This window comes from Blautia sp. HA9023 (assembly GCF_056504095.1).
Map to the genome: position 1 here is coordinate 460,687 of NZ_JBWLUR010000010.1, position 57,671 is coordinate 518,357.

Sequence of the window (57,671 nt, forward strand, 5' to 3'; positions counted from 1 at the left end):
CTCAGTCCCCTTCATGATACCCGGTTTCTCACGGAACTGGCGTCTTACTTCCTCGATCATCTTGTAAGCAGCCTTGGAAACGGATTCCATTGTGAAGGCCGAGAAGAGGAATGTAAGCATACCACCGATAAAGATACCGATCGTAACACGAGGAGCAAGGATATTGATTGCATCCAGATTTACTGCATTCGCATAAGATACAAACAGAGCAAGCGCTGTAAGAGCTGCGGAACCGATTGCGAAGCCTTTACCCATAGCTGCTGTTGTGTTACCTACAGAATCAAGCTTATCTGTGATCTCACGAACTGACTCATCCAGACCTGACATCTCTGCAATACCACCGGCATTGTCAGCGATGGGTCCATACGCGTCAACGGCAACTGTGATTCCTGTTGTGGAAAGCATACCAACTGCTGCAAGAGCGATTCCGTATAATCCATCCACACCGTATGCTACAAAAATACCAACACAGATCAGAAGGATCGGGAATGCTGTAGATTTCATACCTACTGCGATACCACTGATGATAGTTGTAGCTGCACCTGTCTCAGACTGCTCGCCGATTCCCTGAACCGGTTTATAATCTGCAGATGTGTAATACTCTGTAATGTTTCCGATGATGACACCGACAACAAGACCTGCGATCACAGCAATGGCTGCCTTCATGTCTCCGAAGAGAGTCTTGCTGAGGATCAGGGACACGATGATAACAAGTGCTGCAGATACATAGCTTCCTCTTGTGAGGGCTTTCTGCGGATTGGAATTATCATCACCTTTTACAAAGAATGTTGCAATGATGGATGCGATCAGTCCACAGCCTGCAATAGCCAGCGGATAGAGAACACCGGAAACTGCTCCGGCTACCGCACCAAGTGTAAGGGCAGATACCAGAGATCCTACATAGGACTCAAAAAGGTCTGCACCCATACCGGCAACATCACCTACGTTATCACCTACGTTATCCGCGATAACAGCCGGATTACGAGGGTCATCCTCCGGGATTCCTGCCTCAACCTTACCTACAAGGTCAGCTCCTACGTCAGCTGCCTTTGTATAGATTCCACCACCAACACGTGCAAACAGTGCGATGGAAGAAGCACCAAGGCTGAATCCAGAAAGTACGTCAACGTTCTTTGTGATGATATACACAACGCTGACACCCAGTGCACCAAGACCTGCAACACACATACCCATAACAGCACCGCCGGAGAATGCAATGGAAAGAGCCTTGTTCATTCCTCCCTCTTTTGCTGCATTTGCTGTTCTTACATTAGCCTTTGTTGCAACGGTCATACCGCAGTATCCTGCGATTGTTGAAAACAGAGCACCTACTACGAAGCAGATTGCTGTTACCCAGCTTCCAACTCCGATTCCGATCAGTACAAAAAGTACGGCTACAAAAATAACCAGGATCTTGTACTCTGCTGTTAAGAAGGCGCGGGCACCTTCTGCGATCGCACCTGCGATCTCCTTCATTCTGTCTGTTCCTGCATCCTGCTTGCTGACCTTCGCTGCAAGGTATGCTGCGAACAGAAGTGCCAGTACTGCTGCCACCGGCACCAAATACATGTAGTTTTCCACTCTTTTTACCTCCGTTCATGTATTGTTAATACTTTATCACATTATTTTGCATATTTCAAATAGAATTTTCACTTAGTTTTTTGTTAATATTGTGATATAATAAAAATTTATATAAATGGGATAAAAATTTTTTATATTATTGCTCGCATTTTTTCAGTTTCAGACAGCTTATATAATAGGAAGTTTTTTTATATCTCTATTTGGACAAAATTTCCATTTTTCTTTCCAGAAGATTTTTTTCCAATAATTGTTTTTCTGCATTTTCGAACCCAATTCGTTCTATAGTCTCGGCAAAACGTTCTCCCTTTAATCCCTGGTCCTTAAAAAGCAGGATTGCCTTCTCAATAACATCAAGTGCCTCTTCCTCCGACGTAAAGATCCGGTTCAGGGCCTTTCCATGAGAAATTTTCTTTCCCCAGCGTCCACCGATATAGATCTTGAATCCGTAAATACCGTCCGGAATGGAGTGGAACGGACATTTTCCCACACATCTTCCGCAGTGTCTGCAAAGCTCCTCATCGATGTGCAGCTTCCCGTCAACGACCTTCACCACTTTATTCGGACATGCAGCTTCAATGGCACATTTTTTGCAGCCCTTGCATGCCTCGCTGTCAAAGTGCGGGATCCTCTGTCCGATGATCCCCACATCATTCAGATTTGGTTTCACACAGTTATTCGGGCATCCGCCTACTGCGATCTTAAATTTATGCGGCAGTGCAACCTGACGGTAGCCTTTATAGAATCTCCGGAAAATCTCTTCTGAAATTGCATAGGAATCCAGAAGTCCATACTGACAGGTGGTTCCCTTGCAGGATACTACCGGTCGGACCTTTGCTCCTGTTCCTCCTGTCTCCAGACCTTCCTTCGCAATAAATTCCTGAAACTCTTCGATCTTTTCATAGGGGATTCCCTGGATCTCCACGGAGAGCCTGGTCGTGTAGGTAAGATTTCCGTTGCCGAATTTCTCTGCTGCTTCCGCCATACATCTGTGCTGTGCCGCTGTCACCTTTCCGTTTACAGTGATCACCCGTGCAGAAAATTCATCGGTTCCCCGGTTATTTAAAAAACCCTGCCCCTTCAGTCTTTTCTCTTCCTCTTTGCTTACAGTTAATGCTGACATATTTCCTCCTCCTGGTCTCACCGGTATTCCGATACTTTCCCATGGTATCGTTGCCCTGTATTTTGCAATGTTGAAATCGTTTTCACGTACTTCCTACTATACCACTTGAAGATGTATTTGAGAAATGATATTATTTTATAAAAATGATAGGTTTTACCTATATACCAATTTACAATAAAAGGAGATTCCATATGACCATCCGCCATCTCACTGTTTTTGCGGCCGTTGCGGAACAGGGCTCCATGAGTGCTGCTGCCAAACATCTTTATCTTTCCCAGCCAACAGTCAGTCAGGCCGTCCGTGAGCTGGAAGCTCATTATAACGGCCTTCTCTTTGAACGTCTTGGAAAAAAGCTTTATCTCACAGAACGGGGAAAGCTTCTTCTTCCCCATGCCCGTGAAATGATCCGCCAGTTTCAGCAGCTGGAAGAGCTGATGCAGAACCAGGGACAGTCTTCCACCCTGAAGCTTGGCTCCACCCTCACTGTGGGAACCTGCCTGACCCCATCCATTATCCTGGATCTGCAGAAAAAAATCCCGGACCTTGACGTTTACTCCTTTGTCACCAACACGCAAAATATCGAACAGAAGCTTCTCCGTTCTGAGCTGGACGCTGCTGTGGTAGAAGGTGAGATTCATTCCCCGGACCTTGTCGTTCTTCCCATCATCGACGACTGTCTGGTCCTTGCCGCCGGAAAAAAGCATCCGTTTTACCGCAGAGGACGCATCCATGTCCAGGAGCTGAACAACCAGAAATTTGCAGTCCGGGAATATGGAAGCGGTACCAGACAGCTTTTTGAGGATTACACCCTTCGCCATGATCTGAAGATCCGAACTGCCTGGGAAGCCAACAGTCCGCGGGCACTGCTGAACGCAGTGCTGTATAACCAGATGCTCTCTGTTATGTCCATCCGTCTTATGCATCATGAGATCCGTCACCGTTCAGTCCGGGTCTTCTGCAACGAAGCAGGGGAATGGAACCGGAAATTCAAGCTGGTCTATCACAAGAATAAGTTTCTTACCCCTGCTATCTTTGAGCTGGAAAAGATCCTTCACACCTATCAGCAGCTGGAACTACCCTCTGTCATGGGTGTTCTGGAGCAGGAATAAGCAGGGGACTCACCTGATTTCGTTAAAAAACGGCCGCACATATCGTTCTTACGATATGTACAGCCGTTTTTCGTTTTTTATCTCACCCGAAAGGGTCGGATCTTTTTCTGAACCGGATATTTAGTTTGATTCGTTGAACACTTTTCTATCCAGTGCATTGTTCTGGTGTGCAACGATGGTTGTGCAGACTGCATCACCGGTAATGTTAACTGCTGTTCTGGTCATATCCAGGATACGGTCAATACCCATGATCAGACCAATGGCCTCAACCGGAAGACCTACAGAGTTAAATACCATAGTCAGGGTAACAAGACCAACACTTGGTACACCGGCAGTTCCTACGGAAGCAAGGGTTGCAGTTCCGATAACTGTCACATAATCCATCGGACTTAAGTGGATACCAAAAGCCTGTGCCGCAAATACTACGGCAACACCCTGCATGATAGAGGTACCGTCCATGTTGATAGTAGCTCCAAGAGGAATGGTAAATGAAGAGATCTTCTTGGAAACACCCACTTTCTTGGACAGGGTATCAATGGACATCGGGATCGTGGCATTGGATGTAGCTGTTGAGAATGCAAATGCCATAACCGGGAAAAATTTCTTGATGAATTTTATCGGATTCAGTCCTGTGAAGATCTTCAGCAGGATCTGGTATACGCCGAAGCACTGGATCGCCAGCGCAAGGAGAACACCGATCATATATTTTGCCAGCGGGATAAATGCGCTGAAACCGATGTTTGCAAAGGTTCTGCTGATGAGGCAGAATACACCGATCGGTGCCAGTGCCATGATCATCATGGTCATCTCCATCATGATATCATTGAACTGGCTGAAAAAGTTCGCTACTGTCTCTGCGCGCTCTCCCATTTTCGCAAGGATCACACCCACGATCAGGGCAAATACGATAACCTGAAGCATGGTTCCGCTTGCCAGGGAATTGATCGGATTGTCCGGGATGATATTCAGGATAGTATCTGTAAGAGAGGTAGCCTCCATAGTCTCCACAGAGGAAGCAGAGGACTGGATAGAGCTCATATCGAGTCCCACACCCGGATTGATCAGATTACCTACAGTCAGAGCAACAGAAACAGCCAGAGCTGTAGTCGCCAGATAAAATACCAGTGTTCTCACACCTACGGTTCCAAGCTTCTTGGTATCACCGATGGACATACTTCCGCAGACAAGTGAACAGAATACCAGCGGTACAACCAGCATTTTCATCAGACGGATAAATCCCTGTCCGATCACATAAAGGATTCCCTCCACGATCACATCTTTCTTGAAGCTGCTGTCAGGAACCAGGTAACAGAGAATGATTCCCAGTATCGCACCTGCGATCAGCGCCACAAAGATCTTCGTGGTAAGACCCATTTTCTTTTTCTGCTGTGTTTTCTCTTTTATATTTTTTTCTTTCATCCTAATCCTCCGTTCTTTCATCCATATATTCTTTCAGTGATGCTTTCCAGTCCGGCATATCATACACTTCAATGATACGGAGGATAAAATTATCAAGGACGGCATAAGGCGGTCTGACAGAAGAAAGATCTGACTGCTCTGTCGGCACGGATCTCAGTTCGATCTCCTTTCCTGCAAGGCGAAGGATCTCTGTTGCAAACTCATAACGGTTGCATACACCGCTGCAGGTTACGTGATAAGTTCCATATTCGTTGGTATCGATAAGATACAGGATCATTCTTGCCAGATCCTTGGCACTGGTCGGTGATCCGAACTGATCCGAAGCAACGGAAAGCGCCTGGCCTTTTTCTGCGGTCTCCAGCACACGGTTTACAAAATTGTTTCCGCCTTTTCCGTATACCCAGTTGCTTCGGATAATGAAATGTTTGTGTGTGAACTCTTTTACATAGTTCTCTCCGGCTCTCTTGGAACGGCCGTAAACAGTCAGCGGATTGGTATCGTCAAACTCTGTATACGGTTTTTTGCTCTTTCCGTCGAAAACATCATCTGTGGAAAGCTGGACGATCTTTGCCCCGCATTTTCTTGCCACGATGCTTAAGTTTCTTGCTCCCAGTGCGTTGACACGGTATGCATGTTCCGGATTCTTCTCACACTCATCGGTATCTGTGATACCGGTGCAGTTGATGATCACATCCGGACGGTTAATGGAACCGAAGTTGATCACTTCATCTGTGTCTGTGATATCCAGCTCATCAAGATCTGTGTTCAGAGTCTCGATCTGCATTGGATCCAGAACATCATTCAGTGCCCGTCCGATCTGTCCGTTGGCACCTGCGATCCATACTTTTAACATCTTTCTACCTCCCTGGTATAATGTGTGTGATACATAAATAAAGAGACATCGATTTAGATCAAAACCAATGCCCCTTTAACCTATATACTGAAATATATTTTATCAATATCACAAAAAGCTGTCAAGAAAAAAGCCCCTGTTTCCATAAGGTTCCTGCTGCTTTTGCTTCTGTCTGGCCTGCTTCAGAGCCAGGGTCTGTCCACACAGGCCAGGGTTATCAAATAGTCAGGATCGTACCTTGCATTTCCACGCCCCTTATGCTATACTCAGTTTCGCTGCAAAAGCCCGCAAAAACCAAGGTCGTACAGGGCTTACAAGGCGGTCACCGCCTATAAATGTGCCGAGTGTTCGTGACCTTCCACTCGTAAAACAAAACTAAAGGAGAATAAAAAACATGAAAAACAAAGGTACTCATTTTCTGGTACAGGGAGCTGCCATTGCAGCTGTATATGTTGTCCTGACACTGGTATTCGCGCCACTTAGCTTCGGTGAAGTTCAGATCCGGTTTTCCGAGGCGCTGACTGTGCTTCCGTTCTTCACACCGGCTGCCATCCCGGGACTTTTTGTGGGATGTATCATCGCCAATCTTCTGGGCGGTGCGATTCCGGTTGACATCATTTTCGGAAGCATTGCCACACTCATTGGTGCATTCTTCACCTACAAGCTTCGCAATACAGGTAAATGGACAGCCCCGATTCCACCGATCATTTCCAACATTGTGATCGTTCCTCTTGTGCTTCGTTACGGATATGGCATTAACCTTCCTATCCCGTTTATGATGCTCACAGTAGGAGCCGGCGAATTTATCTCAGCCGGTGTGATCGGTATGATCCTTCTTGGAGCACTTTCCAAATACAAAAATGTACTTTTTCATAAAAAAGCAGCAGTCTGATCGAACCTGCTGCCCACAAAAGGGAGCCATGAGAAAACAGCAGCATTTCTCATGGCTCCCTTTTATTTTTTCTCTGCGGATTCCTGCAGACTGCGCAGGATCCTCTTTTCCATTCTGGATACCTGTACCTGGGATACGCCAAGCTCATGGGCAATCTCCATCTGGGTCATGTTCTGAAAATACCGCATATAGATCAGCCTCCGCTCCTTTGCCTCCAGAGTCCCCAGTATCTCTTCCAAAAAAATCCTGTCCAGTGCTTTTTCCTGCCGGTTTTCTTTTTCCGGGAGCTTGTCCATCAGAGAAATCTCCGTTCCCTCACCCTGATAGATCGTTTTGTGAAGAGATTCCACCTCTGCACCGGATTCCATGGTCATTACCAGTTCTTCTATGGAAATTCCCATTTCCGCTGCCATTTCTCCCGTCGTAGGTTCCCGCTCCAGCCGTCGTGTCAGTGCTTCTCTCACCTGATAGATCCGGTAGTGATTTTCCTTCAGAGAACGGCTTACCTTCAGTATCCCGTCGTCCCTGAGATAACGTTTGATCTCTCCGATGATCATGGGGATAATGTATTATAGTGGAAATTTTGAAATTTCCTTTATCCAATAGGGTAATTATCTTGAATAAGATATATGAAATTTTACACGCAAGAAGATATATCCCCTTGCGATGTATTAACTATAGAAATGTAATTTACTGTAGTGTCAAAAGATCATTATACTCAATTTCAACATAATCATTCGATATTTTGATCTTTTTGATATATTCACGTACAGTCTTCTGTCTTTCATTAAAAGACATGAACTCCCAGCTGTCAGCAACACTTTTGAATGCTTTAGCTCTTGCTGTCATATCTTTAGCTCTGGTGTTCTTTAATGTGTACTGTTCTATCTGTGTATTCAGATTTTCCAGTTCTTTATTGATCTCACCAATCGTCTCCAACAGGACACTATTATTGGTATCGGATGCATATAAATTATACAGGGATTTCAGCTTACCTTCAAGAACTGATTTTCTCTGGTTCATAGCTTCAAATCCTTTTTGATTTTGCTGTTCTGATTTTTCCTCGATTACCTCATACTCCTTTGATAATTTCAGCATATCACTAACAACAACTTCTTCAACTTCAGCTGCATCCAATTTTCCATTCTGGCAATTTGGATTCTTAACCAGGTGCGGTTTACTATGGTCTAATGAGTAACAGTAAATCATCACTCTTCCACCGCTCCATTTTTGATAACGCATCTTTGCCCCACATAATCCACAATATATTAACCCAGTAAGTAAATACTGTGATTTATGAGAAGTTGCTCTCGTTCTTGTTTTTCGCAATTCCTGAACTTCATCAAACAGTTTTTTATCAACTATCGGCTCGTGAAGACCATCAACGATTTCCTTATTATATTTGAGCTTTCCAATGTATGTCACTCTGGATAACATATCGGACACTTGTTTGTCTCCTTTTAAATCGAACATCTTTGCCAGTGCATACGTGGAATAGCCTTCCTTATATAATTCAAAAATCTTTCTGACTGTTTCTGCATCTTTATTTGGCACAAGAACGTCATCACCGTTATTATAGTCATAACCAAATGGTGGTTTCGTCCCTCTCCATTTTCCGGTTTTGATTCTCTCTGTAATTCCCATCTGTGTACGTTCACGAATATTTTCACGTTCATACTGAGCAAATACAGATAAGATACCTACCATTGCTTTTCCATATGGTGTTGTTGTATCAAAGTTCTCATTTAAAGAAATAAATCCAACATCATTTGCTTCAAACACATCTTCCAAAAGATAAATCGTATCTTTCTGACTTCTGGACAAACGATCAAGTTTAACAACTACAACTGATTCCACTTTGCCCTCTTGAATTTCTTTAATAAGACGTTTCATCTCCGGTCGATTCAGATTGCTTCCTGAATAGCCACCGTCAATATACAGATCATAATTATCAATCTCCTGATAATTACAATACCTTTCAAGCTTCTCTGTCTGAGCACCTACTGAATATCCTTCTTCAAACTGAAAATTTGTAGAAACTCTGATATACAATCCTGTTTTTTTATTATTTGAGGTATTCTTTCCAATTCTTATGTTTCTCACCTCGCTCTTTCCTCCTCTCACGTATACTATACCATCCTTCCAGAAAAATTTCAACTTATTTTATTTGTCTAAGTATGTTATATGAAATTTCTTCTTTCAGCTGCATCGACTTTAATATTATCAACTGCTCCCATCTCTTTATTCATCTGATATAAGATCTGACGAACTACCGGGGAATCCAATTTGAATCTTTCTAAATCTTTATCTTCGATCACATTACCATTTGCATCATATCTTCTTACAATTTTTAATGCCATCGCAATCCCTCCCTTTATAAATCATATTCAATCGTCTCTAAAAAATCACCAGAACCGCTCGTCCTGTATTGTCATTCTTTTGTGTTATCTACACTTTATGACGTCGTTTTCTGTTGAATTGTCGAAAGCAGGAATATCATTTCTCACTTTCGTTCATTCCCATTTGAATCTGTACTGCTTTCAGTACCCGATCCAGGCTCCACTTGTTTACTCTTCCGCATTTCTCAATAATGCATTTTGTAGAAATGCTCATAACCTGTTCAGCCAATGCCAGGCTTCCTTTTCGGATTCCTGTCATATCGTATTTACTGATAAATACATGTGTTGGTAAATACCGCTTCTTATATATTCTTGATGTCAGCGGAACTACTGTAATGACTGAACTGTATGTATTGGCTTTGTTGTTACTTACTACGATCACCGGTCTTACTCCACCCTGAACCGAAGTTGTCGGGAACATACCGAGATCCGCCCATAAGATATCTCCTCTTCGAATCGTCACTTGTCATCTCTCCAATCTTTTTAATTTGTAAAGCATTCATAGCGCTATATTGGCTCCACAGGAATACGGCAGAGTTCCTTTCCAAGATGGAAAACTCTGCCGCATAACCTCTATAGCCAATTTGATTATTAAACAGTGCTCGCTCGATTCTATTTATCCTCGATACCCCGAATCGTTACTCCTGCATCTGCAGGAAGGGAATAATAACCTGTCCGGATGCTACACTCCGGACCACAACCCAAAAACTCTCGTTTCCAGGCTCTGGCAGTTCATAGGTTTACCAGTTACAGACTTCTCAGGGTCTGCAAGTGTATCGCATCTCACACATGTCATCGCATCACCAGCCTGCCGACTGGCTTTGGTCAGTGCTTTTTCGCAGTATTATTAGCTCAAAAAAGTTTCTTACGTCTTATAATCCTATAGCGGCATCTTCCTCGTGCTCACTGTATGAAATGTCACGTCAGTTATTATTGGATATTCAGTTTTCATGGTGCATTTTAGGGAGTCCTTAAAGCTCCTCTAATTACTAAAGTCAAATGACTTCGGCAGATGCAAAAAAATTTCCGAAATTTTTTAAAAAATTTTTTTCATATACATTTCACGCATTTTATTAAGGATCGTTTTCAGCTTGTAAGCTAATACCTGTCTGGAAATCCCCATAATCTCTGCCATCTGTGTCTGTGTCTTGTTTTCAAAGAAAATGCCGTAAATAATCATGCGTTCCTCGGTATTCAGCTGATCGATCACTTTATGAATATCCTGCTGTTCCATTTTCGTCAGTACACTGTGCTCCACGTCACAATTCAGATCCGGGTAATCTTCAATCATGAATCCTTCCCCATCAATGGACTGTCCACTGTAAGGTACCTCCCGCAGCATCTTATCCACGACTTCCCCCAGTTCGTTCTTAATCTCAACTTTTTTTGCCTTGCTACTTCTGTAAAAATTGTTCATCGCATACGCAACTTCTCTTGTAATCTCGATCATTTCTCCATCAATATTTGCGTAGTACTTTCCGTCATAAAAATATGGGTGTTCAATATACATATCCGTTCCTCCTGAATTTGAAATCTTGTTGCTCGTTTCAAATCCAGAAGGCGGACCTCTGTTTAGGATCATGCCTGCTCCGCCTTTATCCTGCCGGGACATACCCGCAGTTATTGGCTGAAAAATTCAGGCACAAAAAAAGCCCCAGTAGTTTTTTCTTAACTACTGAGGCTTTCGTCTCTTTCTTATATTCAGTTATCTATGCCCTCTTTCATCAGCATAATCATTGTATCAGGATAAAGTTCACAAAGTATCCGCAATACGTTCCCATAAGTTCATGCCATTATTAGAATCGTACATATTTCAGTGTAAAAAGTTCACCGTGTTATTCTTCTACTTCTTTTCCATCTATATATATTTGAAATTTATCAGGATTATTGACAACATCATAGTCCTTTCCATATTCTACAGGTCTGTATTCGGCTGTCATTACCGATTCCCCGTCTTCAATATCCTCTTTCCATAAATAGATGTTCATATCAAGGCTCGTCGCATATCCCCTGTCTGTAGAGAATTTTGTCGAATGAAAAGAATCATCCTTGTACATCTGCAAAAGTTCTCTTGCAAACGCTTCCCTATCCTCAATATTTTCCCGATTAGCGACCACAGTTAAATTTTCATCCCGATTTATGGAAAATGTTCCTACTACATCCGGTTCACCTCTCTTATGACCGGATTCAGTTTTCCCATAAATACTTCCTGCAGCAATTATCAAGATCACTGCTCCTGTTATCACTGCAATTATCTTTTTCTTCATATTTTCATTAATTTCCTTTTAATTGTTTTACTGCGTAATTGATTACTTCTTCCGGTGTGGGTCTGTCTCCTTTAAGTGTCATTTTCTTCCATTTTTCCTGCACAGCTGGATCAGGATTATCAAAGCCTGCATCTATGGCTATCTGCATTTCTCTTCGTACTTCTTCTGGTGTTGTGTTGTACTTTTCTGCAATCTTCTCATAAATAGTTTTCTCTCTCATTCATTTTCCTCCAATATAAAAAGAATTACATCTTGTTCTATGGAACTAATTTAGCATATTTCTATCGTCATGAAAAGACACTTTTCAACTTAAAGCTGGATAAAGGGGCAAAAAAAAGAAGAGCTACTTGCTCTTCTCAGTTTTGTCATATTATTCTTCCAATAATGTATGGATTACTTTGATAATTTTTTTCTGCTCTTTGATCGGAAGTTTTTCTATTTTCTCTGCCAGCTCATTGGTAACACCTGTAACTGAATGTGCCACAACATCAATCAAAAGAGTATCTGCAGAAACATCTAATGCATTTGCAATTGCAACAAAGGTATCCAATTTTGTAACTTTCAAGCCTCTCTCTATTACACTCACATGCGTCGGACTTAAATGTACTAATGCAGCCAGTTCCTCTTGCGTGAGATTTTTTGCTTCTCGTGCTGATTTGATTCGCTGTCCTACTGCTTTCAAATCCATCGTAACACCTCCTCCAGAACGAATAATCGTTCTGAATTTAGTATACTTGTGAATATCTTAAATATACAGAATCGCAAAACCAAGTTCTAATTCTATAGAACTATATTTCAAGATTTTCTTTGCATATTCGTAAAAAAGCGTTATGATAGAATCAGTTAAATCAAAGGAGGTATCAAATCATGAAATCGCATAAATACTGGTCCCTCGGAGCACTTTTCTGTATGTTGGGATGCATTTATTCTGGAATCAGAAAATCTATGACTGCACATAAATATTTTGCCTATTCTTCATTGCTTTGTATGGGCATGTCCATTTATTCCGGTCACAAACTGGTTTCTCCAAAGAAGAAAAAAATCACTGAATCAAATAATAGTGAGAATAGTTAAACAAAATTTTATATCTAATTTGCGATTATCCGCATAAACACTATACTTTCAAGCACTTTGAAGTATAGAAAATTATTTAATTTACCACGAATTTACCACAATTGAATGAGCCTTGATATGACAATAAAATAGCACTAAAAAGACACCCTTTACACCTGAGTGGTGTCTTTTGTTAAAAAGCAGTCAATCCTAAGACTAACTGCTTTGTGTGTATGGATATAAAGTTGTCAAACTGGGATTGTATGTTGGAAATTATTCTACATCAATCACATCATCTTCACCTATTTCTATGAAAGTGGTGCTACTATCTGTTGAAACGTTTTTAGATACTGACATATTAAATATTATCAAGAGGATATTCAATAGCACAATTACTAGGAATATAACCCCAGCAATTTTCCAAATTTTTTTGCTACGCCTATTCTTAATTGCCATCTGTTCACTGATTTTTGCAAGTTGTTCTGCGATGACATCATTATCATCTTCATCAGGTATTGTTCCTCCAAGCAATACAAATTAACATTATAGTTGCATTACTCTTATATTGATGTAAAACTTAATATTCTATTGTTCCCAATATCACATAGAACCGAATTTACTACCACTATCTCATTTAAAAATGAAAATATCTTCTATCGGTGCATTGAGAACCCGTGAAATATCAATCGCCAGTTTTAGAGATGGATTGTATTGTGCTTTTTCCAACCTCATAATTGTTTCTCTACGAACCCCGACTTTTTCTGCCAGTTGTTCTTGTGTTAAACCTTGTGCTACACGATATACCTTTAAGTTGCACATGAAATCTTCTACCATGACTTATTCTCCTTTTTCGTAGCGGTATAATAAATAGTTGCTAAGAAAAATGACTAAAGCATAGATAAGTGAAACAGAAATGAGCATAAAAATTGCACACCATTCCACATTACGAGAAAACATTCCTATTGCCATAAGCCAAATGACTATAAAGAGAAGTTTAAATCCTACTTTATAGGCGTTTATTTCTGCTTTTCTTTTATTTTCTAAAAAAAGTTCATCTTCTAAAGTGTGAGAAAGTTTTCCTTCAAAGAAAAAGCCGAAAAAGCCAAAAAATATAAAGAATACAAAAGGATATATTTTCCCATATTCAAAATAAGTCCAAAAACCGCTAAAACCTAGAAATCCAAATATTCCACACAGTCCCCAATATGAAGATACTGTTCTTGAATAGTTTTTGTCTTTAAAATTTTTAGAAAAGGCGTTTTTAAAGAAGATAACTGTTACATATAAGACATAAATAGCTATCAAAGCACCGACTATCAACATTGGTATATCCTTTATGGAAAATACATAATTAGACATATCCATGTTTTTAACCCAGCGTGCGTCGTTAAATAATAAAGAGTAAATTATCCCTGCAATCAGTAATATTACACACCCTACTCCCATAAAGATAACTTGTTTCATTTGTTTTTTTGTCATAATCATCCCTCTTTTCAATGTGATGTTTTTGTATCTTTATAAGACAAATATATCACTTAATATAAATGGTGTCAACAAGAAAATGATACAAATACATCTCATATCGTTTTTATATAATTTAAACAAAAAACTGACCTTTATTCATCAAAAACGAAGTTGCTGGAGAGTATTTTTTTCTCCAGCAACACTTTCTTCATCTTTAAGCCATTGAAACACAATACTGTCCAATCAGCTTCGTCCAACTATTATATTTATTCTTTTCACACACCTTTCGGCAAATTTCATTTTCCATCAGTACACAGAACATCTTATCATAATCAAATGCCCAGACAGCACCATTCACATGGTTTTCCACTGCTTTCTGATCTATGTGCTTTAAGCGTGTGACCATTTTTTCAATTTCTCCATTTCCCAAGTTACCGATATTTTTACAGATAAACCGAAAGAAATTCAACGTTGCATATTCGTCATGCCAATGGAATTCTTCTGGATTGTTTTTAATTTTACTGGCTCGCTGCTGTTCTTTGATTATCTGATCAGCTACACCCTTCATCGAATCTTCGTATCTCATATTATTCACCTACTCTTCCTCAACGCCCAGTGATGGTTTAAATCTTTTATCTTTTGCCTGCGGTACCACTATCTCATAAAAATAAAATCCTAAATATCCAAGTGCCTGCTTCTTCATTTTATAAAAAGAAGTCCTGCCTACGCCTAACTCCTGCTGTACTTCCACATCTGTCTTATTATAATGACTGCAAAAGCAGGAATGAAGAATCTCACTGAGCATCACACCATTCGGTGCATAGAACTTTACCAGTGTCATTCCACGATAGATCATATCTGACAAGCCGTAAATAATCATCAGGTTATTCATTTCCCGGTGCATCTTTGGCACATTCAGCTGATTGTTATAAATGCTCAGATAACTCAACGCATATGCCATATCTTCATTGATTTTCTCCTGGCACTCCATATCCAATTCTTCTAACACAATCTGATTTTCCAAAATCAATTTCTGATAGCTTGTCATCAGTTCCTTGATATCTGTATAATGTCTCTCCATCGTTACTTCCAGATAATCCTGTGCATGGCTTGCCATCTGGAAGGTAATCTCTTTCATTGATTTAATTGCATAATCTCTGTCTGTCATCAGTTTCAAAATCTCCTTATCATCATCACACTAACTGGCGGTCTTTCAGACCAGTTCGCTTTCCCCATGATTTTGATGGGAAGCAATTACTTACTACAACTTGCAGAAGCGGATATCCAAAAGGCATTGTGGGAGCTGCCTTTGCTGACCGGAATCCATCTTCTTATGTAAAACCTACAGGAATATAAAGGGAAAGTGACTATCCCTGCCGGTTAATAATCCAAATAATATCGTCTATACCAATCTCTCCTTATGCTGTTTTTCTCTCCATAAACCATTTATCCACTTCATAAAACAAATGGCTTTCCTGTCCCTGTATCATACAGGTATACACCATTCCTACACCGCCTGCCTTTCTGCTGGCACATCGCTCAATTTTCAAAATTCTGTCAATGTTATATTTTCTTCCATCTTCCCAGGTGAAAAATATAGGAACCAGTTTTCCGTCTTTCCGAAACTCTGCCACTACATCTACATACACTTTATTCATACCGACACCTCACTATAAGATCTCTATTGCTCTTGGCGATGCCGGAATCCTTCGGATATATCCGTTTTGTTCCAACTGCTTAATTCTGGAAAAAGCAGATGACGTTGATCTTACTCCAATCAGTTTTCCAAATTCCCGAACTGTCGGCGGATATCCATGCTCCTTCGTATAATTCAAAATGCACTGATAGCTTTCTTCCTGTTTTCTGGTTAATGTCTGTTTCAAATCTATCCCTCCCATTATCCATGAAAATAACTGTGTGGATGAACTGTATGTGTACCAGCGTCCAAGTGGGATAAGACTTTATCCTGATACATAACTGCTCTCTGTATACTGAAATAACCAAACCGTCGTCTGATCTCATCTACAGTGCGATCCATCTTTTCCAATTTTTCCTGTTTCTCTTGATTACCAAAAAGTTCCAACTGGACGGGAATATCATCCAACACAAGATCTACTGCTCGAATACCAAGGCTTCTGATTGGATGCTCCCATTTATAATAATCCTTAAACAATTGAAATGCTGCTGTAACAATCTCATCTGTTATATTTGTTGGATGATGTAATTGTTTCTGCCTCGAAAAACGAAACAAGCCATTGTCTCGGACCGTAATTTCTATCGTTTTGCATTTAAAACCATGTTTTCTTAATCTTGCTGCAACGCTTTCTGCCAGTGCCATCTGAATGATCCAGACATCCAGATCATCTTCTAAATCTCTTGGAGTTGTGGTACTATTACCAATTGACTTCACCGGAGCTGTATACCCATCTTTGCAAACTGGATCATCGTCCCAGCCATTTGCAAATGACCATAACACAATTCCCATCTTTCCAAAATGGCTTTCTAACATTGCTTCATCACTTTCTGCAAGTTCCCCAATGGTTCGAATCCCCAGCTTCTGAAGTTTCTTCCGAGTCTGTCTTCCAACATAAAGCAGATCCGATGCAGGAAGCTGCCAAATCATACTTTTATAATTCTCCCGGTTAAACTCTGTAATCGCATCTGGCTTTTTGTAATCTGAACCAAGTTTCGCATAAATCTTATTCCAGGAAATTCCAATACTTACCGTTACACCCAGTTCGTATTTAATCCGATGGCTGATTTCTCTTGCAATCGTTATTCCGCTTCCTTTCAGATTTCTACTGGCTGATACATCCAGCCAGGCTTCATCAATCCCATATGGCTCGATCTTGTCCGTATACTCCGAATAGATTTCTCTTGCCATCTGTGAAAATCTCAAATACAAGTCCATCCGTGGTGGCACAAAAATGATTTCCGGACAAATCTGTTTTGCCTGCCATAATGCCATTCCGGTCTTTACACCTTTTCGCTTTGCAATATAATTTGCTGTCAGCACAATTCCATGTCTGGCTTCCGGATCACCGCCAACTGCAAGAGGCATTCCGGCAAATTCCGGGTGATGCAGCATTTCCACACTTGCATAAAATGAATTCATGTCGCTATGAAGAATTGTCCTGTCTCCCATTAACTCCACCACCTTCTCTCTGTTTGGTTTATTGTCTTATCAATTTCTGTATGCTTAGTATATATCTCCGTATTGGAGATAGTCAAGCGACATCTTGGTCGTATTATCTCCTTTTCGGAGATTTTTCTTGATTTTTGATTTTATTCGGGTTATAATGCATATAGAAAAATCAAAAAGAAATGAGGCGAACATATGCGTGCTTTCGGAGAAGTATTAGTAGAAAACAGAAAAAGGAAAGGCTACTCCCAGGCGGATCTGGTGGACTTACTTGCTCAGGAAGGAATTGAAGTTACTACGAAAGCAGTCTCCAAATGGGAGAATCTAACAAGAGAACCCTCCTTACACACAATCCTGACAGTTTGTCAGATTTTAGATATTGAAGATATATACGAAGAATTTTTAGGTGAAAATCCATTTGATCATGTCATGGAAAATTTGAATGAAGACGGCAAAGCTAAGATTATTGAATTTGCCAATCTTCTGCGGGCGTCCAGAAAGTATCTTCCGCATAGAGCCGATATCATTCCATTTGAAAATTATCAGCCGATTGCAGTAGAGCCAGCTTCTGCCGGTACTGGAAATTATATTGAAGACAGTGTAAAAGAAAGTTACAATGTCGGTCATCTCGCACCTGAAAAGACGGATTTTGGAATCCGTATATCTGGTGACAGTATGGAACCAATGTATCATACCGGAGATGTTGCATGGGTTCATAAACAAGACAGTATCTCCAACGGTGAAATCGGTATCTTCTATCTCAATGGCAATACCTATATCAAAGAGCTACATGACGGTCCGGATGGAGTTTATCTGGTTTCATTGAATGAAAAGTATCATCCAATCCAGATTTATGAATCTGATTCTTTTAAAATCTTTGGGAAAGTAATCGGAAAATGCAAAGGAGCAGAAATCCCTGGTTTTCATTAAAGATCAACTGCAGACTTCTAGCCTGCTCTTGCTGAAAATAATAAAGGAAGTGATAAAATGGCAATTAACAACACACTTAAAGATATCCGTGAAGAACGAAATCTCGTTCAGGCAGATCTTGCAAAAGCTGTCGGTTCTTGCAGTGATACCATCGGACGCATTGAGCGTGGTGAGCGAAATGCCTCTCTCGAAATTGCAATCCGTCTGGCACATTATCTGAAAATGCCAGTAGAAGAGATTTTTCAAATTGAAGACTGAACCGCAAATATCAGAAAACCGAGGACTGTTCCCCGGTTTTTCTTTTTCGCTAAACTATTTAGAGTCCTTTTACAAACTCAACTGCATTTTTTATATCTTTTCCATCTGGATGTCCTTTTGCTATACCACCCACCAGTTTAAATGGGCCAAATGTGTCATAGCCCTTGCATCCGAATTTTCCGATTGCTGTAGAATGCTTCTTGCCCAAAATCTGCTCTATGGATTTATAATTTGCACTTCCACCATAAGTACAGATCAGAAATACCCCTTTGTCGTCCGGTAGATTCTTCTCTGCAAATCCCAATATCGACTGATGAAATTTTGAAAAATAGATTCCTGATGCAAACCCAATCGTATCATAACTGCTCAGATCTGCATCTGGCTGTTTTACAGCATCAATCAAATCAACCTGACACTCTTCTGCAATGCTCTTTACTAATTTCTCTGTGTTTCCATGATGCACAGATGAATATACGATTACCTTTCTCATCATTCTTCCTTTCCTCTATTCCCATCAATCATATCATAGCTCATATCCAAAAAATCTAATGTCTTTGCTTCACTTACTGAACCATCCAGTAAAATTGTGATCCAGTGCTGTTTGTTCATATGGTATCCTGGCAAAAATCCAAAGGTCTGAATAATCATACTTGTCATTTCCGGATCACATTTTACATCCATAATATCGACAAATTCATTTCCTTCTAATCCTAGTTTGCATTTTTCAACGCTCATGACCACAGCATACCATTTTCCATTCTTATGTCGCAACACAGCATTATCTGGTGATTGTGCCCATAAATACTCCGGCATCGTACCATACTGTTTCTTCACATATTCAAAAATTTCTTCTTTCTTCACAATCTATTCAACTCCTGATTCTCCTGATATCCTGCCCATAATCATACCATATTTTCACTTCCCGTGCTACCTGCCAAATTCTTTTGCATTTTCCCGGTTCTCCTGACTTTAACTAATAGAGGGGTAAAACAGCAAGGACAGGAAGTGAGGATACACTTCCGGGAAATCCCAATTTAGGGTACCCTGCCCTAAATTGAAAAACGTTGAAAGCAACGATACTACTGTCCTCTCAGAAAGGAGAACCCACCAATGGCTGAAAGAAAGAGAAACAAAGAAATCCATTTTTATGTCACCGAAGAAGAAAGGAAGCTTATACGCAGGAAGATGATAGAATCAAAAACCAAAAACATGGGAGCTTATCTGCGTAAGATGGCAATCGACGGTTACATCGTCAACACCGATACCACCCCACTGAAGAAACAGTATGAGGAAATGCACAAGATTGGTGTAAATATCAACCAGATTGCAAAAAAGGTAAATACCACCGGAGATCTATATCCAGAAGAAATGCAAGAATTGAAAGAGATGGTGAAAGAATTATGGCGTATCTTAAAATCTTCCCCATTAAGGTAACTGACAAGAAAGCTCTGGACTATATTACAAATCCAGATAAGACAGATGAAAAACTGTTAGTTTCCAGTTTTGGCTGTTCCCCGGAAACTGCAGATCTTGAATTTTCTATGACAAGAGAAATGGCAAAAAAGAATGGAATGGATAAAGGCGATAACCTGGCATTTCATCTGATCCAATCATTTAAACCTGGAGAAGTTGATGCCGAAAATGCCCATCGCTTAGGTCAACAATTTGCTGACGAAGTGCTGAAAGGAAAATATGAGTACGTGATCAGCACACACGTTGACAAAAATCATATTCACAATCATATCATCTTCAACGCTGCAAGCTTTGTTGATCATCACAAGTATGTTTCCAATAAGCGGAGCTACCATAAACTCTGCAGAATCAGTAATCGTATCTGCCATGAAAATGGACTTGCCACCAGCATGCCAACCGGAGAAAAAGGTAAAAGCTATAAAGAGAACATGGAATATCATCGTGGCACCAGTTGGAAAGCCAAGCTACGTGTCGCAGTTGATAAATCAATCTGGACTTCCATCAACTATGAGGAATTTCTGCAAAAGATGCAATTAGCCGGATATGAAGTCCGGCAGGGAAAGCACCTGTCCTTCCGTGCACCGGAGCAGAAGAACTTCACTTATATGAAATCTCTCGGAAGCTATTATTCCGAAGAAAATGTTCGCATCCGTCTGGCTAAAAATCGTAGCAAAGTAAAAACTCCAAGACATCTGTCCAGAGAAGCTCGCTTGTATATCAATATCTCCACTTATGTCACAACTGGAAATCGAGAGGGATTTGAACGATGGGCAAAGCTCAATAATCTAAAAGAGGCAGCCCGCACCTTCAACTATCTTTCCGAAAATAACTTGCTGAATTATGACGATTTCAGGCAGCATGTATCTGACATTGAAGCTTCTGTGAAAGTTGCCGACCAAAGAATAGCACAAATCAACAGTGAGCTGAGCACGCAGAAAGTCATTCAGAAACACTGCAATTCTTACCGGCTTTGTCGTAAAGTAATTGAAGATTGTAAATCTGCTAAAAATCCAAAAGCATACCGCACCAAACATCAGGCAGAATACCAGCTCCACGATTCACTAAAAAAAGAGCTTCAGGATCTCGGTATCACCAAAATCCCAAGCTCTAATAAAATCCAGAAGCGGATTGAAAATCTTGAATCTGAACAGGATGCTACTGTCCGGGAAAAACAGGAATTGCAGAAAAAGCAGAAAACCCTAGAGATCATTCAGCAAAATTTCACTGTACTGCTCGATGCTCCAGAGATCAGTTCAGACTTACTTCCGGCAAAAAAGGAACCTGTTTCTGTCACAAGAGAAAAATAAGATTGCACTGGCAACTCACTCATTTTCTTCCAAATCTTCCCAAGGTTTCAAATCCTTTTCCTCCCAGGTGACACCATACGGTGCACCTCCGGAGGTATAACCAGCAATACAGAAAAATCGGTCATCTTGCAAGATCTCTTCTTTGGTCAGATTATCTCTTGCTTCTTTTTTCCGTTTTGCTCGCCTCTGTTTCCTCTTTTGTTTCGCAACAGCTGCTTTTTCTTCCGGCGTTTTCCTATGTCCTTTTGCCATAAGTGTTTCTAGTGTAATTCCACTCTGAATGTCTTTTAGTATACGAGTTTCATACCCTGTTTCACGTTTCTCAACAATTCTATAGTATGATGAACATAAAAGATTCGGTGAATCAACATTGTACTAATACTTTTTTTCAACCGAAGTTTTCAATTTTTCAAAAGCTTCTTCACTGATTACATGTTCTATCCGACAGGCATCTCTTTCTGCAGTTTCCCGATCAACCCCGACAGCTACAAGCTGCTCCGTAAAGAACTGATGGCGTTCATAAATTTTCTCGGCAACCTCCCGCCCGGCATTAGTCAGATTGAGGTATCCATCTTCATCGACAGTCAGGAAACCGCCATTCTTTAACACACCTACTGCATGGCTGATGCTCGGTTTACTGAATCCCATGTGCCGGGCAAGATCAATGGATCGGACCATACCCTGCTTCTTTTGAAGAATCAGCACAGCCTCCAGATAATCCTCCCCGGACGCATGAATCTTCATCGGTTCCTCCTTTATGCAAGGCTCCAGCCGGAAGCCTTTTTACGGATATTTACAAAATCCTGATAAATCCCGGCTTTTGCCATAAGCTCGTCATGGGTTCCCTGTTCGCTGATCCGTCCATCAGAGATCACCAAAATCTGATCTGCCTGACGGATGGTATTCAGGCGATGTGCAATCACAAGTAATGTTTTACCCTTTACCAGCTCATTGATTGCCTCCTGGATATAGCTTTCATTATCGGTATCAACACTTGCAGTCGCTTCATCCAGAATGACAATCGGTGCGTCCTTCAAAATGCATCGGGCGATAGAGATTCTTTGCTTTTCGCCGCCGGACAGAGTAGCGCCGCCTTCACCGATGACTGTCTGGAATCCATCTGGCAGCGCCATGATAAAATCATAGCAGCGGGCTTTTTTTGCAGCCTCATAGACTTCTTCCTCGGTAGCGTCCGGTTTACCCATGCTGATATTGTTGTAAATGGTATCCTGGAACAAGTACACCCTCTGGAAAACCATGCTGATCTGTTCCATCAGTTCGGCGAGAGGTACATCCCGAATATCTGTACCACGGATTGTCACTTTGCCGGATTTCACATCCCACAGCCGCGCCAGAAGGTTCGCAATCGTGGATTTGCCACCGCCAGACGGTCCCACAAGTGCGGTCATGGTATTCTTCTGCATAGAGAAGCTGATGTTGTGCAGGACTTCCTTGTCCTGATAGGCGAAGCCCACATCGCTAAATTGTACTTCTGGCTGATCCGGCTGTGCCTGTGACAGAATATGTTGATTTCCGTTATCGGGAAGTTCGGGCTCGTCCAAAACAGCTTCAATGCGGTCTAATGCGGCATTCATCACGGTCAGTCGGGTTGCTTCTCCATAAAGAGCTTTCAGAGGTCCAAAGAGATCAAAGACAAACAGCAGCACGCCCAAAAGATAAGCCAGGGAGAGTACGCCTTCCTGATGTAAAAAAACGGATAAACCGAAGATAGCGGCAATACCCACGCCATAGAGAATGTTTAAGCCAGTGGTCCACGGTGTCATTTTCTGCTCAAACTTCGTATTGACATCCCTTGATTTTTTGAAGTTTTCCGTTAATTCGTCAGATTTTTCTCCGAGCAGATTGTAACTTTTGATAACCCCAATTCCTTCAGCAAAAGACAAGACCGCATCCGTCAAATTCTCGCTTTGGTTTTGACGCCCGACAGCCTCCTTGAAGGAAACCTTATTCATATATTTTGCAACCAGTGATGCCAGCAAGGTAATGATTACCGCAATCAGCCCAAGTCTCCAATCCAGTACGAACATAAAAACAGCTAAAACCAAAGTAGACAGCATATAGCTCATCATGTTGCCAATGGTACTCATAGAAACTTCCTCAATGAATACCATATCCGTACTGAGAACAGAGCTGATTTTTCCAATATTCCCCGATGTAAAGTAACCCATCGGCATTTTTCTTAAATGATTTCCCAACTCCATCCGTTTATCAGCAAAGATCATAAATCCAGCGGCACTTTGCAGACGGTCGCTCAAATAGTGAACCACTGTCTGAACCACTACAACAGCTAATAATCCAAGTCCGACAAACAGACAGGTCTTTCCAGTCAGCGTATTATCAGCAAACCCGGCCAAGACAATAAACGCCATGAAGATCGGCATTTTGGAGAGAATGGACTCGACAAATGCACATAGAAATGCAGCCTGAATACGGCTTTTATACCTCCCGGAGAGGTTCAGGATTCTTGAAATCAATGCAAACATTTATCTTCCCTCCTTTGCAGTAGATACTTTCCACTCGGCGCTGTCCTGAGCCGCTTTCCACAACTTTTGGTATTCTGGGCAAGCTTGAATCAGCTCCTGATGTTTTCCGGTTGCCACCATCTTTCCGTGATCCATAACGCATATTTGATCTGCGTTCATTATAGCGGGAAGTTTGTGAGCGATAACTACCAAGGTTTTTCCCTCCACCAGCTCCGCAATAGCAGCCTCCATTTTTTCCTCATTTTCTGGATCAGCATAGGCCGTAGCCTCGTCAAGCACTACAATCGGGGCATCCTTCAATATTGCCCGCGCCAGGGAAATTCGCTGGCGCTGCCCCCCGGAAAGCATTTTCCCCGCATCGCCCGCCATGGAGTGAATACCTTGCGGCAGCTTTTCCAGAAACTCCATACACCGGGCTTTCTTCGCCGCCTGCATTACTTCCTCATCGGTAGCATCCAAACGTCCAAGACGGATATTTTCCAGCAGGGAGGTGTTAAACAGGTACTGATCCTGAGCCACATAGGAAATGCGGCTGTTCAATGCCTCCAGGCTCATATCACAAAGTTTATGCCCGCCAATGGAAATGCTCCCTTTCTGCGGGTCATAGTAGTGGATCAACAGTTTTGCAAGGGTGCTCTTGCCAGAACCGGATTCACCAACTAGGGCAGTTTTTTGTCCTGCTTGTGCCACAAAGGTAATATCGTGGAGGACTTCGTTTTCCGCTATTATCGGTTTCCCATCTGGGCCAGGCTGTGTCGTCTGATACGCAAAGGAAACATGATCGTAAGAAATGTTAAAATCCTGTCCGTGGAAATCATCCTCAGCAGCTTGCAGCGGTGCCGTATTTAACATCTGTTCAAGTGCCGTGATCTTATAATTCAGATTCGGAATCGTCTCCATAAAGCCCAGTGCTTTCAGGAGAGGAATCCCAATGCTGAGGGAAAGGCAGAGGACTAAAATCAAATCAGGTAAAGTGCTTATGCCACAGAGAACAAACCATGCCCCAAGAGGCAAAGTCAGAATAACAGTGCAGGGCAGTAGACTTCCGTATATCGCCATCCAGGGCCAGGCGGCCTTATACCATGCCAAGGTATAATCCCGATAGTCCGTTACATCCTTGCGGAAGTTCTCGTAAGATTCGCTCTCCCGGTTGAAAACCTTGACAACCTCCATACCATTGATGTACTCAATGATCGTGTTGTTCATTTTCTGTGCAGACTGATAGTAGGGACCCATGCGCTTCATTCCAACAGAGTACATAATGACCATGGAGAGCAGGCTGATCGGGATAGAGGCCAAAGACATAAGAGCCAGTTTCCAGTCCGCACAAAACATAGCAACATAAATCACCAGCGGGATCAGTAAATTTGCGATACCCTCTGGGACTGAATGAGCAAGGAGCAATTCCAAGCTGTCCACATCATCGACAAACAGCTTTTTGATTGTCCCTGTCCCTTTTTCCTCCACAATGCCAAGGGGAAGTTTCTCAAACTTCTTTTGCAGAGATACCCGCAGCCGCAACAATGTGTTATATGCTGCTTTATGAGAAATTGATAATCCCCATCCATAAAAAAACGCCTGCAAAACAAGACAGATCAAAACCCCTATAACACGCAATAAAACAAATTCTGTTTCAACAGAATCGCCCATAACCAATGGCGAAATGACCTGATAGGCCAGCACAAAAGGCAGGATACCCGTAAGAACGCTGACCAGTACGACAACCGTGGCCACATACATATTTTTCTTATATGGCCCTGCGTACTCAAAGATTTTTTTGAACATAAGCCCTCCTTATATTGAGCCGTACTGTCTGTGCTTCAAAAACAAGAGGCCGCCAAAGTAAAGCGGCCTCTTATCATTATCTTTCTGTCCAGTCAAGGCGGCCCTGACATTCATAATTTCTAAAATTCACTGGCGGATTCGGAAAAAATCCAAAACCTTTTTACTGCCGGATTCGTCCAATGGATAGCTTTCTTTTACTTGCCCTTTTTCCATATGGACTACATACGAACATCCCGCCATCACCAACTCCGGATCATGCGTAATAACAAGAAGCGTTTTGCCCTGATCCGCGAGTGACTTCAAACTCCGCGCAACTTCCCTCATATGTTTGAGATCAAGCCCGCTTGTTGGTTCGTCAAACACAATGATCTCCCGGTTACTCACAATGGCAGACGCGATCGCTACCCGCTGTTTTTGCCCGCCGGAAAGAGAAAGCGGGTGCCTGTCTTTATATTCCAGCAGATCAAACTGTTTAAGGATTTTATCCACAACAGTTTCATCCTTGTTGTCCATGCTCAGAAGCACTTCATCCGCCACGCTTTCGGTAAATAGCTGATGGCTGGTATCCTGCATTACCATGTAGCAATGTTTGAGCCGGGCTTTCCAATCAAGGGTTTTCCCCTCAACCTGCAAAAAGCCACACTTCTTTTCCAGTCCGCAAATACAGCGGGCCAGAGTAGATTTTCCAGCGCCATTCAGACCGATAATGGCAATCGTTTCTCCAACAGGCAGTTCTGCACTCGGAATATGGAGGCTTTCCGGTTCCCGCTTTTTATACGCAAAGCAGAAATTTTGAAATTCCATCTGTTTAGCTGTATGCGCCTGATACTGATTCGCAGGCTTCAACTTCGAGAGAGAAAACGGCCGCAGCCCTATTTCTTTTCGAGTGCCATCCGATAAGCTGTCAAATTCAGCAGGCGTGTATTCCCGTTCAATCTCCCCATCTTTTACATACAGCACACGATCTGCAAGATCGTGAAGGTAGTAAAGGCGGTGTTCTGCGATCAGAATTGTTTTGCCCTGCTTTTTCCAGAGGCTTAGGACCTGCCGCAGGTCATCAATAGCAGCCATATCCAAATTAGAAGATGGTTCGTCCAGGACCATAATTCCCGGCAGCAATACACTTGATGAAGCACAGGCTATTTTTTGCTTTTCGCCTCCGGACAGAGCAAACACGCTTCGCCCCATCAAATCTTCAATATGATAATCGGAAACTGTCCGGTCAATCCTTTTCAGGATATCCTCCTGAGGATAGCCTAAATTTTCACAGGCAAAGGCTAATTCACTATCCGTATCCACGTTGAAAAACTGACTTTTGGGATTCTGGAATACAGATCCCACCATAGCAGCCAAGTCATAAAGCGGCGTATCTGATACGCTTTTTCCGTCCAGAAGGACATCGCCCTCTAATTTGCCCTCGTAATAATGAGGCACCAGCCCGTTTACCAAACGGGTAATCGTTGTTTTCCCACAGCCGGATTCTCCCGTGAGTAAAACAAATTCCCCTGTGTTTATGGTGAGATTGACATTTCTAATCCCTCCGCCGCTGGATTCTTCACCATAAGAAAAAGAAACATTTTGAAAATCTATCATGGCAAAATCCCTCCTGCGGAAATTATCGGGGAAGCAATCGCCCAAAACACTACAAAGCAACAAAACAAGATCAGCACCACATCGGCAAAATTGAATTTAAGCTGGCAAATGTTTGTGCGTTTGACAGGAGCGCCGAGGCCACGGGTAATTGCCGCAGCGGAAAGTTCCTCACCGATTTTCACGGAGCAGGTAATCATCGGGATCAGCTTATACTCCAATATTTTTGAAGATTTTTTCCCTCCAAGTTTAATCCCACGCATTTTCATAGCGTCACTGATTGCTTCTGACTCCTGAAAGACAGTTGGAAAGAAGCGGAACATGACCGTTAAGGGGATCGTCACTTCTTTAGGCATATGGATTCTTTCCATGCCGGAAATCAATTCACTGACCGTTGTTGTTTTCACTGCATAGGCAGCAATCGCAACACTGGGAAGGATTCGGCAGAAGAATCCTATTGTAAACAGAACAAGGAAATTCAATATCCCCGTAAGGTGCGGCAAAACATAAATTTGGACAGCATAAAAAACAGAAAACACAGCAATATAGCCCACAGCTTTTGCACATTGTTTCGAGGTAAGCAGCAATATAGCCGGAACCACACAAAGAACAAGGCGGATCAGTCCCATAGCTTCTCCGCCTGTTCCACCCATGACAAAAATGCTTATGATGAAGATGAGCAACAGTTTTGTACGCGGATCGAGCCGCAACCCTTGTTCTGTTTTTTTGCTGAGCAGAATTTCCCGCGCCATTATGCAATACCGGCACGCTGGAAGTGCTTTTTGCAAATGGCTTTCCCAATCATACCTCCGACAAGGCCAAACACAAAGCAGGCAACCAGCAAAATAGGCGCAATCCACATAGGCATATATGTATTAAGGGTAGCTGCATATTCAGCGCCGTATCCTTCAGTCAGCATTACCATATAGCTTTCACGGTTCAGGAAAATGGGAGCAAAGTTGCCAAACACCCAGATGCTGAACACACCGCAGGAAAGAACTGTACTCTTTGCACTTTTGTAGTCTGCCTTTTTCAGGATCACGTCAGCCAACAGGCCGCCAACAAGACCAGTTACCATAGTAAGATAGCCGTTGCCGAAGAACACCATGATTAGGCCAATCAGGAAACCCATGATTGCAGTCATCCCGAATTTTTTAGCCTTTGTAACATACAGCATATAGGGGATGCCGCCAATCAAAGGACACAGCACCGCCATCAGCGGAATAAAAATGGGGATGAAGCCAAGCATCGCCACCAGCATAACAATGACGACATAGATGACGGTGTAGATGCCGATAGTAATTAAATCTTTTCCCTCAAGCCGGGAACTTTTTTTCTGGGAACTCATACCAGTATCCTCCTATCTAAAAAATGGTGTAGTTAGCATTTTCTAACTACACCACATATAATAACAATTTACGCCTACATTTCCAACCCAAAAACGGTTTTATTCTACCCAAAATCGGTATTTTTTAATTTTAACCAATCGTATTTTCCGTTTTATAGTTTTTAGGAATTACCCCATACTTCTTTTTGAATGCCGCAGCAAAGTTACTCGGTTTTGAATAGCCTACAAATGCTGCCACCTGACTTACGTTCAAATTACTTTCTAATAGTAGACTTGCCGCCTTTTCCAATCGCTGATCTATAATATACGCATGAACCGATGTTCCAAACAGCGAGGAAAAACCCTTTGACAATTTTGAAGTACTAATATTGACTTTTCGCGCCAATTCCTCACAACTTGGTGCCAAAGCAAGCTGACTGTCAATGATTCTCTTCGCTTCTATGATGGATTCTCGGTCACTTCTGGAAATTGCTATATAAGTTGACGCAAGAATACTCAGTTCCAAAATCTCACTCAAATATACAGATAACAACTCAAAAACTTTGCTTTCCAAAAACAGGTATCCCAATCCGCCGCGATATTGCGTGAAGTCTTTCAGTTCCGCAAAAATGTGCTCCATATAGGGAGTAATACCTACTTTTGATATACCTTCCAATAGTTTTTTCTGATAAACCTCAATCTCACCAACATCAAAATAGTCATTCATAATTTTACGGAAATACGACAGTGGTACTTTTACATTTTTGAAAAGGAAATCGTTTTGTTTGGAATAGCACAGATATTCCATTTTCCCGTGTCCACGATAAATACAGGACTCACCTTTTTGTATGCTGATACTTTGTCGGCTATCTGCAATATTCCAGGAAACACCATCATTGAAGCAGAACAACATTTGAATGTATTCTTCGCTACTCACTCCCTGCACGTTCATATCTGAAAAATAATTCATTTTCCAGTCCGAAACAACTGCTCCCTGTTTCGTGACCACCTGTAAAATCTGCCCTGTCCCCATGTCTGCTGGAATATCTATGGTTATTGTCTGCGGTGAATTAGAGAGCAGATCACGATAAAGATTATTCATGTATTGGTTTGTCATGTACAAGCATTCCTCCCGAAGTTAGATAAGACTAATTAAATTTTACAACTTCCAAAGTAAAAAGTCAAATTTTGTAATCATGTAAAAAGCAGACACTACTTAATGTAAATTACAAACTTCACTTACTTCCATTTCTTTCTGCATCTCACAAGACGATAAAGTCACTTTTAAAACCCATTGTACTGACAATTTAATATTAATTCTCATTATTCTCCCTGCACATCGCTAAATTATCTTATAAATATGGCATTTTAGGAACACCTGACAGTTCGAGAGTTAATTTTATCTGAAGTTCATATTTATCGTGCTTTTATTGCAAGTAATAATGTTTCTGATAATTTAGCTGTTCTAAAGTGCATTTTTGTCAATTGGTTTAAAATTTTTTCCACACTCTGATAATTCCACGACATTAGGCTATCTACAGTACTAACTATGTTTTTACCACAAAAAACTTTATAGGTCAATCTCCATGTCCATTGATCCATCCCCACTTGCTTTATATCGGTAATATACGTCTCATAGCGCAATCTTCCTTGAGTAGCCACCGATATTCTGCTTCCTACTGGCGCAACAAGAAATTTCGGTTCTAAAAGTTCTATCAGGATTGGGACATTTATATTCAAATTTTTATCTAATTTATACAATAATTTTTCTTGTTCATCCCTTTTTAAATGACCAAGTACTCCCATGCACATTACACCACTTATTTTATCTCGAAATGAATATTTACCTACATCTATCGGCAATAGAGAAATTCTCTCTTTAACTTCATTATGCTCCATTAATCTTGCCATAAACGCTGTTCTCATATAAGCCGATGGTTCTAAAGCAATTATTTCTTTATCACATATCATATTAGCCATCTCTATTGTTGTTTTTCCAGTTCCTGCACCTATATCCAAAATGATTCCATCTAAATCCTTAACCATATCAGCAAATTTGTTTAAAACAATTTTTTTGTTCCCTATCTGTGAAAGAGCTGATAAATCATAAAATTCTACTGTCTCTCCGTATACATTCTCAATTTCATTCAATCCCGTCATTCTCCTTTTTTATTAAATGTCTTTTTTCCAAATCATAAAATATATTTTTTATGTCACCAAAATTGTCATAATCAACGATATTCATATAGCCCACTTTCTGACATATTTCAGACCATAATTTTGATACATATATTTGATATTGCGCCATGGACATTTTTTCTGTTCTATTTTGCTTAAATAAAATCTCTAAAGCTTTCTTTACTGCATCCGGCCATATTTGTTCAAACGTTTCTTTTACTGATGGTAACATTACATTTCCTATAGTAACACCAGAGGGTATATTTACTTCCTCTTCTACATTAATACTTAGTGTTCCATATTCATCTCTTGGCATATGCAAGAAAGGAAGCCATATTACCGGACCATGGGTATTGACCAGACAGAGCCGCCCTGTGGAAAATGTCAATTCTATTCTATGATATAAATGTAATGGATGGTCTATATCGTTACGATCCACATTGGTATTCACTATAAATGTTACCGGAACCATTCCAATTATACCACTAATAACTCTGTTACCCCCTCCTGCCATAGAAGTTGTATAAGATTCTGCTACATTTCCCAATTTCCATGTTGATAAGCCTCCCAACGCACACCCCAATATATCTATTCCATCATATAATACATGTATAGCGCATTCCAAGGATGCATTTATAAGATGAGCATGTTTACTTATTATTTGTGCCGCCTCTAAAAAATCTCGAATTGGCTTGATATACCGATAAAATGGATTCAACATAAAAGCGGCACTTCCGGATTCTCTTATACAATTAACAATTTCTACCTCATGAGCAGGATGTTCTAATAATGTTGGTATCCCTTTTGCAAGTATACTTTTAGCTATATTGGCACCGTTTCCACCTCCAGCCGCATTAGGTACAACTACACATGCTGCATCAACATTTTGATTTATTTCTTTAATATCCGTATACATTGGCACATTTAGATTCTTTGAAAGAAGTCTGGATCTATCGCTTCCTTTTCCCAATATACCCATAAGCTCATATTCTTTACTTTCTGCAATAGCTTTCAAATAAATTTTCCCAAATCCTGTTCCACATACTAAAATCTGTTTTTTCTTCATATCTTTCCCTCTGATTTGAACTTATCTATTTTTTTAAGTTCATCTAACACTTGATATTTTTCAAGATAACTTGCCATTGTATAAATTCCATCCTTCCTAGGCATTTCAAATATTGCATTGGCAGTAATCGCTAATATTTCGCCAGTTAAAACACTCGGATTTTTTCCTTCAAAATAAATGCATCTACTATCATTTCCTTTATTTTGTCTTACCCATATAAAAGCTTTTTGGTTGCTATTTTTCTGTCCCATTAATGCATTTACTAAATCTTTTTTTTGACAATGCGCCTTATTTACTATTGAAAATAAACTTACAGGTGCCGCCGTATATGAATCAATATTAAGCATATATTTCCCTTGTATAATTTCTTGAATTTCTTCTGTAACATATGGCAATATAGATAATTTCGAAATTCTTGTTGGAAGATTCAGCGGACTTCTTTTCTGAGCAGGTAAAATTTTTCCATTTCGCACACATGCCATAGGAATTCCAGCTTTATAACTTTTTATTTCTTCCACATAATCGATTGCGGCAGCTTTTGAAAAATTATAGACACCTCCAATAATCATCTCTATTAAGTCATCATTGAAAGCTTCTTTAAGCACAGAAGACAACATCCATCCTGATAACCCCGGAAATATTCCCGAACCAACTATAGCGGTACCTTTCATGCTAGAATTCCTCATTTTTCTAATTAAATGAATTCCTCCTGGGTCAACATACGGAATATTCTCTGCCATTGCTCCAAGTAACATTTTTTCACTATAGTCTGCGGAAGGTCCGATTGCTCCTATTACCAAATCACTTCCTTTAAAGAATTTTCCAATATTACTTTCCTTATCAATATCAAGTTCAAATAATTGGATGTTGGGAGCCATATACATTCCTGTATCTTTTATTGTTTCTATATTCCGTACACTGACTCTTAATGAATAGCCTAACTTACTTAAAACCTTACACGCTGTCACACCAACAGTACCTGTTCCGCCAAGAATACAGATTGTTCTGCGATTATTTATCATTTTCTAGTTCCCTCATAATAATATCAAAAATGTCATTACTATTAGATTCAAATTCTCTAACGTTACCTAAAACAGCATTTTCCCAAGATTTAATAGCAACTGAATTTCCGTCAATTATGCTTATATCTCCTAAATATAAATCACTTTCTTTTGCTTTAGATGGATTTATTAAAAAAATGCGGTTAATAATAATGTTTTCCCCCAATAGTTCACTTGCCTTAGTTATGCATAAAGAAGCCATTTCGGAAAAGGCAATAATATATTTCTTTTTAACATTTATGTCTTCATGACATCTTTCAATTATTTCTTGCCCTCCCACTCTCTTACAACTTATGTTTGAAGCGCTCAACTTTTCTATAAGAACATCTCTTATTTCATTTTCGTTATCCCCAAATATATATACAACAGTATATGAATTTCTTGTTTGATTTCCTGCATTACTATGCATTTGATTTTTTGAAGGATTTTTACAATCCGATATATACTGAGCAATCCCCATAATTGTTGGCATCGTCAACGATGCCCGTAATATTTCATCAAATCTCATGCCTTGTGCTTCTTGTATGTCACTAACTATGCGCCCAGAAATCTGAGATAATAACAAAGAATCAAGTCCATTTTCTAATAAATTATCTTCATAATCAATATAATCATTTCCAGAAATAGAGCATACGATTTTTTTGATACTTTTAGCAAGTTCTACATATTCCTTCTTTTGCGAAATTAAAGTTGCTTTTGCATTATGCTTTACCTTGATGTTCTTTTGTATACTCTCTGCCAGTCCTTTTCTGTCTATTTTGCCATTAGTAGAAAGTGGAAAACTCTCTACATTTACAAACTCTGAAGGAATCATTGCTGGTGGCAAAAAAAAGGCTAACTGCTTTCTGTATTCTTCTTTCGTATAGGAAATGCTCGATATTTTATTTTTTATAAAAGCTATCAGCACACCCTTCCCTATACTTTGATTATAAACCACGCAACAATCTTCAATATTTTGCATTCCACGTATTGCATTTTCTATTTCCGCAATTTCTATTCTATGCCCATTGATTTTTACCTGATTATCTAATCTGCCTAAAAATTCAATGTCGCCATTCTCTACATATCTTCCATTATCTCCAGTGAGATAAATCCTGTTCTTTTCTTCTTCCAGATAAACAAATTTTTCTTTTGTTAATATTGTATCTCCTAAATAGCCTTCTGCCAAAGAATATCCTCCTATGGCAATTTGCCCCGAAACATATTCCGGACAAATTCTCAATTCCTCGTCTACAACTCCCATCCACTGTCCAAGCAAAGCTTTTCCATATAATATAGTAGGCCTTTCTTCTATTTCATCAATTTCATGATATATAGACCAAATCCCACCTTCCGTAGCGCCTCCCAAACTAATCATTTGAGCGTTGGTCATAATCTTTCTTAGTCTTCCTGGCAGACTAGTATTTATCCAATCTCCGGATAACAGTACTAATCTAACTGTCGGATAACTCTCCGATTTAGACGCAAAAGCATCTAACATTTCCGCCTGCGCTGGAACACTATTCCACAAGGTCACTTTGTATTCATTAAGTAATCTGCCCCAATGGGATGCATCTGGTCCTTTTTCTGGATTCGGTAATACTAATGTTCCACCAACTCCCAATACACTAAATATATCAAATACAGAAAGATCAAATGACAGTTCCGCAATACCAAGGATTGTATCCTCTTCCGAGATATTATACATATTTTCAATAGATATAAGAGTATTTTGTGCCGCAGTATGTGACATTACTACACCTTTAGGCTCTCCTGTAGAGCCAGAAGTAAATATTACATATGCAATAGGATTTTGGAATTCTGGATGCTTTTCTAATCGGTATTCCAAATTCTGAAGTATCATATTTACTTTTTTCTCATCCAATTCCACAATAACATTTGCTTTTGATAAAATTTTTTCTTGTCGTGCCAATGGCTGTTTTATATCAATAGGTAAATAAGAAAATCCAGCAATCAAAACACCCATTACTGCTGCAATTTGATTTACAGATTTTTTCATTCTTATCGCAACCAGTCCAGTTCTATTTTCCACAAATTCTTTTCTTAAATAACCTGCTATATATTCTGCTCTTTCCAACAATTCTCCATATGTCACTGTTTCAACAGCATCTATTACGGCAGTTTTATTAGAATTCTTTTTCGCATACTTAACAAATCTCTGTTGAATACGAGATTGATTCGTAATACCTTTATTTCGTTCGCAAATTACTTTTTTCTTACTCGCACTTGGCACTATAATTTCCAATGGATTCTTCCATTCTTCCGAATGTTTTATTCCAAGTATTCTTATTGTTTCAGTAAAAGACTCAAACATCTCCGTTACAATAGATTCTTTTATCGCACCTTTTCTTGTATCCCAGCTTATCATCAGGCCTTTTTCTTGATCTTCTGAATCTATCTCATCGACTATCTGACAATCAATCCATACTTGAGGGGTATGACTAAACCCATATTCAATAGTGCCTACAGTGCCATCAGTCTTCAAAACCCCTGTAAATACGATCGGCATTAATAATTCCTTTTCTTCAGACACTTTACTCAGTTCTCTTAGCACTTCGACACCAGAAAAAGAATTATGCTCTAAATCCTCCATCAATCTTTTTGTAATTTCTTTGACTCTTTCTATAAAACTCATATTTTGAGTTACATTTACTTCTAGCAAGTTCACTGCTGTAAAGTCTCCTACTATGGAATTAGTATTATTTCCGATAGTTGGTCTATTTTGAATTGGTAAATTGAGTGTAAAATGTTTATTCGAACTCCACCTTGAAATAACTTCTGCGTATATACCAATAAGCACCGATGAAACTGTTACTCCGTATTCTCCTGCAATTTCCTTTATACGTTTCCAGTCAGACTGATTAATATGTTTCTGAAATCGATAAAATTCATATGTATTTTCACACTTATCTGCGGCTCGTCCATCTTGTGGAAGAATTGGAGCCTCCGGTAATTTTTTCAGTCTTTCTAACCAATACATTCTATCCTGATGCCATTTTAAACTTCCTTTACGTTGTTGATTGAACATTGCATAATCTGAAAACTTATACCTTATTTTTTCTAATGAAGCTCCTTTCAAAAGTTCTCCCATTTCAGAAATCAGAAGTTGCACACTTGCAAAATCTGAAACAATTAAATCAACAAGTAGATGGAAAAAATTTCCTTCTATACGCTTCGTTATTAGCACTTTAAATAATGGAGGTTCCTCCGTATGAAAAACATATTCACTAAAATCTTCCCTAATCTTAGATAAAGTATCTACTTTTTCCCTCTCTGCCATTTTTTGTAGATTTACTATTTTAATTTCATAATCAATCTCATCTCTCTCTAAAATTTCAAATCCGACCTCTGTTACTTTCGCTCTTAGCATTTCATGCCTATTTACCAATACTTTCCAAGCTCTTGATAGTTCTTCTGCACTGTAGGAACCAAAATCAACCTCAATATATCCTTTACATCCAATTCCACCCCACTTCACAGCTTCTGTTTTTCCAACTAAATAGGCTGCTTGCACATCAGTCAAAGGATATACATTAGTTTCATAATCATTATCCGTAATAAACTCGTCTATCGTTTGTTTTTTCTTCAAAATTTCAATTATTTCTTCTTTATATTTTTTAACTTTCTCTTTAGAATTTTCTGTAAAATTCCCTTTGGAATCTTTATATTTTAATTTTCCATCAACAGTTTCAAAAGTAACGCCTTTTTTTTCAAGCTCTACTAATAATTCTCCTGCTACTTTTTTCGTGTCCTGCATTTTTTAAATTTCCCCCTCTTCTACAAATTCTGCTATATCTGTATTTTTTCTCTTATCAACCAATTTTGTTAGTGCGTTAATTGATGGATTCATAAAGACCTCTTTCATGCGTACCTCTATTCCGCAACGAGCATTAATAGCCGCAACAAATCTAGCCGCAAGCAAGCTGTCTGCACCTATCTTAAAAAGGTTCTCATCCAAATCAGCCACTTTATTTTTCAATAGCTCCTCCCAAATCATCAGTACAATATTTAATACTTTGTCAGACATTATTTCCACACTATCAGTTTTCTGATATTCTGCCAATCTTCTTCTATCAACTTTTCCATTTGCATTAAGAGGAAAATTTTCTAATCTGTTTATAGAATTCGGTATAGAATACTCAGGAAGATGTATCTTAAGATAATCTTCTATTTCACTCTCTGCAATGTACTCTCCCAAGTAAAATGCAACTAATTCTTTATGGTATTTATCCCCCTGAGCAACAACTACGGCTTCTTTTATTCTTGAAATACTTTTTAATACACTTTCAATTTCTCCCAACTCAATTCGATGTCCACGTATCTTTACTTGGGTATCCATTCGCCCTAAAAACTCTATCGTTCCATCTGCCCATCGCCTTCCCCGATCTCCTGTTCTATACCAACGTTCCCCTTTTACATCCGTAATAAACTTTTTCATTGTTAGCTCTTCATCATTAATATAGCCTTTCGCCAGACTTCCACCTCCAATTTGCAATTCACCAGGAATATCAACTCCGCACTCCACAAAATTTTCATCCGTAATCCTATATTTCTGTTTTGGTAATGCTTGCCCATAAGGAATAGAATTCCACAATTTATCTACTTTTGAAACGCAATAATAGTTGGACCAAATTCCGCCTTCTGTCGCTCCGCCCAACGCTACAAATTGCGAGTTTGCTGAAGTTACTTTATACCATTTCTCCGGTAAATATAAAGGAATCCAGTCCCCTGACACTAATGCCAACCGCAATTTACCAAAATGATTATTTTCCCCCATTATCAAAAACATGTCCAATAACGCGGGGGCACTATTCCAAATAGTAATTCCATAAATCTCTATCAGATTTTTCCATACTTCTGGATCTCTAAAGTCGTCTTCATCAATTAAAACAATTGTCCCTCCAACAGTTAAAAGACCAAATATGTCAAAAACCGACAAATCAAAATCAAATGCTGATATATTTAATACGGAATCTTCCGCACCAATATTCCACATATGTAAAATTTCTTCTATTGTATTCATTGCAGCCACATGACTCATTTCTACTCCTTTAGGTTCTCCGCTAGAGCCCGATGTATAAATAATATAGGCAGTATCTTTTGAATTATTTTCAATACACCCAGTCCATGGATTCTCTTCTAAAAAGGCTTCATCCTGCAATACAAGAGCCGGCTTGACATTTTCTATGATTTTTTTCCGACGTCCTAACGGCTGCTTCATCGCAATCGGAACATACGCTGCACCTATTGCAAGAATTCCTAACAATGCAGCTACTTGTCCAATACCTCTCGGCAATATAACTACAATCTTATCATTTCTTCTTACTCCTCTTTGCCACATATAGTTTGCTGCACGCAACGCATATAAACGCAACATCTTATAAGAAACTTTCTCATTTTCATAGATAAGCGCAATTCTCTCTGGATATTTCAATGCATTTTCATAAAATTCTCCATGTAATGTTTCCTTTCTATTAGAAAACTCTCGATCGTTCATCATATACATTTCCTTTCCTCAACTATTCCACATTCTTTTTAAGCCATTCTACGACTCTCACAATAACCTCATCTTCTATAGTACCGCCTTCATCCTTTAATGGAGAACTTACCTTAGAAAGTGAATGTCCCAACCCTTTAAACAAAATTATATCTGCATTATTCCTTGCTGCCTTTGCTATTTGCACAGCTTCTACCGGAGAAATCCATCCGTCATTCAAACCATGAAGTACTAAAATAGGTAATTGGATTTTTTTTATGTCATCTAATATTCCTGCCCATGTTTCTCCAGGAGCATTTTCAGCAAATCGAATTAAAGTAGTAGGATCTGCAACTATTTCATCTGCCAATGGTATCCAATTATCTATTATGCTGAATCTTCCTTTCCCTTCTGGATCAAGTTCTTCATTAAATTTCATATTTCCCTCCTTATCCGTACCAAGAATAAGTAAATACAGAGAGAAAGAGATAGATGTGGAGTCCGGTATGCAATTCAAAAAATCCGAAATTTCTAATATGCTATCATTATTGTTATCCAACTCTTTCAACTTTTCTACTGTAAGTTCGCGCAATATATAAGAGAAATAGGAACTCCATCCTTCTGCAATACCCGACTGAAGAATCAAAGCCTGCGCATTCGGAAAATCTGAAACTAAAGTTGTACAAACTCGTACTCCTTCACTCCATCCATAAAACAGAATTCCTTCCACTTCAGACAAGCCAGAAACAAATCTCGTTACCTCTCTGGCATCCCGAATAATTATTTCTATATCATAATTTTCTCTTTTATCATAACGAAATACCGCATATCTAGCTTTCACAAACCCTTCGCTCAATAAATCAAAATTACGGGATACTATACCTCCCATGGATTCAACTGTAGCGTGCCGATCAGATGGACCGGAACCATGAAATAAAATAATCGTTTTCCATTGACCTTGCCTTTCTGGCAAATCTAATTCTCCTGAAATTTTCATTCCATTTTCCAAAGTAATTTCCAATTCTTTTACAAACATATTTTTATTCTCCCTAATATTTTTCCATAAATTTCTTTATATTATTTACATAAGTGCCAAAAATATCAGTAATATATTGTTTATCAAAGATGTCAATAATATAATCCCATGAAATCTTCAAATATCCCAAATCATCTCTTACATGGTGATCTAAAACCACCTGCGGTGTTTGGCTTATCGCATATTCTTCTTTGAATGAATATCTTTTTTTTGTTACCTTAGACACATTCCCCTCCAGCATACAAGTAAACACTACTGGCATAATCGCTTTTCCTGCTCTACCTGAAGAAAGCATTTTTAATATATTGCTTCCTTCAAATTTTCTATATTGAACTAACCGCCACATCTGTTCTTGAGTTGCTCGAATAGCATCCAATAAAGAATCCGTTTTTTCTTGGTATGATATTACTGCATTGTTAGTAAATTCACCCAGTATCCCATTCACATCTTCATGCAATAACTGTCTATTAAACAATGTTACATTTATGGAAAGTCCTGGAGTTTCACTATATTGTGCCAGTGTTTTCATAAAAATTGTAGAAATTACTGCAGCAGGAGTAAAATGATAGTTTTTTATTTTCTGATATAATCGTTGTGTTTCTATAAAAGAAAAATCACATTCAATTCTATCAAATCTTACATTCTGCACTTCTGCAAATTTTTTCTGGTAATTCAGTTTGGGAAAGCTCGGCATATTTTTTACTTTTTCTTTCCAGTATTCTTCAGCTTCCAAATCTCCTTTATCTGTTTTTAATCTCATGTAATTCATAAAAGAGATTCGTGGAAATTTAACATCTTTTCCATAGTACAAACTGAAAATCTCGTTCAACAGTAATTTTGCACTCCATGCATCCAAAATAATACAATCAAAATCTACATGTAAAACACTTGTCTTTCCTGATGTTTTCCCAACGCAAAAATGGAACATGGGCCATTTATAATAATTATACCTATGATGACTTCTCTCTAGCCGCTTTTGCTCTCTATCATTCCCATCATATAATGAATAAACTGGCACAGAATAATATGGCACATTATCTAAAAAACTCGCTTTCCCCTCATGTGTTACAATCAACCGTAATGCATCATTTTTAGAAATAACCAGATTTATCATTTGCTCAAGTCGTTCAACATCCAAAGATTCTATTGTATATTCGATGTAATAATGCGCATTTATATTTCCCAACTCACACCCAGCCGTTTGTCCCACAACATAAGCTGTTTGTATTGATGTTAATGGAATCACATTTTTTTCGATCATTCGAAAGAAATCTAAAATTTGACCTTTAGCCATTTTAAGAATCCTTAATGTTTCCGGTGCCAATTGTCTGTTTTTAGATCTGTATCGAATTTTCTCCCCTTCTCCCCAAATTTGAATGCCATTCTCTCTAAGTTGCTCCAAAAACTCCAAAATATCGGTATCATTATTAAATATGTATTTACTCATTACGTTTCCTCTAATATATATCTTTCGATTTTGCTGATAGTCGGATACTCAAATAACTTGCCGATATCCATAAAACACCCTATTTTCTCCGTCATTTGGTTAGTAATTTGTATTGCCTGTATCGAATTTCCACCTATTTCAAAAAAGTTATCATTTATATCAATATTTTCAATTTTTAAAACTTCTCTCCAAATTGCGAGTAATTGCTCCTGAAGTTGAGTAAGCTGTTTACAATTATTATTCTTTTTAAAAATAGGCTTTCTATTTTTTTCTGCAACAATCAAAATTTTATGAATATCCTTTTTCCCATTTGAATTAAGCGGAATAGCATTCGTTTTAATATATTCTGTTGGAATCATATAGATCGGAAGATCTTTTTTTAACATTTCCTTATAAAACTTGTCTATCCGGTCACGATACCTTTTTTCCTCTACTAATACAGCACATATGTCTTCTATCGCATTATCCCTTTTAAAAAAAACAAACGCTTCAGTTATACCTTGAATCCTTCGTAATGCAGCTTCAATTTCGCCCAATTCTACCCGATATCCATTGATTTTTACCTGATTATCCAATCTTCCAAGAAATTCAATATTACCTTCATTCCAATACCGTCCCACATCTCCAGTACAATACAATCGTTCCCCAGTTCTATCTAAAACAACAAACTTTTCTTCTGTTTTTTCATTATCGTTTAAATATCCCTGTGCAACGCCATCTCCGGCAATATAAAGTGTTCCCGGTACCCAGTCAGGGCAATCTTCCATATTCTGATCCAGAACATAATACTTCTGGTTTGCAAGCGGTTTCCCATACGGAATACTCTTCCAATCTTCCGGCACAATCTCTGGGATCTCGAAATGATTGGACCAAATACTGCCTTCCGTCGCTCCTCCAAGTGCAACAATCTCAACATTCTGAAACAGATTACGGATTCTCCCCGGAAGTGAAACCGGAACCCAGTCGCCACTCATCATTACCAACCGCAACGATTGTGAAGTTACCTGCCTTTGATATTCCTCATATTCTGCCAGCATTTCTACAAAAGCTGGCACGCTGTTCCATACGGTAATATTCTCATGATTCAACCAGTGAATCCAATGCGCTGGATCTTTTCCATATTCCGGATCCGGAAGAACCAATTTCCCACCTGCGCCTAAAACGCCAAAAACATCATAAACAGACAGGTCAAAATGAAGATTGGAGATTCCAAACGCCGTATCCTGTTCTGTAATCTGATAGCGTGCATTGATATCCAGTATTGTATTCACTGCATTATGGTGAGTAATCATTACTCCTTTCGGCATCCCGGTTGTTCCCGACGTATAGATTACATACGCAAGGTCTCCCGCCTTATTCTCCTGTGCTTTGTATTCAGAATCGGTTTTTAATCCAGACACAGAAATACAATCCCACTCGTGCAGCCATTCGGTATCCTGATCATACGCCTGATTCTGCACAAGAATGATTCTTGTTCCACTGTCACGGAGAATCTTTTCAACTCGTTCTCTCGGATTATGGATATCTATCGGAAGATATGCGGCTCCGGCAAACAGGATTCCATAAACAGCAACTACCTGCTCCCACCCTTTTTCCATAAATACAGCTACCGTCTCTTCTTTTTTTATTCCCATGCTCTTCAACTGCCCGGAAATGTAAAACGCCTCTTCTTTTATCTCCCGATAAGTCATCCGCCTGCTGCACGTTACCAGTGCCTCCTTATCCGGAAATTTGTCTGCCGCCTCCAAGAATAATCCATCCAACGTTTTCTCTTCAAATTCAGCCGCCGTTTCATTCGCCTGACGCCGTTTTTCTGAAATTTCCGCTGTTACCAGACTTGCCGTTTTTTCCTGCATGATCTCCGGATGAACTGCTAGCGTATGAAGCAGGCCGGTATATGCCCGGAACATCTCATCCAGCATTCCCGGATAAAATAATTCGTCCACGGAATCCCAAAACAGGCATAAACAGCCATCCATTTCAACCACCTGATGATCCAGCCACACCTGCGGCGTCTGTGAAATGTTATAGTTCAGTTTTCCAAGCCACTTTCCTTCATTCCACTGCTCCACGCCAAGGCCACTGGTAAACACTACCGGCATAATAGCGCCCCGCATATTTCCAGTCTTTTTCTTTAATTCGCGCTCCAGTTCAACCGCGCCATAAGCTGTATGCTCCAGATCTTCTGTAAGCTGCTTCTGAATTGCCTTTGTCCTTTCCGCAAAATTATTCCCTGCATTCTTTATCTCCAGCAATGTCAGTGTTGTAAAATCTCCAACCAGATTGTTCACTTCCGGATGCAATTGTTTCCGGTCAAACTGCGTCAGATTAAGTGTAAAACCCTTATTACTGCTCCACAAGCGGAGAGTCTCCGCATAAGCACTCATCAAAAGAACAGAAGGCGTTACCTCCAGTCTTCCCGCCGCGTCTTTTACAGACTGCCATTCTTTCTGTGACAGTTTTGCGCTCCGGCGACAGAAACGCTGCTCTGTAATCTGGCTTTCGTTCTTTGCAAGCGGCAGATCCGGTGCGTCCGCAAAAGTCTCCACCCGGTCTTCCCAATATTTTTTATCTTTCTCATAAGCAGAGGTAGACTTTATCTGCTCCAGTCCCAGCACGTAATCCCGGAAAGACAAAGTAATCGGCATTTCCGCTTTTCCATTTCGATATACTTCTGCCCACTCATTTAAGAGATGGAACATACTCCAGCCATCAAAGATAATATTGTCAAAACTGATATGGATTCTATGCTTCTGGTCCTCTATTTTAGTGATTCGCACATCAAACAGAGGCCATTCATCTGTCTGAATTACCTGATGAGACATCTCTGCCCGTTTTTCATCCAATGCCTTTTCTTTTTCTGTCACTTCCAATTGTCGGATATCCGTCACGTCAATATGATACTGGGGAGTATTCTCCAGTATGCGCTGCATACCATCCGGCTGGATAATAACACGCATCATCCCATGCCTCTGTATCAACAGATTCCATGCCGTCTCTGCGCACTCAGTATCAAGGCCGTCTGCATCCAGTTCAAAATAACAGTGCGTTGCAACATTCCCCAATTCATACAATCCGCTTCTGCCAAGCCAGTAAGCATACTGCACATCGGTTAATGGGAACGGATGATATGCTTCCTCCAGATTCGGTTTGATCTGCAGTGTATCTTCTTCTTTCTGTTCGGACTGTTCAATAGCTTTTGCCAGAGATTTTACGGTCAGATTTTCAAAAATCGTGCTGATCGTTATTTTGCAGCCGAAGGTTTTCTGTACTTCCGAGATCAACCTTGTGGCAATCAGCGAGTCTCCCCCAAGGCTAAAATAATTATCTTCAATTCCGATATTTTCATATCCAAATAATTGTTTCCAGATATCTAAAAGCTTTTCTTCTGTTTCTGTCGTTGCCTTTGAAAATCGGATAACCGCAGTTTCTTCTTTAAAATCTTCCCGCAATTGCTTCCTGTTAATCTTCCCATTGGACAATGTTGGGAGCTGCTCCATGAAATGATAATTCTGTGGAACCATATACTCCGGCAGTTTTTCTGACAGATATTCCCTTAGTGCTCCATTATGATAGGACAGGACAGACGCCTGCTGTCTGCTGCAGCATATACATCTTCCATATCTCTCTGTCACAGCACAGTCTTCGCCCAATCCTGCCTCTGATAAACATTCTCTCCACAGCAGGCAATCCGGGGTAACCAGCCCTGCTTCTTTTCTCTTGTCCCGAATATCCGCAAAACCATTTTCCAAAAAAGCCGCTGTAAGTTCCTGAAGGTATGTCCTTACCACAAGGTCAGTCATCAGCAATATTCCGTTTGGCTTCAGTAATTCCGCTACTTTCTTTACCGCATCCGCAGCATCAATATTTCTATGTAAAGCATTTACCGATATCACAATGTCATAACTATGCAAGGACATCTGCTGCTTATCCATGCCTTCTTCCAGATTCAGCATCTCAAACTCGACTCTCTCATATCCCGCAAGTTCTTTCTCTGCTTCCTGCAGAAAATATTTTGAAGAATCCGCATAAGTATAAGCCACGCTTACATCTTCCAGTGCATTCAAAAACTGTCTTGTAATTGCAGTGTCCCTTGTACCAATTTCTATAATCTGGAGTGGCTCTTTTCTGCGTTCTTCTGCCAGAAGCCTTAATCCCTGCACCAGTCTTTCCACTGTTTCCTCGCAGCCCGGAATCCTCCGAAGCAGCATATTCGGAGCCAAAGCCGGCTCTTTCTGGTAAAATACGTCCAGCGGAACTTCATTCCCAGTAACCATATGCTTCAGATACGGCTTCAGTTTATTAAAATACGTTTCCGTATCTCCAGCTTTTTCCGGTACAGCCACTTCCTTCCCGGTACGCGATAGTCTGCCGTCCTCTTCTCTCAGGATTCCTTCCTTCTTTAAAATTTCCAACCATCTTGCCACAGTATTCTTCTGTGTTTCCGTAATGCTCCCTTTTTCAAAAATTTCCTTCTGCGAAAGAACTTCCTTCTCTGATACAAAAATGCCTAACTCTATGAGTGTCTCCAGCATAAGCTGTACACATCTCTGGTCTGCATAGGCAAGGAAATTTTTGTATGCTGTCTTCCGTTCCTGCTGCATCTGCCAATTGCTGACATCATCCTTCAGTTCTTTCCAGCCCCCGCCAAAGATATCTGTGCCGTACAAATACGTTGTAACTTTAGAATCTTCCTGTATCGGCGCTCCGATATAAGCAGCCAGCGTTTTATTGCCATGACCATCACTAACTGTATCAACAACTGCATGAGCCACACCCGGAAACTCCTGAATCACATGTTCAATTTCTCCCAATTCAATCCTGTGTCCGCGAATCTTTACCTGATGGTCTTTTCTTCCCAAAAATTCAATTGTCTCATCATCCCAGATTCTTCCGAGATCGCCGGTCCGATACCATCTTCCATACTGATCTGTGATAAATTTCTGCCCCGTAAGCGCAGAATCTCCCCTATATCCTTTTGCTACACCAAAACCGCCAATCCAGAGTTCGCCTTCTGCCCAGTAAGGGCAATCCCTTCCATACTCATCCACAACACGATATGCCTGATATCTGAGTGGCTTTCCATAAGGAATAGATTTCCAGTTTTTCAGCATCGGCAGGGTAACATTCTGATAATTGGACCAGATACTTGCCTCTGTAGCTCCTCCCATAGCGACAAACTGGCAATCCTCTGTCCATGCCGCAACCCTCTGCGGGAGATCCATCCCAATCCAATCTCCAGAAAGCATAACCGCCCTGATCGGCAGTTTCTGTTTCATGGATTCCGCCCGTATCAAAAGCATATCCAGAAGCACCGGCACTGAATTCCAAACGGTAATCTGATATTTCAACACTTGTTCCAGCCAGTAATCCGCATTCCTTCTCTCCTGCTCTGGAAGCAATACCAATGTTCCTCCTGCGCCTAAAATTCCAAAAACATCATATACCGACAGGTCAAAATCCATAGCTGATACAGCCAGCGCCCGATCTGCACTTGTCACATGGTACTTTTCATTAATATCCTGAACCGTATTCCATGCGCTTTCATGCGCAATCTCTACACCCTTCGGAACACCTGTAGAGCCTGACGTCATGATGATATAGGCGCTGTCCTTCGGCGACACCTCTGGCAGTCTCACATTTTCCTGTCCCTCTTCCATACCTTCCATCACAAGGATTTCCGTACCTTCCGGCCAGTCCAGTTTTTCGGATAATTCCCGATTCGTGACCACATAGCGGACTCCCGTCTTCTCATGGATTAACGCTCTCCGATCTTTAGGCTGGCTTAAGCTGACCGGAAGGTATGAATTTCCGGAAAGCAAAATTCCTAGTGCCGCCTCGATCTGTTCTATCCCGCGCGGCAGGGTAAGTGCAACCGGGACTCCCTTAATATCCTTTTCTGAAATCCCTGCCGCCACTGCTGTCGCCCGTGCTTTTAATTCCCCATAGGAAACCGATCTTCCGCTTCCCGCATCAATAAGCGCAATATCTTCCGGGCAAACTTCCGCATGGTTCATAACAGCCCAATGCAGGCATTCCACACGCTCCGGCACTCCTGTACGCGCTGTATCTTCAATTTCTCTTTTTCTTTTTTCAGGAAGCACATCAAATCGCTGATTCCAGTCCTTCTTTCCCAATTCATGCAGAAGATTCTCAAAACACTCCAGCATATCCGGGATCATATTCTCCGGGAATAACTTATCCACGCTGTCCCATGTAAGCTGTACGCCATTTTCATCTTCATAACTCTGGAAGTCATTCCACACCTGCGGCGTTTGGGAAATCATATAGGAAAACTGCCCCAGTTCTTTCCGGAACGTATCATTTACCAACGGCGTTCCCAGATTGCAGGCAAAAACAACCGGCGCCACTGCCGATGCGTCTCCATACATCTGTGCAAGATCTCTCTGGACTTGCACGCCGGAATATGCCGTATACTTCATATCCTCATGGAGTTGCTTCTGGATCCTGTCTAGCAATTCTGCAAACGTCGGATTCCCTTCGCAGTCAATCTCCAGCAATAACAGTGTAGTGAAATCTGCTATCACGTCTTCCAATCCCTGCTGCTCTGTTTTCCGGTTAAAAAATGGAATATTAATAAGGAAACGATGATTCCTGCTCCACCGTTCCAAAACCGTCGCATATGCAGTAAGAAGAACCATTGCCGGAGTTGTCTGGTATTCCTTTGCCCGTACTTGCAGATGAGCCCACTCTTCCTTGCCAATCCTTACAATCCTGCGGTTGAATACAGTCTTTGTCACTTCCTGCGGCCGTTTTGCCAGTGGCAGGCCTGGCCCTTTCGGCAAATGCTCCAAGCGTTTTTTCCAGTATTCTTCTGCATTGTTTCTCTCTTCCTTATCTTCCTCTTTCTGCCGTTCCAGATAAGAAGCAAAATTCCACCCTTTTGATTCTGCCGGAAGGCTTTCTCCGCGATAGGCAGCCGCCAAATCCCTCAATAAGATCTGCAAACTCTGTACATCGGCAACCAAAAGTGCCATATCCACGTGCATGCGTGCCCTATTTTCAGGAAAAAGCGTAAGCTCTATTCCTGCCACTTCGCCTTCCTCGATCTTTAGCTTCCGATGGGATAAACGTTCTCTGACAGATACTGCCATTGCCTCTGCTTCCTCAAATGACATCCGTGAAAAATCATGAACCTTTATTTTTTCGCAATACGGCTTATCCAGGATTTTCTGTGTCCCGTCTTCCAGAAAGCAGGCACGCAGCATGGGATGATGATACTGCAGCACATTCCATGCTTTTTCCAGACGCTCCGGATCTATATTTCCCCCATCAAACTCTAAATACGCATGACAGTCTATTCCTCCAAGAGCCTGTTCTTCATCCCTGCCAACCCAATATGCATACTGTATGTCTGTTAAAGGAAACGGCTGTTTCATATCCTTTTCCGGCGTTATCTTAGATTCTTGCGCCCGTTTTTTGCCCGTTTTTTTCTTCATGCTGCGCTGGATCAGCGCCCACCAGCCTTCAAGGGTAGGATTTTCCATCAATGAACCGAATGAAACCTTAACCCCCTGTTTTCTCCACTGGTTTACCAGACGCATGATCGTCAGGGACGAAAGCCCAAGCTCCAGCAGATTTTCGGAATCCCCCAAATCTCTGGCTACCGGCAGCTTTTGTTTGATCTGTTCCTTTATCTCTATATATTCCATGATTCTGTCTCCTTCTATTTTTCCTGTGCCATCCGTTCTAATGCTTTCTTATCTATTTTTCCTACGCTGGTCAGTGGCCATGTCTCTACCCGTTCTATCTGATCCGGCATTTTATACGCCGCAACGCCTATTTCCCGCAGGAACCTGTGGATTTCCTGTAAATCGATCCCGGCTTCATCATCGGTCACAAGGAATGCAGATATCCGGTTTCCAAGGGTTTCATCCGGAACGCCGACAACGGCTGCCTCTTTGATTTTCGAATGCCTGCAAAGGTAAGCTTCAATCTCTGAAGGCATGATCTTTTCTCCGGCGCGGTTAATCTGCTCTTTGATCCTCCCGCCCAAACGTAACCTTCCGTCTTTCGTCCACATAGCTTTATCGCCCGTCCGGTAAAATCCGTCCGGCGTAAAGCTCTTTTTATTCGCTTCCTCCGCCATATAATAACCATCAATCGTATACGGGCCTCTGGATAATAATTCCCCAAAAACTCCTTCCGGTACGGCCTTATCTTCTTCATCCACAATCTTCACTTCATCCGCAGGAGACACCGGAGTTCCCTGGCATCTTGCAATCAGGGAACCTTCATCCTCCGGGCTAGTAAAGGACAGTAGCCCCTCCGCCGTACCAAATACCTGCATCAGTTTACACGGCCATTCTTCAATGATCTTATCCGCAAGGGAATCTTCCAGCATTGCGCCGCCTACCTGCAAAATCCGCAGGCTGGATATATCAAAATCTTCATCCCATTCCAGCATTTCCATGCACACAGTAACCATAGCAGGAACCAATGCCGTTATCGTGACACCTTCCTCTGTAATTTCGTCAAGGATATCATCCGGGCTGGTCGCAGACGCAAGCACAACTTTTCCTCCCACGTCCAGCGTGCCTAAAAGCCCCGGGCAGCATAATGGGAAATTATGAGCTACCGGAAGAGACGCCAGATAAACGTCACTGCTATCCAGGCGGCATCTCTTCGCGGACATGCGGGCATTATACATATAATCCGTATGGGTGCGCGGAATCAGTTTCGGAACCCCTGTCGTCCCGCCGGACAGCAAAAGCACCGCCGTTTCATACCCATCCACAGCCGGAAATGCTCCATTTTCTCCACACGTTTCCGCAATCATTCCACTGATATCCCCGGATTCGCTATCTACAAATATATGCCGGATACATGAATATTTCTCTTTCATCGCATTTGCCATCGGCACATATGAAAATCCCAGATATTTCTCCACCACAATATAAGCGGCCGGCTTTGCCAGTTCAATAATTCCTTCCAGTTCCGCCTCCCTGTGGGCCGGCAGCATCATGATCGGCACCGCCCCTATCTTGGAAAGCGCAAAAAACACGACCACAAAAGAAATCCTGTTCGGAAGCTGTACAAGCACTTTGTCTCCCTTTAAAATCCCTTTACGCAGAAAAGCTGTCGCAAGACAATCTGCTTTTTGCTTTAATTCCATATAACTGATCTCCTCTTCGCTGTCCGTGACCGCAGTTCTTTCTCCATATTTTTCCGCCCACTTATCAAGCTGTTCTCCAAAACTACATCTCTCCCAACCTTCCAGATACTCATATTTGCTCATATCTTTCTTATAACCCATTTGATTTATCTCCTTTCTTATGCACCGCCACATACGCAGCATATCCTTTGATCCTGACCGGATACAGGAACCAGCCCTGATCATTCCTGCCTTTTTCTATAATTTCCCCGTTTCTGACAGAGAAGAAATCCATTCCTCTTCCTAATCCAATACCGAGCGCTTTTACATACGCTTCTTTGGCCGCCCAGTACTGGAAAAACAAAGCCGATCCTTCCTTTATTACATCTTCCGCTTCTTCTTCCGTATAAAAATTCCCGGCTATCTCCCAGTAATCCGGACATCCCGCCATTTCCTGCACATCCACTCCGATGTCCATTCCAACAGCGAATCCCGCCAGTATGAATTCTCCCGAATGCGAAATATTAAAATCTACGGTCTGCTTTCCTGCAATCTTTTTATGATAAGGCTTGCCCCGTTCACTGACAGAAAAATCAATCGTTTCCACATCTAAATATCTTTTCAAGAGAAGCCGCACGACAACCTTCCCGGCTATATAACGCATCCTGTCTTCCGAAAAGCGGAATCTTCCGACCTGCTCCGATTCCTGCCCACTCAGGATATACTCATGGTTCACCCAGAAATCTGTCATTTCCGGCCAGCAGATGCACCATATATGTATCTCATTTTCACGGATACAAAGTTTGCCTGCCGCCAGAAATTCCTTCGCTCCATACCGTTTAATCTCCATCTTTTATTCCCGGCAGGCGCCTTATAACTTCACTTATTACTTCGTCTTCGTAATCCCGCAAATAAAAATGTCCTCCCGGAAATATCCGGTAGCTAAAATCATTATCCGTATACTTTCCCCATTCGCAGATTGCGCTCTCATCCGCTTCGCCATCCTTTTCTCCGCCAAATGCAGCGATAGGCGCATGCAGTACTATTCCCGTCTTGTCATAATATGTTTCATCCATGGTAAAATCTGCCCGTAGCATAGGCAGAAAGAAATCCAATAATTCCTGATTCTCCAGTATCTCTTTTGGCGTCCCCTCAAATCTTCCCAGTTCCCTCTTAAACTCTTCATCCGGAAGATGATAGATCGGCTTCGGCTCCGGAATACTGGGAATCCGGCTACCGGAAATAAACAGACAGCTCGCTGTATATCCGACCGCTTCCAATCTCTTTTCCAGCTCATAGGCAATCTTACCGCCCATACTGTGCCCCCATAAGGCATACGGTCCATCCACAACCTCTCTTACTGCCTCTTCCAGATCATCTAACATAACCGGCATATCTATATACGGCTTCTCCATGATCCGTTCTTCCCTTCCCGGAAGCTGAACCAGACATACCGTTACTTTTCCCTGCATCTTTTTCGCCCACTGGTTATAAGCAGAAGCGCCGCCCCCCGCAAACGGCAGACAAAACAAAGTTATTTTCTCTTTGTTAATATTTTCTGTATTTTTTATCAACTTCAAATTCACTTTTATGTTCCTCTTGCATCATGTTCTTTTTTATTCTGTTTATTATCATTTTGTGATATGCTTTTCCCAAGCATTTCTTATTCCTATCCAAGATTAGTTAACTCTAACTCTTTGTCAAAAAAAATTTTTGATCCATCCCAATATTAAACCGGACGCCAAAACAATATGTGCTACCATAATCCCGTTTACGACCAGGAAATATCCGGTTACAGAAAAAACACCTGCTATCGCGCATTCAATAATTAAAATTGCCCTCGCGCGCATACCATAAACTTTCTTTTCTTTCTCATCCAGTTTCTTACTGCTGGCATCCACCGGTGCCATAACAAATATGACTCCAACTGCAGCAAGCCATATGATCCGTATTTGCCACATCACAGCCGAACCAGACGCCAGATACTGACCGCACAGAAGGACAAGGATACTAGAAACAACCATGCAGCTCCCTGCTTTTTCTAAATGAATCCCTCCGGCATACTGCCTTAGAACAGTAAAGGGCAATAAAAAGACTAGCATCTCCAGCCAATTCCCCGTTACAATGCCAAGTATGACAATGATAAGGTATATCGCCACCCTGCCCAGCAGTACGCCGTAAGCATATTCATACAGCCTGCGGTCTTTCTCTTCAAGAATCCCGTTCCTGTTTTGCACTTCAAAAAGCCAGCCGATAGTTTTTTTCCACACTAGAATTTCCTCATTTTCTTAACTTCTTCCGGCTCTTCTTCCTGATAGTACAGCCAGTTGCACGCCAGATTTGCCGTATATGCCGTCAGGCAGAGTGCAAGACAGTTTACAACTCCAAGTACTTTGATACCCAAGCTTTTTCTGATTGTTTTTTTCATAGTTACATGCCTCCATTTTTTTCCGATAGTTTACACAAAAATCGCCCTTTTTTCAATTACCGTGGCAAAAACGGTAACTTTTTGGGCGATTTTTGCACATCTTTATTTTATTGTAAAGATCAGCTTAACAGAGAACTCCTGTTCTCCGACCTCCACTCTCATAATTCCAGCATACTTTTTAACCAGTTTTCCAACCGTATGCAGTCCGATCCCGTGACTGTCTGCATCTCTTTTGGTGCTTATGTACCGGTCCTTGTCCTTTAACAGTGGAACAACATACCCGTTGCAAAATTCCATAACAAGGAAATGTTCCTCATTTCCCATATACATCCTGCATTCCACATATCGGCCATCTTTTGTCTTTTCTGCCGCTTCCAGTGCGTTATCCAAAAGATTACCTACGATTGAGATCATATCCAGTTCTTCCAGAAAGTCCAGCCTGAGATCATTACCCAGGGTAATCTTATAGGAAATATTCTTAGATTCCGCAAGGAATTTCCTTTCGCACAGGATGCTGTTCAAGATCGGGTGTTCGCAATACACACCTTTTTGAAGGCTCTGAATCCGGACACCTAAATGTTCCATAATCTCCTTAACCTCTTGATTTTCTCCTTCTTCCATCAAACCGGCTACTGTACAAATAAATTTATTTATATCGTGTAAGAATGCCCTGTTATCCTCATTGACCTTATTCATATACTGTAAATTAGCAATCTCCGCCCTGCTTTTCTGGTAAAGCCGGTCCATCTTCTTCACTTCTTCTGATTTCTCTACAAACCGGTCAAACACTGAGAAAATGAAGATATTCGTCAATAGCAGCAGCGAAGCTCCTACCGGAACCATAACCCTGTTCATTCCTTCAAAAGAAATATTTGAATAAAACACACATCCTAATATAATGATCGTAGCGGTTGGCAGCATGAGCAGCACAGTAAAAGTTTTATTCTCAATCGTCAGATAATTCCTTTTTCTCGTTACCTGATTAATGCATTTAATAAACAGAAATGTCATGGTACTCATCAGTAGTAGCGCTAATGTTTTTTCTATTTCCGTCCCAAAACCCTCAGATGCACCAGTCACGCCATACGCATTCGTAAGCGTTGCAAAGAGAAATTCAGGAATAATTGCCAGCACATAATAGCAGCATACTATAACCAGCTTCTTCCATATATTTCCCCGGAACACAACCATTGACACAATCATATACGTTACCGGAATCATTACCATATTAAATATTGAGGATTCCAAGTGGTTGATTCCGAGCATTATCAGCGCTACGACAAAATATATGAGAAATTTTCCCCAAAAGTTTTCTCTTCTGTATGGAAGCATGTTCTTTTCCAGATCTTCCAACAGATACATTTGAAGAAGGCAGATCAAAAAATCTCTTACTATCATACCATGCCGTTCCTTTCCCCAAGAAACATGATCAGAGCGTCAGCAAACTGACCTTTTCTCGACCTTGAAACATTCAATTGGATTCCCATCTGTAGCAGCGCCACATTCTTTTCCAATCCTTCCACTTTCGCCAGATTTACAATATAACTGTTATGTGCATACTCAAATCCCCTTCCGGCCAGACGTTCATATAAATCGCCTAAAGATTCCTTACAATGCATCTCATCTATCTCCCCCTGCCTAGCAACGTATATAGAGCAACCCCTTTTCGCCAGACAGATATATAAAATGTCTTCCGTATAGATACGAATTACTCTTCCCGCTGATGTAACCGTCACGGAAGAATCTCCACAGTGCAATTTTACTTTTGATAAAATTGCAGGGATTTCCCTTTTTAGACTTCTGTCATGCAAGTCTTTCATAATATACCGGAACGGCTGCCCAATATTGATGCTGTCTGAAGTCGGTTCAAAGTATCCGGAGCAGAACACCAATATCGCTGCCCTATTGTATTCCCTCAGCTTCAGTACCGATTTATTCCCATCCAATCCGGGCATACGCATATCCATAAAGACCAAATCATGCAAAATATCAGCATTTTTCAGTAGTTCCTTTCCTGACTCGTATTCATAAAACCGTATCTCGCTCTTAGGAAGAATCCCTTCCGTTTCTATAACCTTCTCTATTTTCTCCCTGTAATTTTTATCATCATCGCAAATTGCTATTTTATACATCTATGTCCTCCTAAGTTAGTTTACCCTAACCCTTTTTCATAAAAAATCCATCCTGCAGAATCTGAATCCTATGAGCATTTACTCTTCCTATAGTTCGGGTTCCAAATCTGCAAAGATGGGATCAGCAAAAAATTCCTGTATTGTGACATCCAATCCATCGCATATCTTTTTTATTGTAACTACGCCAGCATTCTTACTCTGACCATACAAAATATTCTTTAATGTTGAAGGAGGAACGCCAGAACATACCGCCGCCTCATTCACTGTGATATCTTTCTGATTAATCAGATCGTTTAAACGATATATGACCGCTGTTTTTATATCCACGGTATCGACCACCTTTTTTTCTTCTATTTTATATAAATCGGCTTTAAAAGGTCGCCCATATATAGTCTTTTTGATCTATGTACGATATTTTTTTAACAGTTTTTCTTATTCTAGCAGAAATCCGCTAAATTTCTATATTTTATTAGATACATGAAACCCTGTGAGAACATTTCTGATCCTACGCAGGGTTTTCCACTTTGTTATAAAATTTTTATATTTTGCAGTATGCTGGATCGGAGTTATCATTCAACTTTCCTTCTGCTGCCGATTGTAAAAACATATTTTTACGAATAAATATTCAGCAGTTCTTCCGGAGAAAGCAGTGTAATCCAAAAGGAAAGAAAATCCTTTTTATTCCTTGTCACACTCGCATCACACTGATTCGCCTTCGTACAAGTTGCAAGCAGGCAGTCTTCAAAATCAGATACTCTCTGCAAATAATCAGGCAGCACATCTTCGTTCGTCACTGTCAGCACTTTTGCTATGTCCAAAACGGAGCCAAGTGCCTTTCTATAAATTTATACCGTTCTTACATCCCGATCAGCTCCTCTCTCCAGCTCATCTTTTCCCTGCTTTTCTTGGATTTTTCTCTTATTGATTTCCAGTCGTTCATGAATAGATGGCTTCTTTGCCTTCGTAGTTGCTTTATTCTTTTCTGTTTGCATACTCGAAACTACCTTTTTCACAGCTTTGTCATTATCCCCTTTTGTCACATTCGCTGCTCTTGACGCTTCTACTCTGCTGTCCTGCTTTTCTGCAACCTGCCGTTCCTGCTTTTCCTGCACACTTTTTTCTTCCAGACTGCAAAAGCTCTGCAAATATGGCAGCACATGGTTCTGCATATCGGTCAGATCTTCCATACACTTCTGAAACTCTTCATTTCCCTTGTTTTTCAGATAACCAATCCAGCTTTCATCCGTAAGTTTCAGTTCATTTTGGAGTTTCAGCTGACTTAAAATACCGCCATTTCCTGTTCCAATATCTATTTTCCCTTTGAAATGTTGCAGCATTTTATCGCCTTTTTCCGCATAATATATAGTAAAAAACATCTGGGCTGTTACCATCGGCTCATCCGTCCTCGGATTACGGTCTGCGTACCATTCCTTATCCTTCTGTGCAGTACGGGAATCCAGATCTGAGAGCTTCTGACAGCGTGGTTCCATCAGCTCTCGCTTTTCACAGTAATTCACATACACCATCGGCTCTGTTTCTTTGGATATATCTGGTTCGTAGGATTTCAGCCGTTCCAGCAAAACACCTGCCCACACGGACTGCTCACAGTCTTCTTCAATCACATCCTTCAGAAAGGAAATATAAGAACCAACATTTCCACTTTGCAGATCCAGCATGACTTCCTGTATGGTATCCTGCCCTGGCTCTACATGGTCCCGATAGTCATACGGATCGAAGTCTTCCGCAATCTCATCCAATGCTGCTGCCAGTTCTTCTGTTGTCATTTTTTTCGGATACATTGCCTCACGCACATCCTGAATCGGGATATATTTATAATCAGGCAATGCTTTATGAATCTTCTCCAAACCTTCACGCACCACCGGCTGATCTTTTAAAAACCGCACATTATCCAAGAAGTCGCCGTGTATCGTTGTTCCCATTACAATCAACAGTTCTGTTTCATCAAACAAGCTATCCTCCGGATCACGATAAATAATCCCCATTCCACTGCCTTTATAAGCGTTTTCCGGATCTTCTCTGTACTTCTCATAGATTGCTGCGATTTCTTTCACATCTGTGCTTTTCTCATAAGCTCCCATATCATGAATTTCATCACATTCTGCAGCATAATATTCAAGATAAGCTTCTTTCTTAGGCGGCATATTATTGAGTACATTATCAATCATGTTATAATTGGCCTCTTCCAGTTCCTCCACCTTTGCCAATGGCTTATATTCGCCCTGGCTTTTCTGAATCTCTGCCATTACAGCTTCATCCATTTCTTCTACTTTTTCCATCAACTGATCATAATCCCCACGGATACGTTCTCCCGTCCAGCCTTCGTCTTCCAAAAGTTCCTCCGCCGCTTCTTCAATAGAAATTTCATCATTCTCATAAATGCCACCATCCATCAAGCGGAAATCTTCATCGTAAAAGGAATAATCATATCCTTCTTCTGTTCTCTGAATAGCAAAATATCGTTCTCCTACCTCATATGCCAGTTCACTAAGAACCTGTTCTTCCAGATTCAGGAAAGAATCCAGCTGTTCAAAACTGATACTGTCTACAAAATGAGCAGTTACCTTTTTCCCGTCATTCAGAACTATGATATCACTGACAGACAGGGAATGCCCACGGAAGTCTTCCGGTCTGTCAATGTTGAACTTTTCAAAAATATCATCCAGTGACATATTTCCTGATAATTCACCAACATAGACCAGCTTATAATCTTCTTTTTTTATCTGCATACCATGACTTTCAATAAAACTCATATTCATAAATGCATAGTTTTCTCCCGGTAAATCATCCCGAATCTGATAAATTCCAAATGTCCTTCTTGTTCCTAACAACAGATTTGCTTCTTTCAAAGATTGAATCTGTGGATATTTCTGCATTTCCCATTCCAGGTTACGGAAACGCTCCAGTTCTGTCATAGACATCTGATAATGCTCCGGTCCTCGTTCAATTTCCATGCGTTCTGTGACATACATAGGTGATGAAAAATTAGTGATCAGATAGATATCTGCTCCTGCATCGTATAATTTCAGTGCTTCTTCCTGCTCAATGACACTCATAGGCTCCTGAAATGCTCCTAAATTTTCTTCTGCATAATCTAGGTTGTTATCTTTTATCCGTTCCCACATCTGCGATTCCATTCCAAACAAACCGTCATGTGCCTGTATCATTTCTTTACTCGCATATTCACCTTTACTGCCAGCACTGCCAAGACAATAAATCTTAGAACCCATTCTGTGATAAT

General features: G+C 40.7%; 54 protein-coding genes (2 of these 54 only partly in view). 7 read left to right on the plus strand and 47 right to left on the minus strand.

Annotated elements, in window-relative coordinates:
* Window positions 1-1,581: the 5' portion of a sodium-translocating pyrophosphatase gene (locus AC04Q6_RS17690; protein ID WP_044961021.1), read on the minus strand. Its footprint begins 402 nt before the window's first position; 1,581 of the gene's 1,983 nt are visible here — the first part of the coding sequence; its start codon is at window positions 1,579-1,581; the stop codon falls past the left edge of the window.
* Window positions 1,582-1,777: 196 nt separating this feature from the next.
* Window positions 1,778-2,701: a 4Fe-4S binding protein gene (locus AC04Q6_RS17695; RefSeq protein WP_119248324.1), complete on the minus strand. Its 924-nt coding sequence runs from the start codon at window positions 2,699-2,701 to the stop codon at window positions 1,778-1,780.
* A gap of 191 nt (window positions 2,702-2,892) precedes the next feature.
* On the opposite strand from AC04Q6_RS17695, the gene AC04Q6_RS17700 reads away from it, so the two are divergent.
* Entirely contained in the window at window positions 2,893-3,810 is a 918-nt protein-coding gene (locus tag AC04Q6_RS17700; protein ID WP_015526901.1) for a LysR family transcriptional regulator, read from the plus strand.
* Window positions 3,811-3,930: 120 nt separating this feature from the next.
* Here AC04Q6_RS17700 and AC04Q6_RS17705 read toward each other — a convergent pair whose 3' ends face one another.
* Complete coding sequence (locus tag AC04Q6_RS17705) at window positions 3,931-5,229, minus strand: dicarboxylate/amino acid:cation symporter (protein WP_021977049.1); 1,299 nt, start codon at window positions 5,227-5,229, stop codon at window positions 3,931-3,933.
* Window position 5,230: 1 nt separating this feature from the next.
* The gene (rfbD, locus tag AC04Q6_RS17710) at window positions 5,231-6,121 is read right to left on the minus strand and encodes a dTDP-4-dehydrorhamnose reductase (RefSeq protein WP_418721362.1); all 891 of its coding nucleotides are present in this window, start codon (window positions 6,119-6,121) and stop codon (window positions 5,231-5,233) included.
* A 355-nt stretch (window positions 6,122-6,476) separates the two neighbouring features.
* Between rfbD and AC04Q6_RS17715 the strand changes: the two genes are divergently transcribed.
* Window positions 6,477-6,974: a QueT transporter family protein gene (locus AC04Q6_RS17715; protein WP_021977048.1), complete on the plus strand. Its 498-nt coding sequence runs from the start codon at window positions 6,477-6,479 to the stop codon at window positions 6,972-6,974.
* A gap of 62 nt (window positions 6,975-7,036) precedes the next feature.
* Here AC04Q6_RS17715 and AC04Q6_RS17720 read toward each other — a convergent pair whose 3' ends face one another.
* The 8 genes from AC04Q6_RS17720 to AC04Q6_RS17755 all read right to left on the minus strand — a co-directional run bounded on the left by AC04Q6_RS17720 (window position 7,037) and on the right by AC04Q6_RS17755 (window position 12,328).
* Window positions 7,037-7,531: a sigma-70 family RNA polymerase sigma factor gene (locus AC04Q6_RS17720; RefSeq protein WP_476389796.1), complete on the minus strand. Its 495-nt coding sequence runs from the start codon at window positions 7,529-7,531 to the stop codon at window positions 7,037-7,039.
* Window positions 7,532-7,664: 133 nt separating this feature from the next.
* The gene (locus AC04Q6_RS17725; protein ID WP_119233042.1) at window positions 7,665-9,077 is read right to left on the minus strand and encodes a recombinase family protein; all 1,413 of its coding nucleotides are present in this window, start codon (window positions 9,075-9,077) and stop codon (window positions 7,665-7,667) included.
* Window positions 9,078-9,154: 77 nt separating this feature from the next.
* Entirely contained in the window at window positions 9,155-9,334 is a 180-nt protein-coding gene (locus tag AC04Q6_RS17730) for a hypothetical protein (RefSeq protein WP_008688169.1), read from the minus strand.
* A 136-nt stretch (window positions 9,335-9,470) separates the two neighbouring features.
* Window positions 9,471-9,836, minus strand: coding sequence for a type II toxin-antitoxin system PemK/MazF family toxin (locus AC04Q6_RS17735; RefSeq protein ID WP_119233043.1), 366 nt, complete (start codon window positions 9,834-9,836; stop codon window positions 9,471-9,473).
* Window positions 9,837-10,409: 573 nt separating this feature from the next.
* On the minus strand, window positions 10,410-10,883 hold the full coding sequence (locus AC04Q6_RS17740) for a sigma factor-like helix-turn-helix DNA-binding protein (protein ID WP_476389402.1): 474 nt from the start codon (window positions 10,881-10,883) through the stop codon (window positions 10,410-10,412).
* Window positions 10,884-11,208: 325 nt separating this feature from the next.
* The gene (locus AC04Q6_RS17745; protein WP_054335625.1) at window positions 11,209-11,640 is read right to left on the minus strand and encodes a hypothetical protein; all 432 of its coding nucleotides are present in this window, start codon (window positions 11,638-11,640) and stop codon (window positions 11,209-11,211) included.
* 7 nt (window positions 11,641-11,647) lie between these two features.
* Window positions 11,648-11,860 carry a sporulation initiation factor Spo0A C-terminal domain-containing protein gene (locus AC04Q6_RS17750; protein ID WP_054335624.1) on the minus strand — a complete coding sequence of 71 codons (213 nt, stop codon included), beginning with the start codon at window positions 11,858-11,860 and terminating at the stop codon, window positions 11,648-11,650.
* 150 nt (window positions 11,861-12,010) lie between these two features.
* Entirely contained in the window at window positions 12,011-12,328 is a 318-nt protein-coding gene (locus tag AC04Q6_RS17755) for a helix-turn-helix domain-containing protein (RefSeq protein WP_054335623.1), read from the minus strand.
* A 179-nt stretch (window positions 12,329-12,507) separates the two neighbouring features.
* Here AC04Q6_RS17755 and AC04Q6_RS17760 point away from each other — a divergent pair, with 179 nt between their 5' ends.
* Window positions 12,508-12,714, plus strand: a complete 207-nt coding sequence (locus AC04Q6_RS17760; RefSeq protein ID WP_054752894.1) for a DUF6219 family protein — start codon at window positions 12,508-12,510, stop codon at window positions 12,712-12,714.
* Between the two features lie 252 nt (window positions 12,715-12,966).
* Here AC04Q6_RS17760 and AC04Q6_RS17765 read toward each other — a convergent pair whose 3' ends face one another.
* The 8 genes from AC04Q6_RS17765 to dinB all read right to left on the minus strand — a co-directional run bounded on the left by AC04Q6_RS17765 (window position 12,967) and on the right by dinB (window position 17,302).
* Complete coding sequence (locus AC04Q6_RS17765; RefSeq protein WP_055157184.1) at window positions 12,967-13,224, minus strand: hypothetical protein; 258 nt, start codon at window positions 13,222-13,224, stop codon at window positions 12,967-12,969.
* Between the two features lie 99 nt (window positions 13,225-13,323).
* Window positions 13,324-13,527 (minus strand): helix-turn-helix transcriptional regulator, encoded by a 204-nt coding sequence (locus tag AC04Q6_RS17770; protein WP_015527881.1) that lies wholly within the window; start codon window positions 13,525-13,527, stop codon window positions 13,324-13,326.
* A 3-nt stretch (window positions 13,528-13,530) separates the two neighbouring features.
* Window positions 13,531-14,172: a DUF2178 domain-containing protein gene (locus AC04Q6_RS17775; RefSeq protein WP_015527882.1), complete on the minus strand. Its 642-nt coding sequence runs from the start codon at window positions 14,170-14,172 to the stop codon at window positions 13,531-13,533.
* A gap of 199 nt (window positions 14,173-14,371) precedes the next feature.
* Window positions 14,372-14,743 (minus strand): hypothetical protein, encoded by a 372-nt coding sequence (locus tag AC04Q6_RS17780; protein WP_054335661.1) that lies wholly within the window; start codon window positions 14,741-14,743, stop codon window positions 14,372-14,374.
* 9 nt (window positions 14,744-14,752) lie between these two features.
* Window positions 14,753-15,325 carry an ArpU family phage packaging/lysis transcriptional regulator gene (locus AC04Q6_RS17785; protein ID WP_054335622.1) on the minus strand — a complete coding sequence of 191 codons (573 nt, stop codon included), beginning with the start codon at window positions 15,323-15,325 and terminating at the stop codon, window positions 14,753-14,755.
* Window positions 15,326-15,575: 250 nt separating this feature from the next.
* Entirely contained in the window at window positions 15,576-15,815 is a 240-nt protein-coding gene (locus AC04Q6_RS17790; RefSeq protein WP_476389797.1) for a hypothetical protein, read from the minus strand.
* 12 nt (window positions 15,816-15,827) lie between these two features.
* Window positions 15,828-16,040 (minus strand): LexA family protein, encoded by a 213-nt coding sequence (locus AC04Q6_RS17795; protein WP_117457280.1) that lies wholly within the window; start codon window positions 16,038-16,040, stop codon window positions 15,828-15,830.
* A gap of 14 nt (window positions 16,041-16,054) precedes the next feature.
* Window positions 16,055-17,302 (minus strand): DNA polymerase IV, encoded by a 1,248-nt coding sequence (dinB, locus tag AC04Q6_RS17800; protein WP_138344134.1) that lies wholly within the window; start codon window positions 17,300-17,302, stop codon window positions 16,055-16,057.
* 192 nt (window positions 17,303-17,494) lie between these two features.
* Here dinB and AC04Q6_RS17805 point away from each other — a divergent pair, with 192 nt between their 5' ends.
* Window positions 17,495-18,229 carry an XRE family transcriptional regulator gene (locus AC04Q6_RS17805; RefSeq protein ID WP_117457278.1) on the plus strand — a complete coding sequence of 245 codons (735 nt, stop codon included), beginning with the start codon at window positions 17,495-17,497 and terminating at the stop codon, window positions 18,227-18,229.
* Window positions 18,230-18,286: 57 nt separating this feature from the next.
* Window positions 18,287-18,487: a helix-turn-helix transcriptional regulator gene (locus AC04Q6_RS17810; protein WP_054335619.1), complete on the plus strand. Its 201-nt coding sequence runs from the start codon at window positions 18,287-18,289 to the stop codon at window positions 18,485-18,487.
* Window positions 18,488-18,545: 58 nt separating this feature from the next.
* On the opposite strand, the gene AC04Q6_RS17815 is transcribed toward AC04Q6_RS17810, so the two are convergent.
* Together AC04Q6_RS17815 and AC04Q6_RS17820 are read right to left on the minus strand one after the other, a co-directional pair.
* A complete protein-coding gene (locus AC04Q6_RS17815; protein ID WP_054335660.1) occupies window positions 18,546-18,977 on the minus strand; it encodes a flavodoxin family protein in 432 nt (143 codons plus the stop codon).
* Complete coding sequence (locus AC04Q6_RS17820; RefSeq protein WP_054335618.1) at window positions 18,977-19,348, minus strand: MmcQ/YjbR family DNA-binding protein; 372 nt, start codon at window positions 19,346-19,348, stop codon at window positions 18,977-18,979. The genes AC04Q6_RS17815 and AC04Q6_RS17820 overlap by 1 nt, the downstream gene beginning before the upstream one ends.
* A gap of 249 nt (window positions 19,349-19,597) precedes the next feature.
* Here AC04Q6_RS17820 and AC04Q6_RS17825 point away from each other — a divergent pair, with 249 nt between their 5' ends.
* Both AC04Q6_RS17825 and AC04Q6_RS17830 read left to right on the plus strand, forming a co-directional pair.
* Complete coding sequence (locus AC04Q6_RS17825; protein WP_015528451.1) at window positions 19,598-19,921, plus strand: MobC family plasmid mobilization relaxosome protein; 324 nt, start codon at window positions 19,598-19,600, stop codon at window positions 19,919-19,921.
* On the plus strand, window positions 19,888-21,267 hold the full coding sequence (locus tag AC04Q6_RS17830; protein WP_118721484.1) for a relaxase/mobilization nuclease domain-containing protein: 1,380 nt from the start codon (window positions 19,888-19,890) through the stop codon (window positions 21,265-21,267). The genes AC04Q6_RS17825 and AC04Q6_RS17830 overlap by 34 nt, the downstream gene beginning before the upstream one ends.
* A gap of 15 nt (window positions 21,268-21,282) precedes the next feature.
* On the opposite strand, the gene AC04Q6_RS17835 is transcribed toward AC04Q6_RS17830, so the two are convergent.
* The 25 genes from AC04Q6_RS17835 to AC04Q6_RS17955 all read right to left on the minus strand — a co-directional run.
* The gene (locus tag AC04Q6_RS17835) at window positions 21,283-21,519 is read right to left on the minus strand and encodes a hypothetical protein (RefSeq protein WP_015528449.1); all 237 of its coding nucleotides are present in this window, start codon (window positions 21,517-21,519) and stop codon (window positions 21,283-21,285) included.
* A 123-nt stretch (window positions 21,520-21,642) separates the two neighbouring features.
* Window positions 21,643-22,011 (minus strand): metal-dependent transcriptional regulator, encoded by a 369-nt coding sequence (locus AC04Q6_RS17840; protein ID WP_015528448.1) that lies wholly within the window; start codon window positions 22,009-22,011, stop codon window positions 21,643-21,645.
* Between the two features lie 11 nt (window positions 22,012-22,022).
* Window positions 22,023-23,771, minus strand: coding sequence for an ABC transporter ATP-binding protein (locus tag AC04Q6_RS17845; RefSeq protein WP_015528447.1), 1,749 nt, complete (start codon window positions 23,769-23,771; stop codon window positions 22,023-22,025).
* Window positions 23,772-25,556, minus strand: coding sequence for an ABC transporter ATP-binding protein (locus AC04Q6_RS17850; protein ID WP_138344132.1), 1,785 nt, complete (start codon window positions 25,554-25,556; stop codon window positions 23,772-23,774).
* Window positions 25,557-25,682: 126 nt separating this feature from the next.
* The gene (locus AC04Q6_RS17855) at window positions 25,683-27,149 is read right to left on the minus strand and encodes an ABC transporter ATP-binding protein (RefSeq protein WP_054335617.1); all 1,467 of its coding nucleotides are present in this window, start codon (window positions 27,147-27,149) and stop codon (window positions 25,683-25,685) included.
* On the minus strand, window positions 27,146-27,898 hold the full coding sequence (locus tag AC04Q6_RS17860; RefSeq protein ID WP_055222061.1) for an energy-coupling factor transporter transmembrane component T: 753 nt from the start codon (window positions 27,896-27,898) through the stop codon (window positions 27,146-27,148). Before AC04Q6_RS17860 ends, AC04Q6_RS17855 begins: the two co-directional genes overlap by 4 nt.
* Window positions 27,898-28,494: an MptD family putative ECF transporter S component gene (locus AC04Q6_RS17865; RefSeq protein ID WP_015535748.1), complete on the minus strand. Its 597-nt coding sequence runs from the start codon at window positions 28,492-28,494 to the stop codon at window positions 27,898-27,900. Before AC04Q6_RS17865 ends, AC04Q6_RS17860 begins: the two co-directional genes overlap by 1 nt.
* Window positions 28,495-28,624: 130 nt before the next feature.
* Window positions 28,625-29,590, minus strand: a complete 966-nt coding sequence (locus tag AC04Q6_RS17870; RefSeq protein ID WP_015528443.1) for a helix-turn-helix domain-containing protein — start codon at window positions 29,588-29,590, stop codon at window positions 28,625-28,627.
* Window positions 29,591-29,889: 299 nt separating this feature from the next.
* Window positions 29,890-30,624 carry a class I SAM-dependent methyltransferase gene (locus AC04Q6_RS17875; RefSeq protein ID WP_055222064.1) on the minus strand — a complete coding sequence of 245 codons (735 nt, stop codon included), beginning with the start codon at window positions 30,622-30,624 and terminating at the stop codon, window positions 29,890-29,892.
* Entirely contained in the window at window positions 30,617-31,717 is a 1,101-nt protein-coding gene (locus AC04Q6_RS17880) for a Gfo/Idh/MocA family oxidoreductase (RefSeq protein ID WP_055222066.1), read from the minus strand. The genes AC04Q6_RS17875 and AC04Q6_RS17880 overlap by 8 nt, the downstream gene beginning before the upstream one ends.
* On the minus strand, window positions 31,714-32,739 hold the full coding sequence (locus AC04Q6_RS17885) for an NmrA family NAD(P)-binding protein (protein WP_118721479.1): 1,026 nt from the start codon (window positions 32,737-32,739) through the stop codon (window positions 31,714-31,716). The genes AC04Q6_RS17880 and AC04Q6_RS17885 overlap by 4 nt, the downstream gene beginning before the upstream one ends.
* Window positions 32,729-36,535, minus strand: a complete 3,807-nt coding sequence (locus AC04Q6_RS17890; RefSeq protein ID WP_476389798.1) for an amino acid adenylation domain-containing protein — start codon at window positions 36,533-36,535, stop codon at window positions 32,729-32,731. The genes AC04Q6_RS17885 and AC04Q6_RS17890 overlap by 11 nt, the downstream gene beginning before the upstream one ends.
* A gap of 3 nt (window positions 36,536-36,538) precedes the next feature.
* Complete coding sequence (locus tag AC04Q6_RS17895) at window positions 36,539-38,278, minus strand: non-ribosomal peptide synthetase (RefSeq protein WP_171030276.1); 1,740 nt, start codon at window positions 38,276-38,278, stop codon at window positions 36,539-36,541.
* Between the two features lie 19 nt (window positions 38,279-38,297).
* Complete coding sequence (locus tag AC04Q6_RS17900; RefSeq protein ID WP_138344130.1) at window positions 38,298-39,290, minus strand: alpha/beta hydrolase family protein; 993 nt, start codon at window positions 39,288-39,290, stop codon at window positions 38,298-38,300.
* Window positions 39,291-39,303: 13 nt separating this feature from the next.
* Complete coding sequence (locus tag AC04Q6_RS17905) at window positions 39,304-40,737, minus strand: condensation domain-containing protein (protein WP_476389799.1); 1,434 nt, start codon at window positions 40,735-40,737, stop codon at window positions 39,304-39,306.
* The gene (locus AC04Q6_RS17910) at window positions 40,737-48,410 is read right to left on the minus strand and encodes an amino acid adenylation domain-containing protein (protein WP_476389800.1); all 7,674 of its coding nucleotides are present in this window, start codon (window positions 48,408-48,410) and stop codon (window positions 40,737-40,739) included. The genes AC04Q6_RS17905 and AC04Q6_RS17910 overlap by 1 nt, the downstream gene beginning before the upstream one ends.
* 14 nt (window positions 48,411-48,424) lie before the next feature.
* Window positions 48,425-50,014, minus strand: coding sequence for an AMP-binding protein (locus AC04Q6_RS17915; RefSeq protein ID WP_476389406.1), 1,590 nt, complete (start codon window positions 50,012-50,014; stop codon window positions 48,425-48,427).
* Complete coding sequence (locus AC04Q6_RS17920) at window positions 50,004-50,702, minus strand: 4'-phosphopantetheinyl transferase family protein (RefSeq protein ID WP_054335603.1); 699 nt, start codon at window positions 50,700-50,702, stop codon at window positions 50,004-50,006. The genes AC04Q6_RS17915 and AC04Q6_RS17920 overlap by 11 nt, the downstream gene beginning before the upstream one ends.
* Window positions 50,692-51,438: a thioesterase II family protein gene (locus AC04Q6_RS17925; protein WP_024720773.1), complete on the minus strand. Its 747-nt coding sequence runs from the start codon at window positions 51,436-51,438 to the stop codon at window positions 50,692-50,694. The genes AC04Q6_RS17920 and AC04Q6_RS17925 overlap by 11 nt, the downstream gene beginning before the upstream one ends.
* 114 nt (window positions 51,439-51,552) lie before the next feature.
* A complete protein-coding gene (locus AC04Q6_RS17930; protein WP_476389407.1) occupies window positions 51,553-52,122 on the minus strand; it encodes an accessory gene regulator B family protein in 570 nt (189 codons plus the stop codon).
* A complete protein-coding gene (locus AC04Q6_RS17935; protein ID WP_015528432.1) occupies window positions 52,122-52,280 on the minus strand; it encodes a cyclic lactone autoinducer peptide in 159 nt (52 codons plus the stop codon). The genes AC04Q6_RS17930 and AC04Q6_RS17935 overlap by 1 nt, the downstream gene beginning before the upstream one ends.
* A gap of 102 nt (window positions 52,281-52,382) precedes the next feature.
* Window positions 52,383-53,678, minus strand: coding sequence for a sensor histidine kinase (locus AC04Q6_RS17940; protein WP_117579908.1), 1,296 nt, complete (start codon window positions 53,676-53,678; stop codon window positions 52,383-52,385).
* Window positions 53,675-54,412 (minus strand): LytR/AlgR family response regulator transcription factor, encoded by a 738-nt coding sequence (locus AC04Q6_RS17945; RefSeq protein ID WP_055059676.1) that lies wholly within the window; start codon window positions 54,410-54,412, stop codon window positions 53,675-53,677. Before AC04Q6_RS17945 ends, AC04Q6_RS17940 begins: the two co-directional genes overlap by 4 nt.
* Window positions 54,413-54,499: 87 nt before the next feature.
* Window positions 54,500-54,739, minus strand: a complete 240-nt coding sequence (locus tag AC04Q6_RS17950; protein WP_054337273.1) for a helix-turn-helix domain-containing protein — start codon at window positions 54,737-54,739, stop codon at window positions 54,500-54,502.
* A gap of 518 nt (window positions 54,740-55,257) precedes the next feature.
* On the minus strand, window positions 55,258-57,671 hold the 3' portion of the coding sequence (locus AC04Q6_RS17955; RefSeq protein ID WP_118037241.1) for a YodL domain-containing protein. It continues 346 nt past the right edge of the window; only the last 2,414 of its 2,760 coding nucleotides appear in the window; its start codon lies beyond the right edge, outside the window; the stop codon is at window positions 55,258-55,260.

Bases quoted from the DNA above. Each gene is read 5' to 3' on its own strand.
- AC04Q6_RS17695 (WP_119248324.1), bottom strand. From the start codon at position 2,701: ATGTCAGCATTAACTGTAAGCAAAGAGGAAGAGAAAAGACTGAAGGGG.
- AC04Q6_RS17700 (WP_015526901.1), top strand. From the start codon at position 2,893: ATGACCATCCGCCATCTCACTGTTTTTGCGGCCGTTGCGGAACAGGGC.
- AC04Q6_RS17705 (WP_021977049.1), bottom strand. From the start codon at position 5,229: ATGAAAGAAAAAAATATAAAAGAGAAAACACAGCAGAAAAAGAAAATG.
- AC04Q6_RS17715 (WP_021977048.1), top strand. From the start codon at position 6,477: ATGAAAAACAAAGGTACTCATTTTCTGGTACAGGGAGCTGCCATTGCA.
- AC04Q6_RS17720 (WP_476389796.1), bottom strand. From the start codon at position 7,531: ATGATCATCGGAGAGATCAAACGTTATCTCAGGGACGACGGGATACTG.
- AC04Q6_RS17730 (WP_008688169.1), bottom strand. From the start codon at position 9,334: ATGGCATTAAAAATTGTAAGAAGATATGATGCAAATGGTAATGTGATC.
- AC04Q6_RS17740 (WP_476389402.1), bottom strand. From the start codon at position 10,883: ATGTATATTGAACACCCATATTTTTATGACGGAAAGTACTACGCAAAT.
- AC04Q6_RS17745 (WP_054335625.1), bottom strand. From the start codon at position 11,640: ATGAAGAAAAAGATAATTGCAGTGATAACAGGAGCAGTGATCTTGATA.
- AC04Q6_RS17750 (WP_054335624.1), bottom strand. From the start codon at position 11,860: ATGAGAGAGAAAACTATTTATGAGAAGATTGCAGAAAAGTACAACACA.
- AC04Q6_RS17755 (WP_054335623.1), bottom strand. From the start codon at position 12,328: ATGGATTTGAAAGCAGTAGGACAGCGAATCAAATCAGCACGAGAAGCA.
- AC04Q6_RS17760 (WP_054752894.1), top strand. From the start codon at position 12,508: ATGAAATCGCATAAATACTGGTCCCTCGGAGCACTTTTCTGTATGTTG.
- AC04Q6_RS17770 (WP_015527881.1), bottom strand. From the start codon at position 13,527: ATGGTAGAAGATTTCATGTGCAACTTAAAGGTATATCGTGTAGCACAA.
- AC04Q6_RS17775 (WP_015527882.1), bottom strand. From the start codon at position 14,172: ATGACAAAAAAACAAATGAAACAAGTTATCTTTATGGGAGTAGGGTGT.
- AC04Q6_RS17780 (WP_054335661.1), bottom strand. From the start codon at position 14,743: ATGAGATACGAAGATTCGATGAAGGGTGTAGCTGATCAGATAATCAAA.
- AC04Q6_RS17785 (WP_054335622.1), bottom strand. From the start codon at position 15,325: ATGACAGACAGAGATTATGCAATTAAATCAATGAAAGAGATTACCTTC.
- AC04Q6_RS17790 (WP_476389797.1), bottom strand. From the start codon at position 15,815: ATGAATAAAGTGTATGTAGATGTAGTGGCAGAGTTTCGGAAAGACGGA.
- dinB (WP_138344134.1), bottom strand. From the start codon at position 17,302: ATGGGAGACAGGACAATTCTTCATAGCGACATGAATTCATTTTATGCA.
- AC04Q6_RS17805 (WP_117457278.1), top strand. From the start codon at position 17,495: ATGCGTGCTTTCGGAGAAGTATTAGTAGAAAACAGAAAAAGGAAAGGC.
- AC04Q6_RS17810 (WP_054335619.1), top strand. From the start codon at position 18,287: ATGGCAATTAACAACACACTTAAAGATATCCGTGAAGAACGAAATCTC.
- AC04Q6_RS17815 (WP_054335660.1), bottom strand. From the start codon at position 18,977: ATGAGAAAGGTAATCGTATATTCATCTGTGCATCATGGAAACACAGAG.
- AC04Q6_RS17825 (WP_015528451.1), top strand. From the start codon at position 19,598: ATGGCTGAAAGAAAGAGAAACAAAGAAATCCATTTTTATGTCACCGAA.
- AC04Q6_RS17830 (WP_118721484.1), top strand. From the start codon at position 19,888: ATGGCGTATCTTAAAATCTTCCCCATTAAGGTAACTGACAAGAAAGCT.
- AC04Q6_RS17835 (WP_015528449.1), bottom strand. From the start codon at position 21,519: ATGGCAAAAGGACATAGGAAAACGCCGGAAGAAAAAGCAGCTGTTGCG.
- AC04Q6_RS17840 (WP_015528448.1), bottom strand. From the start codon at position 22,011: ATGAAGATTCATGCGTCCGGGGAGGATTATCTGGAGGCTGTGCTGATT.
- AC04Q6_RS17845 (WP_015528447.1), bottom strand. From the start codon at position 23,771: ATGTTTGCATTGATTTCAAGAATCCTGAACCTCTCCGGGAGGTATAAA.
- AC04Q6_RS17850 (WP_138344132.1), bottom strand. From the start codon at position 25,556: ATGTTCAAAAAAATCTTTGAGTACGCAGGGCCATATAAGAAAAATATG.
- AC04Q6_RS17855 (WP_054335617.1), bottom strand. From the start codon at position 27,149: ATGATAGATTTTCAAAATGTTTCTTTTTCTTATGGTGAAGAATCCAGC.
- AC04Q6_RS17860 (WP_055222061.1), bottom strand. From the start codon at position 27,898: ATGGCGCGGGAAATTCTGCTCAGCAAAAAAACAGAACAAGGGTTGCGG.
- AC04Q6_RS17865 (WP_015535748.1), bottom strand. From the start codon at position 28,494: ATGAGTTCCCAGAAAAAAAGTTCCCGGCTTGAGGGAAAAGATTTAATT.
- AC04Q6_RS17870 (WP_015528443.1), bottom strand. From the start codon at position 29,590: ATGACAAACCAATACATGAATAATCTTTATCGTGATCTGCTCTCTAAT.
- AC04Q6_RS17880 (WP_055222066.1), bottom strand. From the start codon at position 31,717: ATGAAGAAAAAACAGATTTTAGTATGTGGAACAGGATTTGGGAAAATT.
- AC04Q6_RS17885 (WP_118721479.1), bottom strand. From the start codon at position 32,739: ATGATAAATAATCGCAGAACAATCTGTATTCTTGGCGGAACAGGTACT.
- AC04Q6_RS17890 (WP_476389798.1), bottom strand. From the start codon at position 36,535: ATGCAGGACACGAAAAAAGTAGCAGGAGAATTATTAGTAGAGCTTGAA.
- AC04Q6_RS17895 (WP_171030276.1), bottom strand. From the start codon at position 38,278: ATGATGAACGATCGAGAGTTTTCTAATAGAAAGGAAACATTACATGGA.
- AC04Q6_RS17900 (WP_138344130.1), bottom strand. From the start codon at position 39,290: ATGTTTGTAAAAGAATTGGAAATTACTTTGGAAAATGGAATGAAAATT.
- AC04Q6_RS17905 (WP_476389799.1), bottom strand. From the start codon at position 40,737: ATGAGTAAATACATATTTAATAATGATACCGATATTTTGGAGTTTTTG.
- AC04Q6_RS17910 (WP_476389800.1), bottom strand. From the start codon at position 48,410: ATGGAATATATAGAGATAAAGGAACAGATCAAACAAAAGCTGCCGGTA.
- AC04Q6_RS17915 (WP_476389406.1), bottom strand. From the start codon at position 50,014: ATGGGTTATAAGAAAGATATGAGCAAATATGAGTATCTGGAAGGTTGG.
- AC04Q6_RS17920 (WP_054335603.1), bottom strand. From the start codon at position 50,702: ATGGAGATTAAACGGTATGGAGCGAAGGAATTTCTGGCGGCAGGCAAA.
- AC04Q6_RS17935 (WP_015528432.1), bottom strand. From the start codon at position 52,280: ATGAAAAAAACAATCAGAAAAAGCTTGGGTATCAAAGTACTTGGAGTT.
- AC04Q6_RS17940 (WP_117579908.1), bottom strand. From the start codon at position 53,678: ATGATAGTAAGAGATTTTTTGATCTGCCTTCTTCAAATGTATCTGTTG.
- AC04Q6_RS17945 (WP_055059676.1), bottom strand. From the start codon at position 54,412: ATGTATAAAATAGCAATTTGCGATGATGATAAAAATTACAGGGAGAAA.